Raw genomic sequence first — 56,397 nt, forward strand, 5'->3', positions numbered from 1 at the left:
TACGGCGGCCGAGGCCGGAAGCCAGAACCAGCCAGATGATTGCGCCATCCTCGGTGAAGTCATCTATCCAGCCAGCATGGAGAAGCGTATTCGAGTCCACCACCGTGACGAAGTCCCCTGGAATGAGTGCGCTCCAGTTGGACACAACCTTTAGGGCGGCCGCACGATTATGGGCCATGGGGTGTCCCCTCCTTTGATATATTCATCTTGCAGTTACTGATATATTAGGTTCCGCCCTAGCGTATACTCATGGAAAGACCAGGTCAATGGCTGGAATTGGCCGATACGAGAGGGCGTTGCTGTGGCATTCGAAGCTTTGGCCGCGGCGGAAGCCGCCGGCCCACGGTCCTTGGCTGACATTGCCTACGAGCGCATCCGCGACAGGTTGCTAACCCTCGACATCAAACCCGGCGACCTGCTGAACGACGAATCACTGGCCAAGGAATTAGGTGTGGGGCGGACCCCGGTGCGGGAAGCACTCAAGCGCCTGGAACTTGACCGGCTCGTTGTAACCTACCCGAGGCGGGGAACCTTCGCGTCACGCGTTGAGGTGACCGACCTGGCCTTCATTTCGGAGATACGAGCCCAGCTGGAGCCGCTCGCTGCTTCACGGGCCGCCAGGGTGGCGACGCCGGCAGCTCGGGAGCATCTGCGGCTCATCGCGCGTGCAGTGGAGTCCTTCGATGTTGAGCATGCAAGTGTCGTAGAGACATTGGGGTTGGACGCGCGCGTGCACCGGGGCATTTATGCGGCGGCGGCGAACCCGCATCTGGAAGACGTGTTGATCCGCTATGACAACCTGGCTACACGCATCTGGTGCATGGTTTTGGATCGCCTGCCGGACCTTTCGCGCCACGTGCATGAGCATCTCGACCTGCTTGAAGCGGTGATTGAAGGAAACGAGGCCAGGGCGGCTGAACTGGCTCGCATGCACGTGGACGGCTTTGAGAAGGCCGTGCGGACGGCCCTGTTCGCCGCATACTAGGATCACGCAGCGCCTGCGAGCGGTGCCAGCCGCTACCTGTAGCCCATCCTTGCGCTAATCTGCAGGCCCGCCTGCTTCAGTGCTTCGAGGAGCCCCGGTGCCGTCTCCGGATCAAAACGAAAGGACGGCCCGGAAATGCTGACCGCGCCGATCACCGCTCCCAAGTGGTTGTACGCCGGCACGGCCATGGATGTCAGTCCGATCTCAAACTCCTCCCGGGCCACCGCGTAGCCGTCGCGGGCGACGTCGAGAAGCTGGGTTTCGAGCTTGCTCCGGCTGGTGATGGTCCGGGGGGTTCGGGCCGGAAGCCCGGTCTCCTTCAACACGCGGGTCCGTTCATCCGTGGTCAGCGCTGCCAGCAAGACTTTCCCGCTCGAGGTTGCGTGGAGTGGCGTCAGACTGCCCACCCAGTCATACATGGCAAGGGTTGAGGGTCCCATGGCCTGGTCCAGGTTGACGGCGTAGTTGGACCGTAACACGGCCAGGTTCACCGTTTCCTTGAACTCGTCCGCGAGGCTTTCCAGGATCGGCCGGGCCTCGCGCACCAGGCTGAGCCGCCCAGGGATGGCGTCCGCCAGCCGGAGGACGCCGAACCCCAGCCGGTATTTACCCCGTTCGCCGTTCTGTTGGACCATTTCTCTGGTCACCAGCGCACCCATCAATCGGGAAACCGTGGACTTGTGGATACCCATCTCCTCGGCGATATCGCTTACGCCCGCGTGGCCGTCCCGCGCCAGAATTTCCAGGACCAGAAGGGCACGGTCAACAGACTGGACACCGCCGTGGTGACCTTCCTCCGCGTCCATGTCGGGTTCGGGGTCATTGTTTGAAGCCATGGTCCATGCTCTCCAGGGGTTTTCTGTGACGATGAGTTAGGCGGCCTGACGCAAGTCCAGGCGCATCAGCACGCGGTGGAAGCCATTGATGACTGAGTCGGTATCGGCGGCTTTGGTGAAGCCCGCCATCGTTTTGACGTCCTCGAACCGCCCGGCCGGGCGAATTTCAATCCCATGTGGTGGAGTCCTCTCGTTCACGGCGCAGTTCCCGGTCTGTGCTAACGCAGCCCGTTGCTGTGTGCCATCGCAATCGCTTCCGTGCGGGAGGAGGCGCCCACCTTGCGGTAGATGTTGCGGAGGTGGAACTTCACGGTGTTTTCGGTGACGTGGAGTTTCGTCGCAATGGCCCGGTTCCGGTGGCCGGCGGCCAGCAGCTGCAGCACCTCGAGCTCCCTGTCCCCGAGCTTCCAGCCCGTGACGTCGGGGAGCTGGTGGGCCGGCGGATCGAGGGGGAGTGAGACGGCGACGTCGGCACCCCAGCCTGGCATCACATCCACCGACATGGTGCCGTCCAGGGCTTCGACGCGCTGGGCAAGGCGGGCCATATTTGGTGCCGCCACGGAAAGTTCGCCGGGCCCGTCGTCGCGGACGTTGACCAGGAGGTTCTCGCCGTCGCAATCCCACTGTGTGCGGATCCGGCGGACGCCGGACTGGTCCACCATGGCAAGCACCAGCCCGCGGACAATCGCCCGGGCGGCGTGGGCCACTTCGCCGGGCAGCGCACGGCCATTGACGGGAGGTTCGATGAACTGGACGTCGATCCCGCTGTAGTTCATGAGCGGTTTCAGGTCCTCGCGGAGGCGCTGGAACGCTGTGGCCACCTGTTCTTCCACGAGCTCCGTGGTGCGGTCGCTGAGTGTGCGCAGCCCCACCAGTGCCTTGGCGGCGACGTCGGTGGCAGCCTTCCGCGCCGCGTCGTCGCCCAGAGCGGGCGACCGCAACGCGGCGAGCAGGGTTTCCAGGGTGGTGGAGTGGCGGTCCACCAATTCGGCGGTCACCCTGACGCGCTCTGCCGAGGCCGCGCGGGATTCAATGAGGTACGACGGCGGCGCATCGGCCACCTTCTCCCGGATCCGCTCGGCTGCCAGCGTCCACAGGTAGCGGAGCATCCGGCCAGCCGCCGCGTGATGGGCGGGGTCCGGGCGGGGCTGCGGATCGGCGAGGACCAGCAGTGCATTGCTCGGTGAGGACAGGGCAAGGACCGGGTGCGGCTCGCCGCCAAGCACCGCTTCGCCCTGCCAGCCGCCGCCTTGCCAGCTTTTGACCTGCCAGGAGCCCGTGCCGGCATCCTCGCCGGAATCAGCACCGCGCAGCGACGCCCGGATGTGGTCCAGTTCGGCGATGGACACACGGCTGATGATCGACTCGTCGCCCGCCTTCTTCTGCGGGCGGCCCGTGCAGTCCTCGGTAAAGATGACCATGGCGCTGCTGCCCAGGTAGGGGAGGGTGGCCTCCCGCAGCCGCTGGGCGATGGTGGCCAGCGGGGCCGTGGACAGGGCGGTGATGGCCTCGAGTATCGGCTGGGCCTCGCCCACAAACCTGGCCAGGTCGGGCCGGGGCAGGGAATGGACGTCGGGTGCATCGGTAAGGGTTGCCACCTGCCCATTGTACGACGTATGGAGAATTCAGCTATCCCTTTGGGTAGTAAAGACCGTTCGATCATGTCGTTGGACCTACCCAACAGGCAGGCAAGGATGAATAGGTAACAACTTTCCCGAAGGAGGTACCCGCCCATGAGCGTCATCGCAGAAGCCGATCCGGCAGCACTGGCCGACACGTCCAGGGCCTTTAGCCGCAACCGGATCCTTGTCCAGGACGAAATCAGCGAAGTGTTCCAGCGCGTCGACCCGGCGCAGGTCGCGGCCCTCGTGACCGAGCTCAGGCTGGCTGGCAGGATCTTCGTGACCGGCGCCGGACGCAGCGGCCTTGTCCTGAAAATGGCAGCCATGCGGCTCATGCATCTGGGCCTGACCGTGCACGTCGTCGGTGAGACGACAGCGCCCGCCATCCGTGCCGGCGACCTGCTGCTCGCAGCTTCCGGGTCCGGCACCACCGCCGGTGTCGTCAAGGCGGCGGAAACCGCGGCCGGCCAAGGCGCGCGGGTGGCTGCCTACACCACCAACTCCGGTTCCCCGCTCGCGGCAGTTGCTGCCGCCGTCGTACTCATCCCGGCCGCCCAAAAGACGGACCACGGCTCGGCCTTGTCCCGGCAGTATTCGGGCAGCCTCTTCGAACAGGTGCTGTTCGCCACCACCGAAGCCGTGTTCCAGAGCCTCTGGGACGACGACGCGGCGGCCGCGGAGGAACTCTGGCAGCGCCACGCGAACCTCGAATAGAACCAACACCGACCCGCCCTGATCCCACCCAAACCCCTCTCCTAACCTGAAAAGAGAACACACGTGAAACTGCAAGTCGCCATGGATGTCCTGACCGTCGAAGCCGCCCTCGAACTGGCCGGCAAGGTGGCCGAGTACGTGGACATCATCGAACTCGGCACGCCGCTGGTGAAGAACGCCGGACTGTCCGCCGTGACCGCCATCAAGACCGCCCACCCCGACAAGATTGTGTTCGCAGACATGAAGACCATGGACGCCGGCGAGCTGGAAGCCGAAATTGCCTTCACCGCCGGCGCGGACCTGGTGTCCGTCCTCGGCAGCGCCGACGATTCCACCATCGCCGGGGCGGTCAAGGCAGCGAAGGCCCACAGCAAGGGCATCGTCGTTGACCTTATCGGCGTTGCGGACAAGGTGACCCGGGCGAAGGAAGCCCGCGCACTCGGCGCCAAGTTCATCGAGTTCCACGCCGGCCTGGACGAACAGGCCAAGCCGGGGTACAACCTGGACGTCCTGCTCAGCGCCGGCGAGGAAGCCCGTGTTCCGTTCTCGGTCGCGGGCGGAGTGAACATCTCCACCATCAACGCCGTGCAGCGCGCCGGTGCGGACGTCGCCGTCGTCGGCGGTTCCATCTACAGCGCCGCCGACCCCGCACTTGCTGCCAAGGAGCTGCGGGCCGCGATCATCTGATCCCGACCGGTCGATCAGCGGGACCCCAGGGCTTGCCCACGGGGGATCGCACGACGGCGGTCCGCACCTTTTGGTGCGGGCCGCCGTTTTGTGTTGCGCCCGGCCACCAGCCCTTCCGGTGCAGGGCGCTGTCTGGAGTGGAGCAAGTGTCTCTGGCGGTGCAAGTGTCCGGCGGGCTTGCGGGTGATTTTCAGTGCCGAATTCGAGTAGTGGCGGCCGTTCCGTCCGGACCGCGGACATGCCACACTTGGTGGACTATCGATTGACTGGGGGGATCCACGTCAGGAGATTGTCATGGGAATTAGGATCCTCCCCCGCACTTCGTGCTCCCGTCTGGTGGTGAGCAACTCATGATGATCGGCTGGGCTTACCTCACGGCGGCAATTATTACCGTCGACGCGCTCCTACTGGGATTGCTGCTGCTGAACATGAAGTGGCCAAAGAGCTGGAAGAGAAACGGCTGAGTCCCCATTCATCTCAGACGCCCCCGACGCGTGACCTCACCTCCCGGGCGGCATTCACAGCATGCCGACAGGATCCGAACAGCAGCGCCACACCTTGGCGCCGCATCTTTGAGTGAGGAACGGTGCACACCGGCCGTTCTTCCCAAAGAGCCGTTTCACACGGCGGATCGAGGAGACATCAGATGTCACGCATGAAGAGAATCACGCTTGGCCTTTCGGCCGGGGCATTGGCGCTGGGCGCCGGACTGGGAGTCACCGGGATGGCATCGGCGGCCGAAACCCCAAGCCCCAGTGCCACCGCGTCGGCCGAGGCCGCCACACCGGCAGACGGCTCCGCCGCCACAGAAGGCGGAATGCGGGGCGGCCACAGGGGCGGCGACCGCGGCCAGCTGGCAGCGGACCTGGCCACCAAGCTTGGCGTGGAGGAGGCCAAAGTGACCGAAGCCCTCCAGACGTTCCGGGATGCCAACAAACCGGCCGAAGGGACGAAGCCAGCTGAGGGCACCAAGCCGGACCGCGCCGCCCAGGACGCGGCACTGGCCAAGTCCCTGGCTGCGTCGCTTGGCGTCGAGGAATCCAAGGTCACCGCAGCACTGGAGGAAATCCGCGCCGCCGGCCAGGCCGAACGCGCGGCGGCCCTCAAGACCAGGCTCGACCAGGCTGTCACCGACGGCAAACTCACCCAGGCCGAGGCGGACGCCGTCACTAAGGCCGTGGAAAGCGGGGTGATCGGCGGCGGCCGGTAGCGCTGCCACGTCCCTCAGGACGCTCTCTCACTTCCTGCCGCTTCAGGCGAAACGCTCTCTCACTTTCTTGAGGAAAGTGAGAGAGCGTTTCGGTTTCAATCGCGAAAGGTGAGAGAGCGTCCGGGGTTGAGGCGGCCTAGAGGACCTTCCGGATGCTTTCCTCGAAGCTCGTGACGTGGTGCAGGGCCAGCTCGCCCGCCTTGTCTGCGTCACCCTCGGCGACGGCCTTGAGGAGCTCAACGTGTTCGGTGATGTGGCCGCTCACGGACGGCAACTTATCCAGGACCAGGCACCAGATGCGAGTCGCCAGGTTGTCGTAGCGGATCAGGGTTTCTTCGAGGTGGGGGTTGGCCGCGGCCCGGTAGATCAACCGGTGCACGGTCAGGTCGTAGCGCATGAGGTCGCGGGACTCTGCCGGGCTGGGATCCAGCTCCGCGATCGTCTTGGCGACCTCGATCAGTTCCCGGCGCATCGAGGGAGTGGCCCGCGTGGCAGCCCGGCGCGCCGCCCGCGGTTCGAGTAACTCCCGGATTTCGGAGACGTCGGCCAGTTCCGTGAAGTCGACATTGGTGGCAAAGGTTCCCCGGCGCGGATAGGAAACCACCAAGTGGTCCACCTCCAGCCGCTTTATGGCCTCGCGTACGGGCGTCCGGCCAAAGCCGAGTTCGGCGGCCAACTGCCCGTCATTGATAGGCTCGCCCGGCCGGATCTCGAGCATGATCAGCTTGTCGCGCAACTTCAGGTAGGCGGCCTCTGCCTGGGACAGCCCTTCGTCCCCGACAGGAGGCAGGGCGTGAAGTGCGCTCATGGATCCGCTCCGTTCCTTGTTCCAAGCGGGAGTCCAGCTTCAGTTTGCTACCGGCTCTTGACTCTCCTGTGATCTCAACCATACCATTGCTCATACACTGATATATCAAACACCTAGCAATGGTATTTCAAAGGAGCATCCGTGGTTGAGCAGTTGAACGAACGTCTTTCCGTACTCGATCCCGAGGTCGAACAGGCTATTGCCCGGGAATTGGGCCGCCAGCAGTCCACCCTGGAGATGATTGCCTCCGAGAACTTCGCCCCGTCGGCGGTCATGGAGGCGCAGGGCTCGGTCCTGACGAACAAGTACGCCGAAGGCTACCCGGGCAAGCGCTACTACGGCGGCTGCGAGCACGTTGACGTGATCGAGCAGCTCGCCATCGACCGGGTCAAGGCCCTGTTCGGCGCCGAATTCGCCAACGTTCAGCCGCACTCGGGCGCCCAGGCCAACGCCGCCGCCATGTTCGCCCTGCTGAACCCGGGCGACACCATCATGGGCCTCAGCCTGGCCCACGGCGGCCACCTCACCCACGGCATGAAGATCAACTTCTCCGGCAAGCTCTACAACGTGGTCCCGTACCACGTCCGCGAGTCCGACCTCCGCGTGGACATGGCCGAAGTCGAGGCCCTGGCCCTGGAACACCGGCCCAAGCTGATCGTGGCCGGCTGGTCCGCCTACTCCCGCCAGCTCGACTTCGCCGAATTCCGCCGGATCGCAGACCTCGTGGGCGCCTACCTGATGGTGGACATGGCGCACTTCGCCGGGCTCGTCGCTGCCGGACTGCACCCCAACCCGGTGCCGTACGCCGACGTCGTCACCACTACCACGCACAAAACCCTCGGCGGCCCGCGCGGCGGCGTCATCCTCGCCAAGGAGGAGTACGCCCGCAAGATCAACAGCGCCGTGTTCCCCGGCCAGCAGGGCGGCCCGCTGGAGCACGTCATCGCCGCCAAGGCCGTGGCCTTCAAACTCGCCGGCACCCCCGAATTCAAGGAACGCCAGGAGCGCGTACTCCAGGGATCCAAGCTGCTGGCCGAACGGCTCCTCCGCGACGACGTCGCCGCGGCCGGCATCTCCGTGGTCAATGGCGGCACTGACGTCCACCTGGTTCTCGTGGACCTGCGCAACTCCGAACTGGACGGACAGCAGGCCGAAGACACTCTCCACCGGATCGGCATCACCGTCAACCGCAATGCCGTCCCGTTCGACCCCCGCCCGCCGATGGTCTCCTCCGGCCTGCGCATCGGCACCCCGGCTCTCGCCACCCGCGGCTTCGGCCAGGCCGAATTCACCGAGGTCGCGGACATCATCGCAACCGCGCTTATCGGCGCTGCCGGCACGGGAACCCTGGCGGAGGACACCGCCGTCGGACTCCGTGCACGGGTCACCGCCCTTGCCGAGCAGTTCCCGCTTTACCCGCATCTTTCCGGCGAAGCCGAGATTTCCACGTTTGAAACAGAAATGATTGGAGCAGCCCAGTGAGCACGCATCAGCTCCCGGAGCACCCGGATTTCCTCTGGCGCAACCCGGAGCCCAAGTCTTCCTATGACGCTGTGATTGTGGGCGGTGGCGGGCATGGCCTGGCCACGGCGTACTTCCTGGCGAAGAACCACGGGATGACGAACATCGCCGTGCTGGAAAAGGGCTGGCTGGCCGGCGGGAACATGGCCCGGAACACCACCATCATCCGGTCCAACTATCTCTGGGACGAGAGCGCGGCCATTTATGAGCACGCCCTGAAGCTGTGGGAGATCCTGCCGGAGGAGCTCGAGTACGACTTCCTGTTCAGCCAGCGCGGTGTCATGAACCTGGCCCACACCCTCGGTGATGTCCGTGAAAGCATCCGGCGGGTGGGAGCGAACAAGCTCAACGGCGTGGACGCTGAATGGCTGGAACCGGACCAGGTCAAGGAACTGTGCCCCATCCTGAACATCAGCGACAACATCCGGTACCCGGTCATGGGTGCCACGTACCAGCCGCGGGCGGGCATCGCCAAGCACGACCATGTGGCCTGGGCCTTCGCCCGTAAATGCGATGAGCTGGGCGTGGACATCATCCAGAACTGCGAGGTCACCGGCTTCCTCAAGGACGGGAACCGCGTGGTCGGTGTCAAGACCAACCAGGGCACCATCCACACCGAAAAGGTGGGCCTTTGCGCCGCCGGGCACAGCTCGGTCCTCGCGGAAATGGCCGGTTTCCGGCTGCCCATCCAGTCCCACCCGCTCCAGGCCCTCGTCTCCGAACTGCACGAGCCGGTCCACCCCACGGTGGTGATGTCCAACCACGTCCACGTCTACGTCTCCCAGGCGCACAAGGGCGAACTGGTCATGGGCGCCGGCGTGGACTCCTATAACGGTTACGGCCAGCGCGGTTCGTTCCACGTGATCGAGCACCAGATGGCAGCCGCCGTTGAACTTTTCCCGATTTTCGCCCGGGCCCATGTGCTCCGGACCTGGGGCGGGATCGTGGACACCACGCTGGATGCCTCCCCGATCGTGGGCACCACGCCGGTGGAGAACATGTTCGTCAACTGTGGCTGGGGGACCGGCGGGTTCAAGGGCACCCCGGCGGCCGGGCTGACGTTCGCACATACCATCGCCACGGGCACCCCGCACAAGCTGAACAAGCCGTTTGCGCTGGAACGCTTCGAAACCGGAGCCCTGATCGATGAACACGGCGCAGCCGCCGTCGCCCACTAGCCGCCGTCCATTAGAAAGAAGACGCACATGCTGCTTATCTCATGCCCCAACTGCGGCTCGCGCGACGAGACCGAGTTCCACTACGGCGGCCAGGCCCACGTGCCCTACCCGGAAAACCCGAACGAGCTGAGCGACCGCGAATGGGCCGAGTTCCTGTTCTACCGCGACAACACCAAGGGAACGTTCGCTGAGCGCTGGCTGCACAGCACCGGTTGCCGCCAGTGGTTCAACATGCTCCGCGACACCGTCACCTATGACATCCAGGCCGTCTACCCGATGGGCACGCCCCGGCCTGACATGAAGGTCCCGGCAGCCCCGGAATCCGGCACGGCAAGCCTCGCGGCTGACAGCACCACCACGGGCACCTCTGCCCCGGACATCTCGGGCACCAGCATCGCCCCGGCCGATCCAGCCACCAGCACGACCCAGTCCGGCACGACCGCCCCGGAAGGAGCAACCAAGTGACTTCCCAGAACGCCCGCCTCGCCGCCGGCGGACGCATCGACCGCAGCATCTCCTGGCGTTTCACAGTGGACGGCGAGGAGTTCACCGGACACCCCGGCGACACCCTCGCCTCGGCCCTGCTTGCCAACGGCCGGGTGGCCGTCGGCAATTCGCTTTACGAGGACCGGTCCCGCGGCATCTTGGCCGCCGGCGTGGAGGAATCCAACGCGCTGGTTAAGATCTTCCCGCGGTTCCCCGGCGACGTGGCCGAGTCCATGCTTCCCGCCACCACCGTCTCCCTGGTGGATGGCCTGAAGGCTGAGCTGCTCAACGGCCTGGGCAAGCTGGACCCGGAGGAAGACCGCGCCGAGTACGACAAGAAGTACGTCCACACCGACGTCCTGGTGATCGGCGGCGGCCCCGCCGGCCTCGCCGCGGCCCGCGAGGCCGTCCGCACCGGCGCCCGGGTGATGCTCATGGACGACCAGCCCGAACTGGGCGGCACGCTCCTGTCCGGATCCGCCGCCCCCGGCCTGGCCGAGACCATCGAAGGCAAGCCGGCCCTGGAATGGGTGGCGGACGTCGAAGCCGAACTGGTGTCCGGAGCAGAGTGCACCGTCCTGAACAGGACCTCCGCCTTCGGCGCGTATGACGCGAACTACGTCATCGCGGTCCAGAACCGCACGGACCACCTGTCCAGCCCGGCGGCCCCCGGGGTGTCGCGGCAGCGTGTTTGGCACGTCCGTGCCAAGCAGGTTGTCCTGGCTCCCGGCGCCCACGAACGCCCGCTGGTCTTCGAGAACAACGACCGCCCGGGCATCATGCTCGCCTCGGCCGTCCGCAGCTACCTCAACCGCTACGCCGTCGCCGCGGGGCAGCGGGTGGTCATCAGCACCACCAACGACAGCGCCTACGCCCTGGCCGCGGACCTCCGCGCCGCCGGCGTCAAGGTCGCCGCCGTCGTCGACGCCCGCCCCGGCATCACTCCGGTGGCTGCCGCCGCCGTCGAAGCCGGGACCCGGGTGCTGATCGGCAGTGCCGTGGCCAACACCTCCGCCGGAGCCGACGGCCGGGTCGCGTCCGTCACCGTCCGCAGCATCAACGACGACGGCGAACTGACCTCCGGCATCGAAGAGATCGCCTGCGACCTGCTGGCGGTCTCCGGCGGCTGGAGCCCGCTGGTGCACCTGCACTCGCAGCGGCAGGGCAAGCTGCGCTGGGACGAGGACTTGGCGGCTTTTGTGCCGAGCACCGTGGTCCCGCACCAGCAGACCATCGGCTCCGGCCGCGGCAGCTTCGAACTGGCAGATGTCCTGGCAGAGGGCATCTCCGCCGGGGCCTCGGCAGCCATCGCCGCCGGCTTTGAATCCGCCACGCAGCCGTCCCCGTTCGCCGAGCCAAAGGCCTCCGGCCCGACCCGCCAGCTGTGGCTGGTCCCCGGGCAGGCCGGCACGCCGGATGACTGGCACCACCACTTCGTGGACTTCCAGCGGGACCAGTCCGTGGCCGATGTCCTCCGCTCCACCGGGGCCGGCATGCGGTCCGTGGAGCACATCAAGCGCTACACCTCCATCAGCACCGCCAACGACCAGGGCAAAACCTCCGGCGTGAACGCGATCGGTGTCATCGCCGCCGCGCTCCGCACAGCCGGCGAAGCCTCCCGCGGCATCGGCGATATCGGCACCACCACCTACCGGGCGCCGTTCACCCCCGTGGCGTTCGCGGCACTCGCCGGACGCCAGCGCGGCGAACTGTTCGACCCCGCCCGCGTCACGTCGATCCACCCGTGGCACGTGGCACAGGGTGCCCTGTTCGAGGACGTGGGGCAGTGGAAGCGCCCCTGGTACTACCCGCAGGACGGGGAGGACATGGACACCGCCGTGCTGCGCGAGTGCGGCGCCGTCCGTGAATCTGTGGGCTTCATGGACGCCACCACGCTCGGCAAGATCGAAATCCGGGGCAAGGACGCCGGTGAGTTCCTCAACCGGATCTACACCAACGCGTTCAAGAAGCTCGCCCCGGGTTCCGCCCGCTACGGCGTGATGTGCATGGCGGACGGCATGATCTTCGACGACGGTGTGACCCTGCGCCTCGACGAGGACCGGTTCTTCATGACCACCACCACCGGCGGCGCCGCGAAGGTGCTGGACTGGCTGGAGGAATGGCTGCAGACCGAGTGGCCGGAACTGGACGTGCACTGCACCTCGGTGACCGAACAGTGGTCCACCATTGCCGTCGTCGGGCCCAAATCCCGTGCGGTGATCGCCAAGGTGGCACCGGAACTCGCCGCCGGCGGCGGGCTGGAGGCCGAAGCCTTCCCGTTCATGACCTTCCGCGAAACCACCCTCGCCTCCGGCGTGCAGGCGCGGATCTGCCGGATCTCGTTCTCCGGTGAACTGGCCTACGAGATCAACGTGCCGTCCTGGTACGGGCTGAACACCTGGGAAGCCGTGGCCGCCGCCGGGGCCGAATTCAACATCACCCCCTACGGCACCGAAACCATGCACGTGCTCCGGGCCGAAAAGGGCTACCCGATCGTCGGCCAGGACACCGACGGCACCGTCACCCCGCAGGATGCCGGGATGGAATGGGTGGTCTCCAAGGCCAAGGACTTCATCGGCAAGCGCTCCTACGCCCGGGCCGACGCCCGTCGCGAGGACCGCAAGCACCTGGTCAGCGTCCTTCCCGTGGACGGAACGCTGCGGCTCCCCGAAGGCACCCAGCTCGTGGAAAAGGGCATCACCACCAACCCCGCCTACGGACCGGTTCCGATGGAGGGCTTCGTGACCTCGAGCTACCACAGCGCCGCGCTTGGCAGGTCGTTCGCATTGGCCCTGATCAAGAACGGCCGCAACCGCATCGGCGAGACCCTCGTGGCCGCCGCCGGCGACCAGCTGGTTGACGTTGTCGTCGCCGAAACCGTACTTTTTGACCCCGAAGGGACCCGCAAAGATGGTTAACACTGCAGCACTCACAGGCGTCAATGGACTCCAGGAGATCCGCCGCAGCCCGGCCTCGCACCTGGCCGCAGCGCTGGACGCCGGCTCCGTTCCGGGAAAGGTCGTCCTCAGGGAAGGCCCGTTCCAGACCATGGCGGGCGTCCGCGTCGACCCCATGTCCGAGGAAGGTACCCGGATCGCCTCCGTCACCGGCGGCCTGCCGGTCCGCTGTGGCGAGGTGGCTGGCACCGAGCGTGTCAGCGTTCTCTGGCTGGGACCGTCCGAGTTCCTGGTGGTGGCGCCGGAGGAAGCCCATGACTCCTTGGGTGGAGACCTGATCCGCTCGCTCACGGCCGCCCTGGGCGACGCTCCGGGCCAGGTGGTGGACCTCTCCGCCAACCGCACTACGTTCGAACTGTCCGGCCCGCGGGCCCGGGCGGTACTGGAGAAGGGCTGTGCCCTGGATCTGCACCCGCGCAGCTTTACGCCGGGAACGGCCCTGACCACGGAAGTCGGCAACATCCCGGTCACCCTGCTGAAGACCGGGGAGGAAAGCTTCCGGCTGTTCCCCCGGGCCTCGTTCGCGGACTTCCTGGGCCGCTGGCTCCTGGATGGCATGAGGGAGTTCGCTTCCCCTGAGGTGCCCTAATGGCCCTCAGCGCCCTGGACCTGTTCTCCGTTGGCATCGGGCCGTCCTCATCACACACGGTCGGCCCGATGCGGGCAGCAAAACTGTTCGCGGACGGGCTCAAAGGTGATGGCCACCTGAGTGCCACGGTCCGGGTCCAGGCCGAACTGTTCGGTTCCCTCGGTGCCACCGGCCGCGGCCATGGCTCCGACAAGGCAGTTGTCCTGGGCCTCCAGGGCCTGGACCCGGAAACCGTGGACACCGCCACGGCTGATGACCAGGTGGCCGCGGCAGCCCTCGACGCCGAACTCCGGATCGGCGGCCACCACCGGGTGGACTTCAACTGGGACGAGGACGTGGTGCTGCACCGCCGCAAATCCCTCCCGGCCCACCCCAACGGCATGACCTTCCGGGCACTCGACCACACCGGCGCCGTCCTCAGCGAACGGAGCTTCTATTCAATTGGGGGCGGCTTCGTTGTTGACGGCGATGCCGACGCCGGCGACCGGGTGGTGGCCGACGCGACCGTCCTGCCCTACCCGTTCACCACCGCCGACGAACTCCTGGCCATCTGCAGCCGCGAAGGCATGTCCATCTCCGACGTGATGCTCGCCAACGAACTGACCTGGCGCAGCGAAGCGGAACTCCGCGAAAAGCTGCTGTCGCTCTGGGCCGTCATGCGCGAATGCGTGGACAACGGCTGCGCCGCGGAAGGAATCCTTCCCGGCGGCCTGAACGTCAGGCGACGGGCGCCGTCGTTATTCCAGACCCTGACCGCGGACACCGGCGTCACCGATCCCCTCCGGGCCATGGAATGGGTGAACCTCTTCGCCCTCGCGGTCAACGAGGAAAACGCCGCCGGCGGGCGTATCGTCACCGCCCCCACCAACGGCGCCGCCGGCATCGTGCCGGCAGTGCTGCACTACTACGTCAAGTTTGTTCCGGGAGCCGACGACGACGGTGTGGTCCGTTTCCTGCTGGCGGCGGCCGCCGTCGGGATTCTCTTCAAGATCAACGCCTCCATTTCCGGTGCGGAAGTGGGCTGCCAGGGTGAAGTGGGCTCGGCCTGCTCCATGGCGGCCGCCGGGCTGTGCGAGGTCATGGGCGGCACCCCCGAACAGGTGGAAAACGCCGCCGAAGTAGGCATTGAACACAACCTTGGGCTGACCTGCGATCCCGTGGGCGGCCTGGTGCAGATTCCCTGCATCGAACGGAACGCGATCGCCAGCGTGAAGGCCATCAACGCCGCGCGGCTGGCCCTGCACGGCGACGGCAGCCACAAGGTGTCGCTGGATAAAGCCATCAAAACCATGCGTGAGACAGGAGCGGACATGAAAACCAAATACAAGGAGACCTCCCGCGGGGGCCTCGCCGTGAATGTGATCGAGTGCTGAGCCATGACTGCCATCCAGACTGAAACCTCTCGCCCAGAGCCGGCCACCACCGTGGAGCATATCCTGACGCTCGACTGCCGGGAGTCGCCGGGCATTGTCCACGCCGTCTCCGGCTTCCTGCTGGAACACGGCTGCGACATCATCGACAACCAGCAGTTCGGCGAACGCTCCGAAGGGCACTTCTTTATGCGGGTGCACTTCGCGTCCGACGGCGACGCCTCCACCGCGGACACCCTGCGGGCCGCTTTTGCCCCGGTGGCTGATCGCTTCGGGATGAGGTGGCGGCTGGAGCCGCAGGGTTCCAAGCGCCGGGTGCTGATCATGGTGTCCAAGTTCGGGCACTGCCTCAACGACCTGCTGTTCCGCGCCAGGATCGGCGAACTGCCCGTTGATGTGGTGGCCGTGGTCTCCAACCACACCGACCACCAGGCGCTCGTGGAGTGGCACGGCATCCCGTTCTTCCACGTGCCCGTCACCGCCGCCACCAAGCCCGAGGCGGAGGGCCGGCTGCTGGAGCTCATCGACGAGTTCGACGTTGAGCTCGTGGTGCTGGCCCGCTACATGCAGGTCCTCAGCGACGGACTCACGCGCAAGCTGGACGGCAAGGCGATGAACATCCACCACTCGTTCCTGCCCAGCTTCAAGGGTGCCAAGCCGTACCATCAGGCCTACGCCCGCGGCGTGAAGACCGTGGGTGCCACCGCGCACTACGTCAACGGCGAGCTCGACGAGGGACCGATCATCTCGCAGCAGACCGTCGAAGTGGACCACACCTACGGGCCGGAGGACCTCGTCGCGGCCGGCCGCGACACGGAGTGCAAAGCACTCAGCAACGCCGTGCGCTGGCACTGCGAGGGCCGGGTAATCCTCCACGGCAGCAGGACCGTGGTGCTCCGCTAACCTACCGCCTCAACCGGGACGCTCTCTCACTTTCTGTCGCTTCAACGGGGACGCTCTCTCACTTTCTGTCGCTTCAACGGGGACGCTCTCTCACTTTCTGTCGCTTCAACGGGGACGCTCTCTCACTTTCTTGCGGAAAGTGAGAGAGCGTCCCTGCTTTTGGTGCGAAAAGTGAGAGAGCGTCCCTGAAGGCGGGGCTAGAGCGCGGCCATGCGGGTGGCGAGGTGGAGCGCAGCGAGCCGGCCCGTTCCCCGCGGGTCGCCGCCGCACAGCTCGAAAATCCGTTGCAGGCGGTGGTGCATCGACTGCCGTTCCACGTGCAGTTCCCGGGCGGCCTGCGCTGTATTGCAGCCGGAGTCGAGCCAGGTTGCCAGCGTTGCCAGGAGCTGGGAGTTCCGCCGCGCGTCGTGCTCCAGCACGGGCCCCAACTGCTGGCGGACGAAATCCTGCCGCACGCCCTGGTCCAGATGCTGCGCCACCAGGCGCTCCACGGCGAGGTGTTCGACGTCGAGCACCACACCTTCGGTTTCCGACAGCGGCCGGGCCACTGCCCGAAGCGAACCGTTCACGGCAAGATCCAGGGCGCACTTCGCCTCGGACAGCGACCACGGCGCGTTCTCGATCCCGGACGCCAGGGGACCCACCGCCGTCATGGTCCCGGCCTCAACCGGCAACTCCCGCAACGCTGTCACGAGCTCGGCGCGTGCGGCCACCGCCCCGTCAAAGGGAAGGGCGGCAAGCGCCAGGAGCTCCGCGTTGTCCACGTAGCTGGCACTCTGCTGGGCTGAGCGCTTCAGGATCTTGTCCATGGCCGCCCGCAGCTGCTGCGAGGTGGACGTCCTGACGACGACGGCGACGACTGTGGCAGAAGGCGGGATCCCGGCAGCCGGAGACAGTTGTTGAAGCCGCCAAGGCTGGCTCCCGGAGCTGACAGCACGCAGGAGCGCGGTCCCGGCCACCTCTTTCAGCCCGGGTGGCATCCGTTGAAGCAGCGCCAGCGAAAGGATGTCAATGCAGCGCCCGCCGGCAACACGAGCCAGGTTGACGTCGCCATGGGCCGGAACATTGATGACCAGCCGGGCGGAGGGAACGCCGCGGACCGGAACGTCGATGCTAATCAACGTGCCGTCGGCGCCAGGCCCGGCTGCCAGCCTGGGGCTTTCCGCCGTCCCGGAGCTGGTTGCCCGGGAGCTGGCTGCTGCGGAACCGCCGCCCGGAGTGGAGCCGCCTGGAGTGGAGCCGTCCGACGGCTGCGTGTCCGCCCTGTCCACGCCTGCGCTGTTAGAGCCTGCGCTGTTAGAACCGGCGCTGTCAGGGCCGCCGCCGTCCGGGCCCGGGGTATCCGGTCCCGCGCTGCCGAGGGTCACGCCGGACACCGACGAGAGCTCCAGCGTCGCGTCAATGAGTCCGGCCAGTACTGCCAGGATCTGATCGAGGCTGCTCCCGTGGGCCAGTTCAACGGCCATGGCATGGCTGGCTTCGTCTGCGCGGCGCAGGTGCGCCACCGATTCGCTGACCAGCATCGAATTGATGGCCTGCATAATGCCCACGAAGGGCACTACCTTGCGCAATTCAATGAGGGGAAGCCCGGCGCTTTCCGCCGCCTGGACCATTGACGGTGGAATCGAGGCCAGGGTCTGTCCCGTTTCCACCGCCAGGGCGCCGACCCCCCGGGCGGCCAGTTGCCGGACGTACTCCACCCGGCGGCCATCCGATGCCGAAGCCAACGCGTCGCCGCCGGTCAGAAGCAGCTCGCCGCCGCTCAGCAACGGGGCGATATCCAAAACCTCACTGGAGTGGACCCACCGCAATTGCGTATTGGCCACTGCGGAAGCGCCTGCGCGGATCACGGGATCAGCGGCGGTGAGGGTGGCATGTTTCAGGATTTCACTGAGGTGTAGTGGCATTACGCTCCGTCATGCAAAGGGTCATTTTCCTGTACATATCGTATCTTGTTGAGTGTGGCCTGCGGCACATAACCTTGCGGTATCCCCCTTTTCTCCCTATGGAGGCCCCACATGCAACACAACTCCACTGCAGTCCCGGCAGGCCCGGTGCCCGTCGCCGGCGAAGACGTTGAAGCCTGGCTTCAGCCCATCCCCGAATCACAGCGGACCCGGAAGGTCTCCGGTCAGTTCTGGATCTGGGCGGGAGCCAACCTTGCGCCGATCAACTGGGTGCTCGGTGCTTTGGGCATCCACCTCGGCCTCGGCTTCGCTGACACGGTTATCGTTCTGGTTTTGGGGAACCTGATCGGCATGCTCCTGTTCGGCTGCTTCGTCCTGCTCGGCCAGAAGACCGGGGCCACCGGCATGGTGCTGGCCCGTGCGGCGTTCGGCAGGCGCGGAAACTATTTGCCCGCTGCCATCCAGGCGCTGCTGGTGATCGGCTGGTGTGCGGTGAACACGTGGATCATCCTGGACCTGGTGATGGCGCTGTTCGGAACCCTCGGCTGGGTTGACCCCACGGCCCACAACTACGGCTGGAAGATCGGCGTCGCCACGACCATCATGGCTGCGCAGGTGGCCATCGCCTGGTTCGGCTACAAGGCCATCGCGGCATTTGAGAAGTGGACGGTGCCGCCCACCATCATCATCCTCGCGGTGATGTCCGCCGTCGCCTGGTTCGGCATGAAGATCAACTGGACCTACGCCGGACCGGCGGGCAACATCCTCGAAGGCTCGGAGCGGATCGCCGCGATGAGCGCCGTCATGACGGCCATTGGCATCGGCTGGGGGATCACCTGGTTCACCTATGCCGCCGATTACTCCCGCTTCGTCAGTACCGAAGTGCCGAAGCGTAGGGTCTACCTGGCCTCGGTCCTGGGTCAGTTCATCCCCGTTGTCTGGCTCGGAATCCTGGGTGCCAGCCTCGCCACCAACAGCGGCGAGATCGATCCCGGAAAACTCATCGTCCAGAACTTCGGAGTCCTCGCACTTCCGGTGCTGCTGATGGTCCTGCACGGACCCATCGCCACCAACATCCTGAACATCTACACCTTCTCCGTCGCGACGCAGGCCCTCGACATCACCATCAGCCGCCGCAAGCTGAACCTGTTCGTCGGCGTGTTCTCGCTGGCCGCCGTCGTCTTCTTCATCTTCCAGGAGGACTTCGCCGCCGTGCTGGACGCCTGGCTCATCGGACTCGTCGCATGGGTGGCGGCCTGGGGCGGTGTGATGCTGGTGCACTACTTCTGGATCGAGAAGCGCTGGCCCGGCGACCCTGCACGGCTGTTCGACGGTGTGGGCACCAAGCGGCTCCCCGGCGTCAACTGGGCCGGCATCGTATCCCTCCTGGTCGGCATCTTCGCCACCTGGCTGTTCATGTACGGGCTGGTCCCGGCAATGCAGGGCCCCATCGCCGTGGCCCTGGGCGGCTGGGACCTGTCCTGGCTCGCCGGCGGACTCAGCAGTGCCGCCAGCTACGCCGTCCTGGGCCCCCGGTTTCACCGCAAGTTTCTGGTCGGCGCAGAACCGCAGCCGGCCGCGGTAACCGTCCCTGAGTCGCCCGAGTCAGATGTCCCGGACCCGGCAGCCCGCCCGACCACCGCCGTCTCGCTCTAGAAAGGAATCGGACCATGGAATTCCCCGCCTTCCCGGACTCCGCCCATCCCATCACCTGGCCCGACGGGTACAGGGCGGCCGCATCCTTCACCTTCGACGTGGACGCGGAGTCATGCACCATCGCCCACGACCCCACCAGCACGCGCCGGATGTCCCTCATGACCCACCAGTCCTACGGACCCAAGGTTGCGGTACCGCGGCTGCTGCAGATCCTGCAGCGCCAGGACATCCAGGCCACCTTCTTCATCCCCGGCTTCACCGCCGAAAGCTACCCCGACGTGGTGCGCCGGATCGTGGACGCAGGGCACGAGATCGCCCACCACGGCTACCTGCACGAACCCATGCAGGGCATCGACGCAGCCACCGAGGCGCGGTACATCGACCGGGGACTGGAAGCACTGGCCAAGGTTGCGGGCGTGCGGCCGGTCGGCTACCGCGCTCCCTGGTGGGAGCTGAACTGGCACTCGCCGGCCCTGCTGGCGGATAGGGGCTTCCTCTACGACTCCAGCCTGCTCGACGGCGATGCGCCGTACCGCTTCAGCGTCGCCGAGGGCGACTCCAGGGACCTGGTCGAAATCCCGGTCGACTGGGCGCTCGACGACTGGGAGCAGTATGCCTTCTACCCCGGGGTGACCGGCAGCGGAGTCATCGAAAGCCCCGCCAAGGTCCTCGAAATGTGGACGCTGGAAGCCGAGGCGCACCACGCGGCCGGAAGCTGTTTTGTGCTGACGAACCATCCGTTCATCTCCGGCCGGCCTTCCAAGGCCGCGGCCCTCGAACAGCTGATCAGCCGGGTCAAGGCCATGGACGGTATGTGGGTCACCACGATGGCCAAAATCGCCGGGCATACGCGGGACACCGTGACCGAGGTCCACAGCCACGCGCGCATTGCGGTTCCCGGTTTCCCCGACGCCGGCGCCCGCTTCACCCCGGCGCAGGTCCGTCACTCCGCAGCGGCACCCGACCCGGTCCGCATCTGATCTGGCTGAACGCAGCCGGAACCCTCTCTCACTAACTACAGGAAAAACCGGAACCTTCTCTCATGGGTGAGAGAGGGTTCCGGTTTTTGTTGCGAAAAGTGAGAGAGCGTCCTAGACGCCCAGGGCTTCCTTCAGCGCTGCGACGTGGCCCTGTGCCTTGACCTGGTACTGGGTCAGCTTCACTTTGCCTTCAGGATCGAGCACCACGGTGGAGCGGACGATGCCTTCGGTGACTTCGCCGTCCCGCAGCTTTTCGCCCCAGGCGCCGTAGGCCAGCGCCACGGCGTGGTCCTCGTCGGCCAGGAGCGGGAAGGTCAGTGCGAAGTCGCCGGTGAAGTGGGCCAGCTTTTCGGGGGCGTCGGGGGAGACGCCCAGGACCTCGTAACCGGAACCCTGGAGGGATGCGAGGCTGTCGCGGAAGTCGCAGGCCTCGGTGGTGCAGCCGGGGGTGGCCGCTTCCGGGTAGAAGTACACAATGACGTTCTTGCCGCGGTAATCGGCCAAGGATGTCGGCTTGCCTTCAGCGTCAGGCAGGGTGAAGTCCGGTGCCTGGGTTCCGGGCTGGAGTTTGGTGGTCAGGTTGGGGCTCATGATGGTCCTTCTGGAGTCTGATTTCTGACAAAAGCGCGTGGTACTCAGTCGGTTCTACTGAAACAACCACAGGTTCAGAGGCAGTATTCCGCCGGCCGGCCAGGGGACCTCCCAGTAACGCCTAGACCTGGTCCCTGAGTGCCTCGGTGCGTTCCTGGATAAACGTGCGGAGCGTGTCGGTCTGCTCCGCCAGTTCCTCCTGCGTGAGGTCATCGCTGGGGGGCACGACGGCGATGATCTTGTCCAAGAGGCCAGCGGCGGTCCCGCTGGCGAACAGCTGCTCATAGAGGTCCGCGTAGGCGTTGTCGTACAGGGACTGGAACGCCTCGGAGGCAAGGAACCGCTCCTTGAGCTCGTTGCCGCCCCTGGCACCGCCCGGGGCTGCCCCCGCCGGAGGTGCCCCGGCCTCGGCCGGAGCCCCCGCCGGAGGTGCCCCGGCGTCGGCATTTTCGCCTGGAGGCCGCTGCATGCCTCCGCCGATGCCTGCGCCTCCGCCAATGGAGACTTCCTCATCCGGGGAGGCCGTGGCGTTGCCCGTCATGGCCAGGTTCAGGTCCCAGCAAATGACGGAGATCTTCTTGGTGTCGAGGTCGTACCAGAGGTAGTAGTTCTGGCCGGGGCCGGCCATGTCGTCGCCGTTGACCAGCAGGTTCATCGTGGCCGCATAGCGTGCGAACGATTCCACATCCACCCAGTTGGCCAGCTCGGCATCAAACTCTTCATCGCTGGCTTCGGAGAGCCATCTGAGGAAATCGACGATGGGCTGAAGGTCCTCGGTGTCCTCCGCATTGAGCTGTTTGAACTGGTCCTCGTACGTTGCAAGGTCATCGCCCTGATACGTGAAGCTGGACTCCGCGTCGGACTTATAGAGCACGCCCGGGGTGTCGAAGAGGGCGTCGGCATAGGCTTCATCCGGGTTTTCGACCAGCAGCCTGGTCTGGGTGGTGCTGCCATTCACGGAGTAGGTGGTGTAGGCGTAGCGCTGCGTGGCCTGGCCGCTCGCCCCGGTGAGGGCCAGCGCCAGGGCCTCGTTCAGGACCGGCGAGCCCGGGCGCAGCGAGAGTTGGGTGATCCCCTGGTAAGTCTGGCCGTCAATGTACTTATCGAAGTCAATCAGCAGCGGCAGGGATTCCGGAACGTCGGAGGAAATGCCGGACGAAACCGCAGCCCCGCCGCCCTTTGGTCCGGGCCCGTTGCCGTCGCCGCTGAGGCTGCGCAGCGTCGAGTTGCCCTTAAGCCGCACGCCGATGCCGGAGACGAGCGTGCCGTTGATGGTGATGTCCGCCTGGATCCATTCCTTGGACCCGTCTGCCTCGTAGGCGGCGATCATGTCGGCGTAGGCAGCCTCGTCCCATTCAATGCTGACTTCATGGGAGGCGCCGTCGGCGAAGAGGGTGGTCTCCGCCGTCGTTGTTCCGGCGTTGGCTTCTGCGCCTGATTCCGTGGCTGCGCCACTGCCCGCGGAGGCCGCGGATGGTGCCGTCCCCGAGGGGTCCGTAGCCGCGCCGGCTCCGCACCCTGTCAGGGCCAGGGTGAACGCGACAAGGGACGAGGATAGGACGGTGCGGGGGGAACGTCGCATGGACTGCTGCTTTCAAGCTCGGAGATGGTCCATGCAACGTTCCCCATAACACCTGTGCCGTTGCTGTGCCGGGCCCATGCAGCGGGTATGACCAGGCCGCACGGCGCCGAAGCGCTGCCTCTTACAGCCCCAGCTCCCCGCGGAGGGTAGCGACGTGGCCCTGTGCGTCCACTTGGTAGCGGGCCAGCGTGACGCTGCCATCAGCGCCAATGACCACGGTGGAGCGCAGTACGCCCTCGGTGATTTCGCCGTTGAGGACCTTCTCGCCCCAGGCTCCGTACGCCACAGCGACGGCATTGTCCTGATCGGAGAGCAGCGGAAAGTTCAGCCTGAAATCTCCCGTGAACTCTGCGAGTGCCGCGGGGGCGTCCGGGGAAATGCCGATGACCTCGTAGCCGGAGACCTGCAGCGACGCCAGGTTGTCGCGGAAGTCGCAGGCCTCGGTGGTGCAGCCGGGAGTGGCGGCCTTCGGGTAGAAGTAGACGATCACGTTCCTGCCTCGGTAGGACGCGAGGGATACAGCCTTCCCGGCGGCGTCCGGCAGGGTGAAATCCGGAGCCGAGGTGCCCGGCTGGAGCCTTCCGGTGAGAGCCGTGCCGGTGAGCGCTGTGGGCGTGAAAGCCATGGTGGCCTGGTCAATGGGGGTCATGGTGTTCCTCATGTTTTCTCAGATGCAGTATTCCGCAGGTCCACGCACTTTGGCGTGGGGACCGGGGACGAACTGGTAGCCGCCGCCGCGCACCGTGGCGATCGCATGCCGGCCGCGGCGCAGCTTCCGCCGCACTCGGCCAACGTACACATCGATGGAACGGGAGGCCGCTGCGGGGGAATCGAATGATTCCAGGAACAGCCGGAGCTCTTCCCTGCTGATGGCCCGCGAACAATTCTCCACGAGATAGCGCAGGAGTTTGAATTCGACGCCGGTCAGCGGCACCGGCGCCCCGTCCAGCTGGACCTCGCCGGCGGCAAGGTCCACTGAAACCAGGCTGGCCGGTCCGGCCAACGGCGGGAGGGGAGTTGCGCCGTCGTCGTCCTCCGGGGAGTCCTCCGGAACGGACGACGACGGCACCTGGGTTCCGCTGCCGGCTGGCCCGTGCGGTCCCCCCGGCGGGGCAGCATGGGCAGCGGAAGTTGCAGCTCCGGCGGCGGGCCAAACGTGGACTTCCGCCTCCGGAGCAATCTTCAGGGCACGCGCCAGCAACAGTTCCGCGGCGCGCGCCATCACGGCGTCGTCAATGTCCTGGTCGCCGTCCGGGGTCACCCAGACGGCCAGGCCATGGGCCTTGAGCGCCGGGCCCGGCGACGCCGGACCCGCCGCACATATGCCGCGCGGGGAATGTACCTGGACAGCCATGGTGTGATGCCTCAGACGCCGCCGCGGCGGATGAGCTTGCCGCCCGGGGTCTGGCCGTCGATTTCATGTCCGCGCAGGAATGTCTTCCGGACCACTCCGGAGAGCGCCTTGCCGTCATACGGCGTAATAGGGTTCTTGTGCTTCAGCTTGGAGACGTCCACCACGAAGGCCTCATCCGGCGCGAACACCGAGAAATCGGCGTCATACCCGAGCGCCAACTGGCCCTTGTTGGAGAGGCGCGCCAGGGCCGCGGGCTTCTCGGCCATCCAGGAAACAACCTGCTCCAGCGGGATGCCGCGGTGCCGGGCCTCGGTCCAGATCAGCGACAGGCCCAGCTGCAGCGATGAGACGCCGCCCCACGCCACGGCGAAGTCGCCGTTTTCCAGGTCCTTCAGGTCGAGGGTCGACGGGGAGTGGTCCGAGACGATGCAGTCGATGGTGCCCTCCTGCAGGCCCTTCCACAGCAGCTCGCGGTTGGAAGCCTCGCGGATGGGCGGGCAGCACTTGTACGCGGTGGCGCCGTCGGGAATTTCCTCGGCCATGAGCGTGAGGTAGTGCGGGCAGGTCTCGACGGTGAGGTGCACGCCGTCGCGCTTGGCTGAGGCGATCATCGGCAGCGCGTCAGAGGAGGACAGGTGCAGGATGTGGGCGCGGGCGCCGGTCCAGCGGGCGCGTTCGATCACCTCGGCGATGGCCTTGTTCTCGGCGCCGCGGGGGCGGGAAGCCAGGAACGTGGAGTAGTGGTCGCCGCCGGGGTGGGGTGCGCGGTCGATCGCGTGGGAGTCTTCGGCATGGACGATCATAAGCGAGTCGAAGGACTTGAGCTCGGCCATGTCCTCTTCCATCTCGTCCGCCTCGAGGTGCGGGAACTCATCCACGCCGGAGTGCAACAGGAAGCACTTGAAGCCGAACACGCCTTCGTCGTGCAGCGGGCGGAGGTCCGCCTTGTTGCCGGGCACGGCGCCGCCCCAGAACCCGACGTCCACGAACGCCTGGTCCTCGGCCACTTCGCGCTTGAGCTTGAGGCCTTCTACCGTGGTGGTGGGCGGGATGGAGTTCAGCGGCATGTCGATGATGGTGGTGACGCCGCCGGCTGCGGCGGCACGGGTGGCGGACGCGAAGCCCTCCCACTCGGTGCGGCCGGGCTCGTTGACGTGGACGTGGGTGTCCACCAGGCCGGGAATGAGGGTCTCGTCGTCGGCGAGTTCGATCACTTCCGCGCCGGACAGGCCGTTGCCGAGCGGCTCGATGGCGACAATCTTGCCGCCGCGCACGCCTACTTCACGTGCCGCGATACCGGCGGTGGTGAGGACGCGCTGGCCCCGGATGACGAGGTCAAAGCTTTCTTCAGACATTGAGGGGCTCCTTAGTGCGGACGCTGTTCACTGGCGGGGTGGAACCAGGCGGGGTGGAACCGGCCGGGACCAGGTCCGCCAGCTCCATGCCGATGTTCTTTCCCAATTGTTCGAGCAGGGGTCCTGCTTCGGCTATACATATTTCTACCTTGGCCTCCAGCGAGGTCAGAGGGTAGACCTGCCGGAAGCCGGAATCCTTCTGCTGCGCCGGCGTCAGCGTGGTCCGGCCGCAGACGGCCACCACCGGAACGCCGGACCGTGCAGCCGCCCGTGCCACGCCCATGGGCGTCTTGCCGAGCAGGCTCTGTTCGTCCAGGCTGCCTTCGCCGGTGATCACCAGGTCCGCACCGGCCAGCCGGTCCGCGAGTCCGGTGAATTCCAGGACGACGTCGATGCCCGGCCGGCGCGTCGCGGCCAGGACCGCGATGGCGGCGTAGCCCACGCCGCCCGCCGCCCCGGCACCCGGTGCGTCAGCGGCCTTCAGCGCGCGGGGCCCGATCTCGGCGGCGAGCACGTCCACGAAGTGCGAGGCCGCAGCGTCGAGGATTGCGACGTCCTCCGGGGTGGCGCCTTTCTGCGGGCCGAAGATCGCCGCGGCACCTTCCGCTCCGAGCAGCGGGTTGTCCACATCGCTGGCAAGGACAAAGCGCGCCTCGTCCAGCCGGGTGTCGAAGCCGGAGAAATCGATCCGGTCCAACCGGGCGAGGGCCGCGCCGCCGTGCGGCAGCTCGTTGCCTTCGGCGTCGAGGAGCTGCGCGCCGAGTCCCTGCAGGACGCCGGCGCCGCCGTCGGTGTTGGCGCTCCCGCCGACACCCAAAATGATCTGCCGGCATCCGGCGTCGAGCGCTGCCCGGATCAGTTCGCCGGTGCCCAGGCTGGTGGCGTTCCTGGCGGTGGCGGAACCCGGCGTGTCGCCCGGCAGGACCGCAAGCCCCGAAGCGGCGGCCATTTCAATGACCGCTTCGCGGCCGCGGACCGCAAACTCCGCCCGGAGCGGCTGCCCGGTGGGGCCGCTGACCAGGGCGCTCCGGCGGGTGAAGCCGGAGCCGACGGCGGCGTCGAGGGTGCCCTCGCCGCCGTCGGCCACCGGAATCCGGAGGACGTCCAGGTTGTGGCCGGTGGCCGCCTGCAGCCCCGCATCCAGGTGCCGGGCAACGTCCGGGGCGGACAGTGAGCCCTTGAACTTGTCCGGTGCGATCACGATCCGCATGATTAGGCCTGCATCGCCAGGATGGCGGTGGGGGCGTCCGCGCGGGTCTCGGCCAGTTCCTCGAACTCGTTGACCGCATTGATTTCCACGCCCATGGAGATGTTGGTGATCTTTTCCAGGATCACTTCAACAACCACGGGAACCTTGAACTCGCCGGCCAGCGCCTTTGCCTTGTCGAACGCGGAGCCCAGGTCGTTGGGGTCCTCCACCCGGATGGCCTTGCAGCCCAGGCCTTCGGCAACCTTGACGTGGTCCACGCCGTAGCCGTTGGTTTCGGGGCTGTTGATGTTCTCGAACGCCAGGGAAACGTTCTGCTCCATGTTGAAACCGCGCTGGGACTGGCGGATCAGGCCCAGGTAGGAGTTGTTCACCACCACGTGGATGTACGGCAGGTTGAACTGCGCGCCTACAGCCAGTTCCTCGATCATGAACTGGAAATCGTAGTCACCCGACAGGGCAACAACGGTCTCCTCCGGCTTGCCGCGGACAACGCCCAGGGCGGCCGGGGCAGTCCAGCCCAGGGGACCGGCCTGGCCGGCGTTGATCCACTTGCGCGGGCCGAACACGTGCAGCATCTGGGCGCCGGCGATCTGGGACAGGCCGATGGTGGACACGTACGTGGTGTCCTTGCCGAAGGACTTGTTCATCTCCTCGTAGACGCGCTGCGGCTTGATGGGGATGTTCTCGAAGTGCGTCTTGCGGTGCAGGCTGGCCTTGCGCTCGGCGCACTCGGCGGCCCAGCCGGAGTAGTCCGGCAGGGATCCGGCTGCCCGGCGTTCGCGTGCCAGCTCAATCAGGCCTTCCAGGGCAGCGCCGGCGTCGGACGCGATGCCGAAGTCCGGAGAGAAGACGCGGCCGATCTGGGTGGGCTCGATGTCGATGTGCACGAACTTGCGGCCGGCAGTGTAGGTGTCCAGCCCGCCGGTGTGGCGGTTGGCCCAGCGGTTGCCGATCCCGATCACGAAGTCGCTGCGCAGGTAGTTCTCGTTGCCGTAGCGGTGCGAGGTCTGCAGGCCCACCATGCCGGCCATCAGCGGGTGGTCGTCGGCGATGGAGCCCCAGCCCATCAGGGTGGGGATCACCGGAACGCCCAGCAGTTCGGCCAGTTCCACCAGCTGCTCGGAGGCGCCCGCGTTGATGATGCCACCGCCGGCCACGATCAGCGGGCGCTCGCCTGCGGTCAGCATGTCCAGGGCCTTTTCCAGCTGCTTGCGGCTGGCCTTGGGCTTCTCAACGGGCAGGGGTTCGTAGGTGTCGATGTCGAATTCGATCTCGGCCATCTGCACGTCGATCGGCAGGTCCAGCAGCACGGGACCGGGGCGGCCAGAGCGCATCAGCTGGAAGGCCTTCTGGAAGGCGCCGGGAACCTGGCCGGGCTCCAGGATGGTCATGGCCATCTTGGTGACGGGTTTGGCGATGGACTCGATGTCCACGGCCTGGAAGTCTTCCTTGTGCAGCTTGGCCACGGGTGCCTGGCCGGTGATGCAGAGCATGGGGATGGAGTCGGCCCAGGCCGCGTACAGCCCGGTGATCATGTCGGTGCCGGCAGGGCCGGAGGTGCCGATACAGATGCCGATGTTGCCGTCCTTGGCCCGGGAATACCCGTCGGCCATGTGGCTGGCGCCTTCAACGTGGCGGGCCAGCGTGTGGCGGATGCCGCCGTGGGCCCGCATGGCGGAGTAGAAGGGGTTGATTGCCGCGCCTGGCAGGCCGAACGCCTCGATGGCGCCTTCCTTTTCCAGGATGGCAACCGCTGCATCAACGGTACGCATCTTGCTCATGGTGTGCTCCTAAGAAGTCTTTGGGGTGCCCTTTGCGGGCTGATTTTGGGTGTGCTGAAGCGAGTTTTTGTCCAGATACCGGGAGATAAAGGGCTAGTTGGGCCGATTATCTGGACAAAAACTCTTAGGGAGGTGGGGGAGGGTTACTTCCGGCCGCTGAGCTGGAGGACCTGCTTGAAGAGGCCCGAGTGGTCGAGTCCGCCGTCGCCCTGGTTGACGGTGGCGGCGACGAGCTGTGCGACGACGGCGCCGAGGGGGACGGCGACGTTGGCTTCGCGGGCTGCGGAGGTGACGATGCCGAGGTCCTTGTGGTGGAGGGCAAGGCGGAAGCCGGGGTCGAAGTTGCGGTCGAGCATCTTCTGGCCCTTCTGGTCCAGGACCTTGGAGCCTGCGAGGCCGCCGCCGAGGACCTTGAGGGCTGCGTCGGTGTCCACGCCGTAGGCCTCAAGGAAGGCGATGGCCTCGCCCAGGACCTCGATGTTGACGGCGACAATCAGCTGGTTGGCTGCCTTGACGGTCTGGCCGGAGCCGGACGGGCCAACGTGGACGATGGTCTTGCCGACGGCGTTGAGGACGTCCTGTGCTGCCTCGAAGTCTGCCGCGTCGCCGCCCACCATGATGGAGAGTGCGGCGTCGATGGCGCCCTGCTCGCCGCCGGAAACGGGAGCGTCAAGCGGGCGGATGCCTGCTGCGGCTGCGTCCTCGGACAGGCGCTTGGCCACGTCCGGGCGGATGCTGGAAGCGTCAATCCACAAGGTGCCCTTCTTGGCGTTGGCAAAGACGCCGTCCTTGCCGCTGACTACGCCTTCGACATCGGGGGAGTCCGGCACCATGGTGATGACGACGTCGGCGTCCTTGACGGCGTCCGCGATGCTCGTGGCACCCTTGCCGCCTTCGGAGACCAGCTTGTCGATCTTGTCCTGGCTGCGGTTGAAGCCGGTGACGGTGTGGCCGGCCTTGACCAGGTTGATGGCCATGGGCAGGCCCATTATTCCGAGTCCGATGACTGCAACATTGCTCATTGTGGTTCTCTTTCTGAAGTCTTTGTGGTGATTGAGGAAGCCGGACCCAACTAGGTCGCAATAGATGTCGTTTTGAGGGCTCAAAACGACACCTGCTGCTACTCAGTTGGGCTAGGGGACTACTGGGAGACGCGCTGGCGGATGGCCCAGCTGAAGGCGGTCTCCGCCGGTTCCTTGTATTCGAGGCCGATGTAGCCCTCGTAGCCGAGTTCGCGGCTGCGGGCGATCCATTCGCCGAGGGGAAGCTCTCCGGTTCCGGGAGCCCCGCGGCCGGGGTTGTCGGCGATCTGGATGTGGCCGAAGTCCTTCGCGTGCTTTTCGATGACGGCGGCGACGTCGTCACCGTTCACTGCCAGGTGGTAGAAGTCGGCGAGGAGCTTGATATTCTCAGCGCCGGATTCCTCCCTGACCCGGGCGATGACGTTGAGGGCGTCCTGGGCCTTGAGGAGCGGGTACCTGGGGGCGCCGCTGACGGGTTCCAGCAGGACGGTGCCGCCGATGCGGGCGACGCCGGCCGCTGCCGCCGCGAGGTTTTCGGCGCCGATGGCGTCCTGGTTTTCGGCCGGTTCGCCGTCAATGCGGTTGCCGTAGAGGGCGTTGAAGGCCTTGCAACCGAGGCGCTCGCCGATGCCGGCGACAACGTCGATGTTGTCCTGGAATTCGGCGGAGCGTGCGGGCCAGGAGACCAGGCCGCGGTCGCCGCCGGGCATGTTGCCGGCGTTGAAGTTCAGGCCGGTGAGCTGAACGCCAGCGTCGGTGATGGCGTTCTCGAACTCGGTGACCTGGGCGTCGGTGGGGACGGAGGTTTCGAAGGGCCACCAGAATTCGACGGCGTCAAAGCCGGCGGCCTTCGCTGCGGCGGGCCGCTCCAGGAGCGGCAGTTCCGTCAGCAGGATGGAGCAGTTCACTGTGTACGTCATTGTCATGTCCTTGCGTGGTCCGGTGATTCCGTCGGTCTAACAGTAACTTCCGAAGTTATTTCGTATTGTGGAAGTTATATTCTGCTGTATGAAAAGTGTAGGTCCAGTCGGGCGTGGACGTCAACCATTAGGGCCGGCGAAGCGGCGGGGGTATCGCGGCGCAAGAGCCCGGGCCGGCGTCGGCTGCGGCCACGCACAGAAAAACGGGCGGCCCCTGGCGGGGCCGCCCGTCCGGTTGTTCGTATTTAGTGCCGCTTGAAAGCGTGCTTGATCTTTTCGCCTGCCTGCTTGAAGTCGGCCCTGACTGCGCGGCCCTTGCCTTCGGCCCTCATGCGGTCGTTGCCACTGATCTCCCCGGCGGCTTTCTTTCCCTTGCCGTGAAGCCTCTCCGCGGCGTTGTGGATCCTGTCACCCAAACCCATTGCGGTCCTCCTTGTGGTGCGGCCCGTGCAGCTGGTTGCCGCCATTGCCGCCACTTAAATTGTAGATAGAAATAGCCTTTGGGGAGCGGCCCGGCTGTTCTCAAATCGGCTCCTGCCCCAGATGCTGGCCGGGCGGCGGTTCAGCGTGAGGACAAAGTTGAGGAGCCTTGCCCCGGCCGCCTGCGAGCGGCAACATAACGGATGCCCAGCCCCGCCAGTGCGACGGCCAGGGCCAGGAGGACTGTCGGAAGCGCTCCGCCTTTGGGCCCGAGAGTGGCTGCCAGGATCTGCCGGCCCATTAGCAGCGTCTCCTGCATATCGCCCGCCAGTACGCGTGACCCAAGGACGTAGTTCACCGAGATGAAGAGGGCGGGAACCACCCACAGGAGGGCGAGGTTCACGAGCCACACCGCGGCCCGCCGCGCCGGTCGAAGCCCGCACCATGCCAGGGCGCAACCGACGAGGAGGGCGGGAATCCAGCGGGCAACGGACGGCACCGCGACGGGGACATTCACGTGCCCGACAAAGCCGACAACCCACTCCACCGCCCATGAAGCGAACGGCACAGCCACAAGTCCGGCCCCCAATGCGGTCAGGCCCCGGGACTTGGAGGCCAGCAGCAGGAGCGCCACCAGGGATGCGGCGAGGGATGCGGCCACGCCCCCGAGCAGCCCGGCGAAGTAGAGGCTGGCCATCCACCCGCCCGCCAGGCCGCCGTCGAGCACCGTGAATGACTGGACGGCCGCCCCGAGCTGGACCGCAAGAACCCCGGCTGCCGCCCACCACGTGGCCAGCCGCTTCTGGGTGGGGAGCAGGATGTACACCGTCAGTCCTGCCGCTGCACCGCCTACGGTCAACAGCGCGACGATCGTAGTGAGTTCGTACTGGCTCAGTGGCAATAACGAGACGGGCATCTGCTCCGGCATGACCTCTGCACCCCACAGGTTCTGCAGAGGTAGCCGCGCTCCGGTCATCAGCCACGGGCCCAGGCCCAGCAATCCTCCCAGGAAGCCAATCAAGCAACCCCGGGCTGCGACCCCGGCCCGAGGGTGGCCCGGCCTTGTGCCGGAAGCTGGCCGGGCAGCTGGCTCTCCCGTAGCTTGCTCCGGAAGGGTCATGACAGCTCCTTGCTCATGGGTGTTGATGAGGGAATGCTCACGCAAACCGTGGTCCGCTCGAAATAATACACCGACTGGATTAATTGTGGAGTGCTGTGATGCGCCACAACACAACTGCACATTTTCTCCCATTTAATATCGCCGGAGTATTGACCGCCGTCCTGTCGCGCTGATAAACCTTAGGGGCGGAAAGCGCTTTCTTTCCCGTCCGACCAACCCCTCGCGAAATTCACGTGGATGTTGTCGGCAACGAAATGAAACGATACAACCCCCTCATGGCGCGGCAGGTTACCTGCCCGCCGGCATCAAAGGAGATGTTCTTGGCATACCCCGCGAAATGGTCCACTCAGAGCACGAAGGGCGCCGCGCGGAAGTCTGCGCCCCTGGCCGCCGCAGCAACTTTGGCCGCAGCCGCCCTGGCCTTTACCGGGGTTCCCCTGGCCCAGGCCGCTCCAACCCAAACCGCTCCAACCCAAACCGCTCCCAATCAGCCAGCGGGCGCCGCGGGCGCCGCGGCCGCCCACGCGGCACCCGCCCAACCGGCACCCGCCCAACCGGCACCCGCCCAACCAGCCCAGGCCCAACCAGCCCAGTCCGGTACCGCGGGGCTCCAGCGCCAGGTGGAAAACCTGGACCGCGCCCCGGTGGCGGTGCTCACCGACCAGGGCGTCACCCTGAGTTGGCGGATGCTCGGCCTGGACAAGGACAGTATTGGCTTCCACGTGATCCGCGACGGCGTGCAGCTCACGGTGGATCCGATCAGGAACAGCACCATGTACGTGGATCCGGCAGGGACGGCGTCTTCCAAGTACGTGATCAAGGCCGTGGGCAACGGAAACGGCCAGGACAAGCTCACCGAAGAGTTTTCGCCGCTGGCCCAGAACTACCTGGCCATCAAGCTGGACAAGCCTGCCGACGGCGTCACCAAGGACGGCAAGCCGTATACCTACTCCGCGAATGACGCCAGCGTGGCCGACCTCGATGGCGACGGCAAATACGAGATCATCCAGACGTGGGCGCCGTCCAATGCCAAGGACAACTCGCAGTCCGGCTACACGGGCAACGTTTACGTGGACGCCTACAGGATGGACGGCACCAAGCTGTGGCGCATCGACCTCGGCCACAACATCCGCGCCGGCGCGCACTACACGCAACTGCTGGCCTACGACTTCGACGGCGATGGCCGGGCCGAGCTGTCGATGAAGACCGCGGACGGCACCAAGGACGCCGCCGGCACCGTGATCGGCGACCCGGCCGCGGACTACCGGAACACCGCCGGCTACGTGCTGTCCGGTCCCGAATTCCTCACGGTGTTCAAGGGCGAGACCGGCACCGCCATGGACACCGTGGCCTACGATCCGCCCCGCGGTTCAGTGGCCGCCTGGGGTGACGGCTACGGCAACCGTGTGGACCGCTTCCTTGGCGCGGTGGCCTACCTCGACGGCGAACACCCGTCGATGATGTTCAGCCGCGGCTACTACACGCGCACGGTCCTGGTCACGTACGACCTGGTCAACGGCAAGCTGGTGAAGCGCTGGAAGTTTGATTCCGACGACGCCGGTGCCGAATACAAGGGCCAGGGCAACCACAACCTCTCCGTGGCCGATGTGGACCAGGACGGCAAAGACGAGTTCGTCTTTGGCTCCATGACCATCGACGACGACGGCAAGCCCCTGTACAACACCAGGCTGGGCCATGGCGACGCCATCCACACCAGCGACCTGGATCCGTCCCGCCCGGGCCCGGAAACCTTCGCCGTGCACGAAAGCATGAGCCAGAGCGGCAACCGGGGTGCCACGTTCCGCGACGCCGCCACGGGTGAAGTCCTCTGGAGCATCCCGGCCATCAAGGACACCGGCCGCGGCGCAGCCGGTGACATCGACCCCCGCTACGCCGGCGCTGAGGGCTGGGCCATCGGCGGAACTGCAGCGTGGAACTCGCCGGTGGGCCAGCTGATGTCCGCGAAGGGCGAACTGATCGCGGAGAACATCCCGGCCGCCAACTTCCTGGCCTGGTGGGACGGTGACCTGCTGCGGGAGATCGTGGACCACGACTACGATGCCGCCACCTCCGTCGGCGTCCCCACCGTCTCGAAGTGGAACTGGGAGACGGAAAGCAGCGACAGGCTCCTGACCGCCACGGGCGCCAGGACCAACAACACCACCAAGGGCAACCCGTCCCTGCAGGCCGACCTGCTCGGTGACTGGCGCGAGGAGCTGGCTTTCCCGTCCTCGGACAGCACGGAGCTGCGGATCTACACCACCACGGCCCCCACCCAAGTGCGGCTCCGCACCCTCATGCACGACCCGATGTACCGGACCGGCGTAGCGCGTGAAAACGTGGCCTACAACCAGCCCCCGCACCCGAGCTTCTTCATCGGCGAAGGCATGGAAACGCCGGCCATGCCGTCAGTCAGGTACGCCGGCACCTCCAAGTAATACCGCAAGTATTAGCGGCCGACGGCGGGACAAGCGTGCCGCCCGCATCCCAACGGATGCGGGCGGTGCTTTGTGCGGGAGGTGTTCGACGGCGGGCGCGAGCGGACACTTGAGCACCCGCTTAGTCGGGCCTCAAATGTCCGTTCGCGCTTAGGGCCGGTCCGCGCCCAAAATCGTCGGCGGAAATAGGCGCCAGCAGGAGTACCCTATGGACCATAAGCATGCTTGCTATCTGAAGGGGTGGTTCTCATGAAAACTGTTCCGGCTTTGGGCCTGGCAGCCGCGGCGGTGCTCGCCTTGGCCGCGTGTACGGGTGGCGGGGGACAAAGCCCATCACCATCCGCCAGTGCAACAACCAGCACAGCGCAGGACAAGGTCTATAGCGAAGATGAGCTCCGCGAGCTCATCTCCGGCAAGTCGGACACGGACGGCAGCGAGCTGAGGCTCTATTCAAAGGACCAGGTGGAACAGGGCAGCCGCATCGCCGGCTTGCTGATGAGCGCGGCCACCACCGACCCGGCGGAGTGCAAGACAATTGCCACGGCCGGCCTGCTGGACACTGTCGAAAGCGGCGACGTGGCGATTGCGATCTCCGAGAGTCAGCAACCTCGCACGTTGTCCGCCCAATCCGGCAGCGAGGGGCCCGACGCCGTCACCTTGCTCAATGAAGTGAGCGGCAAAATGGCCCAGTGCGAGAGCTTCAAGGTTTCGGTGCTCGGGCAAGGCTACGACGTCGCAAGCAAGGAACTGCAGGCCGAAACCGAAGGCGAGAAGACCTTCGCCACGATAAGTACGCGCGGCGGCAACGAGTCTGACATGCTGATGCAGATTTCCGCAGCCCAGGGCCGCCTTCTGGTGGTGGCCACCAAGGGCGGTGCCAATCTTGGCGACGCCGATCAGAAGGAGCTGGAGGACTTGGTCAACGAGGTCCTTGGTGAAGCCGAAGGCGGTTCCTCCGGAACCACCACCTCGACGCCGAGCAGCACTTCGTCAATGTCCGGAACGCCAACCCCGGACGGCACGGAGACCAGCACGGCAACAGTCACTGTCACGCCATCTGAATCCGCTTCCCCAACGAGTCCTTCACCAACCGTTACAGGCACCAGCCGGTAACCTGGCCTCCCACTCCCGGCGGACCCTTCGACAGGGCGATCCATTTCAGGCGGTCGTCGCTGAATCAAAGAAGAGCCAGGGGCAGCGTGCCCCTGGCTCGAGGATGCGCAGATCCATTGAGCGGATCAGATGCGCGGAACGGTGCAGCGGTCAGCGGATGGTCGCGACGTCGCTCCTCTCCCACTTGGTCCAGTCTGACCAGTTGTTGCCGCTCTTCACCCGGAAGGACACTTCCTGGTACACGCGGTCCTTGCCCTTGTCCTTGTCGATCCAGTCCTTCTTGCTGACGGTGACGCGGCCGTCATGCCTGTCGAAATTCTCCTTGAATTCGGAGCGGCCCAGGAGGTCATCTTTCCCGTGCCGGTCCTTCTCAAAGCGCTTCTGGCGGACTTCTACGACCTTCTTGCCGTTGCAGTCGATCCTGATCTTGAATTCAGCGACATTCTTGCCCGCGTCCGTCGGCTTCAATGGGTTCACGGTACAACCGCGAAGCGACGTTGAAGCGTCAGCCGGTACGGCCAGTGCAACGGGTCCTCCAATAAGACCCAATGAAACAGCCGAAATCAATGCAAAGCGGGTTCCGAGGGGGGATTTTGTTGGGGTAGTGATGGACATTTGTTTTGCTCCTAGAAAGGATGCGAGTGGATCATTTTCGGGCACGACTGTCCAACCGCGATAACACTCCCCTGTGAGGCGGCGGCCAGTTTTCAACCCATTTTCAAACAGCACTCCCGGTCTCAGCGGGGGCTTGACTCCGGGCGATGCGCACTGCATTTTCGTGGCCCGGTAGTACAATCGTGCGCCTGCTTTTGCCCCAGCGCTAGGGAAGATGTGCCCCCTTTTTTGACGGGATTTTCGCGAGTTATGCAACGCGAGCTCACGAGATATAACAAGCGGAAATCTGGTCACTCCAGCCACATCAACCAATAGGCTAGAGGTGCCGCCGGAGCCAATGAACCGGCGGCAACAGACCTGCAACGCCGAACGAAAGGTGCCGCCATGACCGACCCCAAGGAAGCAGCAGCCGACCCCGCCGACCTGATCGGCCCGGGCGACCCGGACGCCGTCGGTCAGCAGCCCCACCCGGGCCAGGGCGCGGCGAAGAACATCCGGGAAGAACAGCAGACGCAGGCGGGCGGCACCGTTCCGGCGTCGTACATTGGCAGCGGCGGCACCGATGCGGAGCACAAGGAGCGCAAGCCGGAGGAAGCCGCTGCGGCCGACGGCACTTGGGATGACCAGGTGTAGCATCGGGCCTGCTGCCACCAACTATTTCTTTTCCATCTTGCGGTTAAACAATTCCGCAGTACGGATTTAGCCTGCCGGAAACACGGGGATCGTAGCGTTGCCCATGTCCTGAGGCGACCTGCGCGCCTTTTCCCCGTTGATTGGCAGCCCTGATGAAATTTCCTCCGACCGCCGTGGCGCGCGAAGCAAACACCGCACCGGCACCCAAGAAGCCGCTCTACAAGTCGCTCTTCTTCCAGATCCTCGTGGCCGTCTGCCTCGGCATCGGGATCGGCCACTTCTGGCCGGACCTCGGCTCGGCCCTGCGGCCACTGGGCGACGGCTTCATCCAGCTGATCAAAATGATCATTGCTCCGCTGATCTTCCTGGTGATTGTCACGGGAATTTCCGCCGTGGGCGACGTGAAGGCCGTGGGCCGGGTCGGTGTGAAGGCCCTGCTGTACTTCACGGGGGCCACGCTCTTCGCCCTGGTGTTCGGACTGGTGGTGGGCAACATCGTCCAGCCCGGCGCCGGACTGAACATCGATCCCAACACGCTGTCCCAGGACGCCCTCAACGCCAAGACCGGCACGGCACCGCCCAAGGACGCCGGCGCGTTCCTGCTGGGCATCATCCCCACCAGCGTGGTGGGCGCCTTCGCCTCCAACAGCCTGCTGCAGGTGCTGTGCTTCTCGGCGTTCTTCGGTGCGGCCATCGTGGTGGTGGGCCGTGACCGGTGCCTGCCCGTAATCAATCTCCTGGAGACGGTGCTGGAGCTGTTCTTCAAGATCATGACCTGGGTGATGCGCGTTGCCCCGGTGGGCGCTTTCGGCGCCATGGCCTTCATCATCGGCCAGTACGGCCTTGGTTCGCTGAGCACGTATGCCCTGCTGATCGCCGCCTGCTACGGCGCCGCCATCATCTTCATTGCGCTGCTGTTCGTGGTGGCCTGGGTGTACCCGCGCGTGCCCCTGTGGCAGTTCATCAAGTACAGCCGGGAAGAGTTCCTGCTGGCTCTGGGCACGGCATCCACCGAGTCCGTGCTGCCGCGCATCATGACGAAACTGACCAACGCCGGCTGCTCCCGCGCCACCACCGGCCTGGTGGTACCCACCGGCTATTCATTCAACCTGGACGGCGCCGCGCTGTACCTGTCCATTTCGCTGCTGTTCCTGGCCCAGGCCTTCGGGCACAACCTTGACCTGGGCCAGCAGCTGGTGGCCCTGGGCATCCTGATGCTCACGTCCAAGGGGATGGCCGGCGTTCCCGGCTCCGCGTTCCTGGCTCTCTCGGCAACTGCCGGCGCCCTGGGCATCTTCCCCGTGGCCGGCGTTGCCCTGCTCCTTGGCGCCGACCGCCTCATGGATTCCATGCGCGTCTCCGTGAACCTGCTGGGGAACTGCGTAGCCACGTTCGTGGTGGCGAAGTGGGAGGGCCAGTTCGACCGCGAAGCCATGCTCCGCGCCTTCCGCGGGGAAGACCCGGAAGTCACTGAAAACGAAGCTACTGAAAGCACGACGGCGGCCGGCCCGCCTGAGGGACCGTCCGCTGTCGTGCCTGCCTACAGTTCCCGGAGCTAGCCGGTCACCCTGGCTCAGCGGACGGGCTGGGGTACCGGGAGGTGCTCCCCGATCAGGGCCAGGTTCTGGATCACCGCCAGGCCGAACTGGGCGGCATCATTCGTGGACACCGTGGGCGCTTCATCAACGGCGGCGAGGACGTACGGCGGTTTGATTTTCCGCAGGCTAAACGCCGATCCGTGGTTGAGGTGCTCGCCGCCTTCCGCAAAGCTGTCCCAGGCCCGGCGGGCGAGCCCGGAATCCCCGGCGCGGGCCGCCGCGTAGGCGGAGAGCCGGCTGTGGGCCTGCGTCAGGTGGATGCCGTCCAGCGGCTGGCCCACCTCGGCAATCTGTTCCTCCTCCGAGGCCAGGAAGAGCCGGCAGTACTGCAGCCAGGCCTGTTCGAACGAGGCATCCGGCACCAGGCCGATGAGCTCGCTGCAGATTTCCACCAGCCCGAACACCGCGGAAAGGTGCGATACCTGGATCCGTTCGCGCCCGGCGTCGAACCTTCCCTTGTCCAGGTCGTACAGCGCCTCTCCCGTGAGGAATCCGTATTTCAGGGCGCCGATGTCCGCCATGGTGCCCAGCAGCCGGTCCCGGGAACGGGGGTTGCCGGTCCGTTCCCAGTCAGTGAGCCAGGTGGCGGCAAGGGATCCCCAGTCGGTGCCGAGTCCCACCCCGAGGGCGCTCCGCTCCGGCTGGTAGGTGGCACTGTCCGGCCGGACCTTCCGGACGGGATCAAGGCCCAGGAAGTTCTGGTCGCTGTCCACGAGTTCGGAGAGCAGGTCGCCGGTGCGTTCGTCCGCTGTGAGGTAGTAGTAGAAGCGCCGGTACGCGGGCGTGCTGATCCGCAGCTGCTTGGCGCTGCATCCCCAGTGCTGCACGTTGTGCCGGGAACCCAGGCCGCGCCACTCGCCCAGGTGGTAGACGTCCACCTCGCCGGTGTGCCGGGTCATCGCCTCCGCGAAACGGAACACGTCCGCCCGGCCGGACCGCAGGTACATGTACCAGAGCCACAGGTCCGGGGAAAGCTCTGAGTTGTCCCAGGCGTACCCGCCCACGTCGTAGCGCCAGGCGTGCCGGTCGAAGTCGTAGGTGTGCATCACGTCGCCGAAGTTCCAGAACCCGTACCAGCGCCGCTGCTCCACCTGGCCGGCGTAGAAGTCGAAGAGGAAGTCCAGCTTGTCCTCCAGCCCGGCGCGCTCCGGCGTGCTGCGGTCCACGGGCGCCCAGTCGCCGAAGACCCTGACCGAGTGCAGGTACTCAGGTGACGCCTGCAGGAGCGGCGGCGCTGAGGAGGCCTCCACGTCAGCGGCGAGGGCGCGGGTGTCCGGCGTCGCGACGTAGGCGAACAGCGTCAGCTCGTGGGTCCGGGCGATGCCGCGGGGGTTGCCGAATCCCGGTTCGTAGTCCTCGTAGGTGATTTCGAGGCCTTCAAGCTGTTCCTCAAAGGTCTCCTGGCCCAGCCCGTCGTGGTAGAAACGCAGGTCCATGGGCTGGGCCTCCGGCGAGTACAGCCAGGCGGTCACTTCTGCCTGTGCGGTGGCGGCGCCGCGGATGTCCAGCTGGACCGGGTGGGACTGCCAGAAGTTGCGGACTCCGATGCCGAAGCCGCCGCCGGGGCCGCTGAGCGAACAGAATCCCTCGGCCCGCGTGCCGCCGGCGATTCCCACCCAGCCGTGGCCCTCGCCGGTCCGCTTGCGGAGCTCGAAGCCGTCGGCGCTCAGCTGGCTCAGGGTGAAGTCGTTCCAGGCCGGGATCAGGTGCAGCCGCTTGGACACCAGCTCGCTCCACTCCTCCACCGGCGGGGTGGGCTGTCCCGCGATCTGGGCGCGGCGGACGGCCCCGCCCGGGTCGCGGCGCAGGCCGGTCAGTCCGCGCACCGCCTCGGTGAGGAAACCGCCGTCGGCCCCTGCGATGCGAACGTGCCGGTCGTGCAGCTGGCCCTCCAGCGGCACCGAGAAGCGGACGCCGAGGCCGGCCAGGAAGTCACGCTCCGGCTCGCCGTCCCAGATGAAGGAATGGACCATCCGCACGCTGCGGGCGCCGGCGTGGAAGTAGAACCGGACCACGAACGCCAGCCAGCTGCGCCCGTCGCCGGCGTGGTTGTCCGGCCGGTGCGAGCCTTCCAGCCGCACCACGGCACGGACGGGACCGCGTTGTTCAATGACGACGGCGGTCACCTCGCCGGTGAACGGTTCCCGGCTGACGCTGCCGGGGCCGTCCTGGACGCCGTCCTGGAGCAGGCTGACCAGCTTGCCGTCGCGGGCCACGGGCACGCCGCCGCGGGAAAGGGTGGTGAACAGTGTTGGGCTGCTGCGGCTGATGACCATTTCCAGCGCGCCGGTGGTCACCGTGACGGAGTCTTCCGCTTCCGTCACTTCGATGTGGGGTGAGGGCTCAACCTCCGGTGCGGCTTCCGTCTCCGGTGACGGGCCGCCGTCGGACGTTACGTTGTAGTGGGCGGAGGGCGCGTCGGTTGCCGGCAGGGCGATGCCGGCCCACTTAAGAGAGCCGTCCGGCCATGTTGCCAGCGGCCAGGCCTGGGAGGGGACGGTCCGGCCTGCCGCATCCGAAACGGAGATCCCGCCGGCGCCGGCCAGGGAGCCGCGGGCGAAGGGCATGCCCCAGGTGGTGCCGCCGGAAAGCGAAGCCGGGGCCCCGCCGTCGAGCCAGTTGAGCGTTGTTTCGGTCATCGCTAGGTATCTCCTTCGACACGCGTGGGGCGGTAAGTTGTAGGCACGTCCGGGTCGCGCACGTTCGTTGTATCGTTTCAAAAATGTTTGGAAAGCCTGCCGTGGCGTTTGGTTTGGTGATCGCGGGCGCAGGCTCGGAAACCGCTTTCCGATCATTTCTAACAGCCGGTGACGGGGTAAGTCAACGAGTCTGCGACATTCTTGTGCGCTTTTGGGTGTTTGTGAGTGGCGCTACGCGGTGCCGCCGGACCCTTCGGTGTCAGCCCGGCCGGCGGTGTCGATGACGCAGAAACGGTTGCCCTCGGGGTCGGCCATGATCACGTAGTCCGCGTCCGCGGGCTGTTTGCTCCACTCCACGCGGGTGGCGCCCAGGCCAAGGAGCCGCTGCACCTCGCCGCTTTGGTCCTCCGTGTACAGGTCCAGATGGATGCGCGGCGGGATGTGCACCGACGACGGGACGCGGTCCAGCGAGATGCAGGTTCCCACACCGCCGGGCGGCTGCAAGATCACAAAATCGTCCTCGGGTTCATGCCGCGGCTCGAAGCCGAGGGCGGCCTGCCAGAAGGCCATCTGGGCCGGGAGGTTATCAACGCGGATGACGATCGAGCCGATGCTCAGCATCCGGCCAAGCTACACCGGCGGAAAGTGGCCCGCAACGGTGTTGGAACGACTCCCTCCATTAGGCTGGCAGCAAAGAACCCTCCCGGCGGGCCGCGCTTCCGTGGCGCCCCAGCCCGCCCCGAGCCGACGGAGCAGTTGGAGAATCATGACCCGGAAGATCACAGTCAGCCTGCCCGACGAGGTACTTCGCGAGTACCTGACACCGAATCCGGACGTCACCGTTGTTGAGTGGGACTTCACCGGCGAGCCGCCGCAGCCGCATATAGACATCGTGGTCCCGCCGTACATGGGCGGCACGCCCGTCCTCCGGAACCTTGAAGCCGTGGAGACAGGGCTGGTCCAAAGCCAGTCGATCGGATACGACGGCGTCGCGGACTCGCTCCCGGCCGGCCGGGTCTTCGCCAATGCCGCCGGCGTGCACGAAACCTCCACCGCGGAACTGGTCCTCGCCATGATCCTGGCCAGCCAGCGGGAGCTGCCGCGGCATATCCGGAACCAGCAGGAAGGCCTCTGGGAAGCCCGGCCCACCGCCAGCCTTGCCGACCGCCGCGTCCTCATTGTGGGCTACGGCGGCGTGGGCAAGGCGATTGAGCAGCGGCTCATCCCGTTTGAAACCACGGTGACACGCGTGGCCAGCCGGCCGCGGACCGACGGGAACGGCGTCATCCACGGCATTGCCGAACTGCCGGAACTGCTGCCGGACCACGACATTGTGGTTGTCGGGGTCCCGCTCGGCGACGCCACCAGGCACCTTATCGACGACAAGTTCCTCGCGGCAATGCCCGACGGCGCGCTGCTGGTCAACGTGGCCAGGGGCCCGGTGGCGGACACTGAGGCCCTGGTCCGCCACACCGCTTCGGGACGGATCCGCGCCGCGCTGGACGTCACGGATCCCGAACCGCTGCCCAAGGAGCACCCGCTGTGGGGCACTCCCGGCGTCATCATTACCCCGCACGTGGGCGGTGCGAGTTCCGCCATGCGCCCGAGGATGGGCCGACTGCTGCAGCGGCAGATCGACCTCATGCTGGCGGGTGAGCCGCCGGTCAACGTGGTGCTCGGCGGCTGACACGGCTAGCCGAATTCCGGAATCGTCACAACGCGGAGGTTCATTTGGAAACCGTCAATCAGCTCCTCGACTCGATCAAGGACGTGGGCCGCGACGCGGTGCGCGGAGGCTATTCCCGGGCCGTCTACTCGACGGCGGAACTCGACTTGAGGACGTGGTTCATCGAACAGGCGCTCCGGCGCGGCCTGTCCGTCGAGACCGACCGCAACGGCATTATCTGGGCCTGGTGGGGCAAACCCCAGGACGGCGCTCTGGTCACGGGAAGCCATCTCGATTCAGTACCCGGCGGCGGCGCCTTTGACGGCCCGCTGGGCGTCGCATCGGCACTCGCCGCCGTCGACATCCTGATAGCCCGCGGAAAAGTGCCGAACCGGTCCCTGGCCATCACGGTTTTCCCCGAGGAGGAGGGCTCCCGCTTCGGGGTCGCCTGCCTCGGATCCCGCCTGCTAACCGGGGCCATCGACGTCGACAAGGCACGGAACCTGCGCGACGGCGACGGCAACACCTTTGCGGACGTCGCACGGTTGAACGGCCTCGATCCCAGGCACGTCGGTCCGGATCCCCAGGCCATGGCGCGGATCGGCGACTTTGTTGAACTGCACGTGGAGCAGGGCAACGGCCTGGGCACGGGCGGCCCGGCCATCGCCGTCGGAAGTTCCATCCTGGGGCACGGCCGCTGGAAGCTGAGCATCAGCGGCCAGGGCAACCACGCCGGGACCACCCTGATGGCGGACCGCGCGGATCCGATGGTCGCAGCTGCACAGATCATCGTCGCCGTACGCGACGCCGCTGCAGCCCAGCCGGATGCGCGTGCCACGGTGGGACGCCTGATGCCGGTGCCCGGCGGAACCAACGTCATTGCCTCCCGCGTGGACATGTGGCTCGATGCCCGGCATCCTGACGACGCCGTGACCGCCCGGCTGATCGAAACGATCTACGGCGCCGCCCGGCAGATAGCGGCCACCGAAGGGTGCCACGTTTCCCTCACCGAAGAGTCCTACAGCGATACTGTCCATTTCGATCCCGGCCTGACCCAGCGGATCAGCCGGATCCTGCCCGACGCCCCGCTGCTGGCTACCGGAGCCGGCCACGACGCCGGGGTGCTCTCCGCCTATGTGCCGTCCGCGATGCTCTTCGTCCGCAATCCCAGCGGCATCTCGCATTCGCCGGAGGAGTATGTTGCCGACGAGGACGCCGGCACCGGAGCCGTCGCCCTCGCGGATGTCCTGGAGGGTCTCCTGTGACCGGGCCTGATGTCACCGGGCTCTGGTGCGAGACGGCTGTTGTGGGCGGTGCCGGTGGCACCGGCGAAGCCGACGGCGGCCCCGCAGTGCACGCGTCGGTGCTCGCCGGATTGCGGCTGGACGTGCGCGACGGCCGCATCGAGCGGATCACGTCCGGCGCGGAACCGCAGCCCGGCGACCACATCCTGAAGGGCGTCGTCTTTCCGGCCGCCGCCAACGCCCATTCCCACGCCTTCCACAGGATCCTGCGCGGACGGACGCATGACGGACGCGGTGATTTCTGGGTGTGGCGGGAGCAGATGTACCGGAGCGCGGCCGAGCTGACGCCGGAAACCTACGAAAAGCTCGCCAGCGCCGTGTTCGCGGAAATGGTGGTTGCCGGCTTCAGCAGTGTGGCCGAGTTCCACTATGTCCACCACCGGCCCGGCGGCGCTCCCTACGCGGAACCGCATGCCATGGAGCTGGCCCTCGCCCGGGCGGCAATGGCTGCCGGGATCCGCCTGACGCTGCTGGACACGCTCTATCTGGCGGGAGGGATCGGTACGCCGCTCAGTCCCGAACAGCAGCGGTTCGGCGACGCCAACGTCCAGGCCTGGCTGGAGCGGCTTCTTTCGCTCCGGAACGAAATCGCGCAGAGCTTTCCACCGGAGATGGTCGGCGTGGGGGCCGCGCTGCATTCCGTGCGCGGCGTGCCCGATACGGACCTGGCAGCGGTGGCCGAACAGCTGCCCGCGGATATGCCCCTCCACATCCACCTCAGCGAACAGCCGGCGGAGAACGAAGCCTGCCTGGAGGCCTACGGCGTCACCCCCGCGGGCCTGCTGGAGCGGCACGGCCTGCTGTCCGCGCGGCTCTCGGCCGTCCATGCCACGCACCTGACGTCAGGGGACGTCGCCCTGCTCGGCAATGCCGGCGCCACGGTGGTGATGTGCCCGAGTACCGAGGCCGACCTCGCCGACGGCATCGGTCCGGCCCGCGTACTGTCCGACGCCGGAGCCACCATCGCGCTGGGCACGGACCAGCACGCCGTCATCGATCCCTGGATTGAAATGCGCACGCTGGAACACGGGGAACGGCTCGGTTCCGGCCAGCGCGGCAGGTTCTCCCCGCAGGAACTGCTGCGGGCCGCTACGGATGGGGCAGCCCGCTGCATGGCCACCCCTATTGCCGGCGCCCTGGTAGTCGGTGCGGTCTGCGACCTGATGGCTGTTGATCCTGATTCCGCCCGCACTGCCGGCTCCAAGGCAGAACAGTTCCCGTTCAGCGCCACGGCCAGCGACGTCACCGACGTCGTCATTGCCGGGGAACTGGTGGCCTCCAACGGCACCCACGTGCGGCTCGGCCAGCCGGGCCGCCTCATGACGGAGGCGCTGAAGGAGTTCTCCTAGCTCATGCTCCTGCGGCGCGTACAACGCACCACTCGTTGCCTTCGGGGTCCAGGAGCACCTGGAACGTGCCCACAGAATCCATGTGGATCTTGCCGATCCGGACGGCTCCGAGGGCTTCGGCGGCGTCAGAGGCTGCGGGCACATCGTCCACGTGGACGTCGATGTGGAGCCGGTTCTTCCCCTGTTTGCTCTCGGGCACCCGTTGGAAGGCCAGCCGCGTCCATCCCGGCGGATCGATGAAGGACCAGGCATCGCTTCGATGCATTGGTTCGCCACCGAGGACCAAGGACCAGAACTCCGCAAGTGCGGCCGGGTTTTGGCAATCCACAACGATCTCATCAACGTGTCCGATCATTTTCCGAGCCTACCGCCGTCCGGGACCCCACTTTTCACCGACGATTTGCGGACGCCCCAGGCATTCGCGCGCCGCCACGAGCTAGGGTGGCCAATACCCGTGCTTCAGACCAAGGCCGCCGAAGGAAACCATGCCCCGCCATCACTTCAGTCCGCAGCTCTACCAGTCCGCAGCCCCGTTCTCCCACTACGTTGAGCACGGAAATGTCGGACACACCGCAGGCATCATCGGCCAGCGCCGCGATACCGGAGAACTGGTCTCGGACGATGTCTCCGAGCAGTGCGACACGATGCTGACCAATCTGCAGATCCTGCTCGACGAACAGGGACTGACACTGAAAAATCTGCTGCGCACGACTGTCTATCTCACTGATTACCAGGACTTTGAAGCCATCAACGGTGTGTATGCCCGGCGGCTGCAAGAACCGTATCCCGTCCGCACCACTGTTCAGGTGGCCGCCCTGCCGCTAGGCGCCAAGGTGCAGATTGAGTCAGTGGTTGCTGTTCCCTGAGTAAACCTACAGCGACACGCGGCCGCTGACCACGGTCCGGCTGGTGCCGCCAACCCAGATGCTTTCGTCCTCCACGGTGATGGTCACCAAGCCGCCGCGTCCCAGGGCCGTGCCTTGCTGGATGGTGTAGTCGCCGTCCACCACTCCTTCGCTGAGGAGCCATTGGGCGAGCCCGGCGTTGAGGCTGCCGGTTACGGGATCTTCGGGAACGCTGAACCCGGGCACAAACGCCCGGACCTCATAGTCCGCCGGTCCTGCGTCGGCGAAACGTCCGATCACGCCAACACAGAGCTGGTCCATCAGGGCGAAGTCAGGCTGCAGCTCCAGCACTTGTTCCGCTGACTCCACCCGGATTCCTATCCAGCCCGGGCCGTTGTCCACCCAGTTGCTGCCAAGCACCTGGCCGGCGTCGATGCCCAGGCTGGCGATGGCCTGGTGCAGTACCGCCGGTTCGACCGGGCCGGAGCGGACCAGCGGCGGTGCTGCGAAGGCCAGATCGGCGTCGGTGCGGCGGATTTTCACCAGCCCCGCCTCGCATTCCTGCACCAGCACCCCGTCCTGGCGGGGCTGGCCGCCCATGTCCAGCCAGGCGTGGGCAGAGCCCAGCGTGGGGTGTCCGGCAAACGGCAGTTCGGACGCCGGGGTAAAGATCCTCAGCTTGTAGTCCGCTTCCGGGTGGGTCGGCTTCTGCAGGAACGTGGTCTCCGACAGGTTGGTCCAGTTCGCGAAGCTCTGCATCTGTTCCGTGGACAGGCCTTCGGCGTCGTGCACGACGGCGACCGGGTTGCCTGCCTTGGGCCCCGGGGCAAAGACGTCTACCTGGGAGAAGGGATATTCGTTCACAACGGTGGGCATGCTCGTCCGTCTCTGGATTTCGGGGAACTCCTGCGGGAGTACTGACCTGTCCACGGTAGGTGGCCGCGAAGCGCGGGCACCATAGCCAAATCCGGAAAGTGGCCTTGGCGGCGGGTCCAGGCGGGTCAGCCTTCCCGGACGAGCCCGTCCCAGGACCACTTTGGGATGCGCAGCCCGTCCGGCACGTCATCCGGGGACCGCTCGTACCTCGACATCGTGGTGTTCGTCGCCCAGGCGAAGTAGTCGTACAGCACCCGGTGAAGGCGTGTCTCGGACGCGAGTCCGACGTCCGTCAGGGCCTGGTCGAAGCAGGCGATGGCCCTGCGGTCCATATCCTCGTGCTGCCCGTTGCCGCTGTGGATCCGCACCACTGACGTCTCGTCCCCGTAGGAACCCGAATAGTCCGGCGGGCCGCCCAAAGCCTCCGCCCAATAGGTGGCGAGCCGCCGGCTGTGGTCCGGATGGAAGCCGTGGCTGAACGCATGGCTGACCACCTCGTCGGCCATGACCCTGGCATGCCACGCATTGGCCAGGGTCAGGAAGAAATCTGCACCACCGGCAGCCTCGTACACCGTCTGCATGCAGCAACGATGCCACGCCGCACCCATGTGCGGAAGGGCCTGTTGCGGCGCAGAGCTGGGAGCTCCGGAAGCTAGGAAATGCGACGGGGCCGGTGTGCCCAACTTGTCGTTGGGTTCCAGGAAGACACCGTGCCGGGCACAGCAGCCACTACCTGTGACCGGCACGGTCACCCGGGCGCGCATAACTGCAGAGCGGTCCGGAGCTTGGAAAGTGTTGGTGCATGCCGCCCGGAGGAGCCGTTCCTGGTTATGGCGTCAGGGTTCCCTCAGCGTTTCCCTTCGGGAGCACGCCAACAGTTAGCAATGCGTTCGCGAACCGCCGTGAATCGCCGGTCACGACGCACAAGGCAAGATTTTGTGACCTGGCGAGGTCGTAGAATTCGAATCGGTCAACGAACTCCATTTCGGTGCCTTTGGGCATTAGGTCATCGATTTCTGTATGAACAAGGCACGGGGTTGCATCTTTGGAGGGATTGATCCGCGTTAGTTTTTCGATGTGGACGGAGCAGAGGATGGCAGACAGGACCTGGGGCACTGTTGGAAAGTCGGCCTGCAGGTTCAGATAGACGGTTTCTGCGTTGGGTCCGACTGCGGTCGCTGCAGAATAGTGTCCATCTGTGATGAGGACGGTGGCACCATGGCCGGCGGCTGCCAGCGCGGAGATGATTCGTGGATGCGTCAGCTGTCCGGTGATCATGCGAAGTACTGTCCGCCGTTGATGTCGACAATGGTGCCCGTGACGAAGCGAGCGTGCTCGGAAGCAAGCCACAATGCCGCGCCTGCAACGTCTTCGGGAACACCTGCCCTTCCAAGCGGGATTGTCTCGACCGTGGCGGCTTTGGACTCCGCGGTGGTGAAGGTGTCATGGAAGGGTGTCGCTTCGATGAAGCCAGGGGCCAGGGCATTGACGGTGATACCGGATGATGCCAGTTCCTTTGAAAGCCCACGGGTGAAGCCAAAGATAGCGGCCTTGGATGTGGCGTAGGCTGTCGCCCCGGCGTGTCCGCCGTTGCGTCCTGCCAGCGAGGCGATATTTATTATGCGGCCGCCGCCGTTCATCAGTGGCAGGGCGAAATGGGTCATCAGGAAGGTGCTGTCCAGGTTGACGGCCAGAACCTGCTTCCAGAGTTTGAAATCCATATCGCCGATGGCAGAACGCTCGATGAGGCCGCCGACATTGTTTACAAGAATGTCCAGCCGTCCAAAGTCGCGGCCGAGGTCCTCGACCGTCCTCTGGACTTCCGTTTCGATTGTGGCATCCAGCTGCAGGGACGTCAGGGGGTGTCCTGTGTGGCGTTCCACGTCCTCGGCGAAATCCTGATCGGGTTTGTGGTTGTTGTATGTGATGGCGATTCTGGCTCCGGCCCTGGCGAGGGCCAGGGCGATGCCTTGTCCGATGCCGGTGCCGCCGCCTGTAACCAGAGCGGTCTTTCCACGTAGTGACTGTTCAAACACGATGACTTATTCCTTTCATGCCAGCCGGTTTCCCGGCTGCGACTAAATGGTTTTTGCGAGTTCGGCTGCGGCGACGGCGCTGGGAGCGGCTGTGCCTTCGGGCCGCTTCCGGGCGTAGAGGAACGTGGCGATGGCCGTGATCACCAGGCAGCCGGCTAGAAAGAGCAGTCCGGCGAGGTTGCTGTGTGTGGCGTCATTGAGGAGCCCGACAGCGTATGGAGCTACGAATCCTCCGACGTTTCCAATGGAGTTGACCAGCGCCAGTCCCGCTGCGGCGGCTGCGCCGCCCAAGGCGGCCGATGGCATGGAGAGTAGGGGTGCAGTCGCCGAGAACACGCCCATGGCGGCAATCGTGAGGAACGCCAGTGCTGCGACAGGGTTGACCGGGAGGAGGAACGCTGCTCCCGTCAGCCCGAATGCTGCGATGAGCATACTGATGCTGGCGTGGGCAGCGCGTTTGCCGGTCCGGTCCGACCGGCGGCTCCAGTAGAAGACGAAGAACGCCGCGGCCGCGTAGGGAATGACGACGATGAAGCCGACTTGGGCGGGATCCAGCTTGCCCAGTCCGGCGACCACGGTGGGCAGCCACAATCCAAAACCGTAGATGCCGCACACCATGCCAAAGTTCAGGAATGCGTACACGAGGGCGCGCCGGTCCTTCAACCCGTCCATGAAAGTGTGCGTTCCGCCGCACTGCTTCTCCGCCAACTCACGGGCCATGGTCGTGCTCAGCCAACTGCGTTCGTCCGGACGGAGCCAGTGGGCCTCTTCCGGGCGGTCGGTCAGCAACCGTGGGGCCATGAACCCCAGGATGATGGCCGGAATGCCTTCAACGATGTATAGCCACTGCCACCCGTGGAGGCCCATCAGCCCGTTCAGGTTCAGTAGCAGTCCCGAGAGGGGAGCGCCGATTGCGTTGGAGACCGGCTGCGCGAGGATGAACAGCCCCAGTACGGTGACCCGTTGGGCCGCCGGGAACCAAAGGGTGAGGTAGAAGACAACGGCGGGGAAGAAGCCGGCTTCGGCGGCTCCAAGCAGGAAACGGATGACGTAAAACGTCGTCTCACCGTTGACCAGTGCCATCGCTGTCGCGCAGATGCCCCAGCTGATCAGGATCCGGGCGATCCACTTCCTCGCCCCGAACCGGTACATGCCGCCGTTGCTCGGGACTTCGAACAGGGCATATCCAATAAAGAAGATACCGGCACCAAGGCCGTAGGCGGTGGCGGTCAGGCCGATGTCTTCGCTCATGGTCAGTTTGGCAAAACCGACGTTGTTCCGGTCTAAAAATGCGACGAAGTATAGAAGGCAGATCACAGGGATGATCCGGCGACGTACCTTTGCCAGAGTCCGGTCTCCAAGCTCCCCGAATGTGAGCTGGGCCGAGCGCTGTCTGGCTGAAATCAATGTCTTCATCAAGACTCCTTTGGCTTAATTCAAGGCCGCAACGGATCATCTGGCGATCCCCGCGACCGGTCGTACTCAGGAAATAGTGTGCACCATATGCACAGGTGGTGCAAGAGGCGCACGAGATTCTGTTTGTTTTATTGCGGAGCTGTGCGATCTGCATTGACTGCAGCTCGCGTGGAATCGTAGATTTATACACAGGGCGTGCGCATGTTGCACATTGGTGCTGTGGAAGGGGTGACTGGTGTTCGTCCTCTGCACCCCGCGCGAAAGTGGCGAAAGGGGGGGGCGACCTGACCGGCGGGCCTGCTTCCGGCCCTGGGCAACCGCGTTATGCCGCCACGGTCAATTGGACTGCTGTCTAGACTGGGAAGCCTGATCAGCTGATGAACCGCGAACCCGACCGACCACCAAAACACAGGATCGAGCAGAAACCATGTCGCAGACGGTAGCCCGGGCAATCCAAATTCTGGAATATTGCAGTGAACACCCGCGGACGCTTAAAGACATCGCCGCGGACTTGGGCGTTCACCGGACAACCGCATCCAGGATCCTGCAGACCATGATCGAAGCTGGGTTTGTGCGGACCGATGAGCGCGGCTATTACGGTGTGGGGTTCAGACTTGCCGGCCTGGCACAGTCAGCCTTGGAACAGTTCGATCTCAGGTCGGTCGTTCACCCTCACATTGTCCGACTCAGCGAACACCTTGGCCACACCGTTCAGTTCGCTGTGCCGGAAGCCAGCCGCATTGTCTATGTCGATAAGGTCGAACCCGAACAATCCATCAGCCTGAATACAAGAATCGGTGGATTCGTAGTCATCCACACGGCCGGGGTCAGCAAGGCCATTCTCGCGTTCATTGATGACGTCCGTCGTGAATCCATCCTGGACAACGCTACGTTCGAACAACGGACGCCCAACTCCATCACTTCCAGGAGCGAATTTGTGAAGCGTCTTGAAACGGTACGCGCACGAGGATGGGCTGAGGACAACGGCGAGTTCGACATCGTCTCGAACTGCATAGCGGCACCCGTATGGGATCACGCAGACCGCGTCGCAGGCGCAATTTCAATTACAACGTTCCGGGAGAAGACCGGCTTGGACGAGCTCCGCCGCAGCGTTCCCGACCTTTTGGCGACGACCATGTCCATCTCACTCGAGCTCGGCTGGAAGCCTAAAGGCGAGACCGTACCGGCATGGGCAAGGGCAACAGGATGACCGAACGGATTCACCGGTGGCAGCCGCGTCGCCTCCCTGGACCGCAGTGCACCTAGGGAGAAGACCCTAAGTTCGGCGCGTACCCAAACCAGACGCCGGGCTACGAGCGGCATTTACCTCAGGCTGAGGTAGTCGGACGCCGGCGGCCGGAAGAAGGCGCTGGCCGCGGGCAGCCACATCAGCACGGCGCCGGCCAATGTCAGGGCCAGGCCAGCAATCTCGAGCGGTGTCGGCCCGAACGCCGCGCCGGTTGCCGTGAGAATGGCGAATACCGTCAGCAGGAAGCGCGCCCATCCGGCGCCTCCCAGGAGACGGAGAGCAGCCCACACCTGAAGGGCAATAACCGGCAACGCGATGGCGGCCATGGTCCAGCCCTCCCCGGAAATGGCCCCGCCGGCGCCGGCAAGCTTAAGGATCAACGGCAGGATGCCGCCGACCAGTCCGCTGGCCAGCCAGAACGCCGTCGACGCCCTCAGGACTTTCGGAATCGTGGCTGATCCGCCAAAAATCAAACGCTGTTCGCCCAAAAGAAATCCCCCAATTAGACATGCATTTGCGTGCCACTCGGCGCGCCGAAGCTCCAGCCTAGCCACTGGGCCGGTTGCCGTCTTGTCACATGGGGGCGGGCACGCGCGGAAGGAGCCGCAGCCGGTCCTTACGGCGCCGGACTTCCGCTGGCGGCGTGTGCCGCCGTTCGTTCCAGGAACTTGCCCGTGCGCCGGAAGTCCCGGATGAGCAGCCCGGCTCCAACGAACAGAGCAACCACCCAGACCGCCATGACCCAGCCAATGAGGGTGTCGCCGCGCACGATGAAGTTCACAGCCTGGGGGATGAAGGCCAGCGGATAGATCGGCGCCAGCACGAGCTGTGTGGCCAGGCCCTTCCGGATCTGCACCGCCGCGCCCAGGGCGACGGCCAGGTGTTCCGGTTCCAGGGGCGCCTTGCCCAGGATCTGCCTCCGCAGGTGCTTTCGCTCATGGCTTTCGAGTGACAGCAGCACGTCGATCCTGCCCACGTCCGCTGCCGGCCGCACCCGCTTGGCGTTGTAGACGAAGCCGCTGATTGCGGCGCCGAGTGCCGCGAGGAAACACCCGAAGACCAGAAACCGCGGCCATTCAGCAGGCTCGGCGCCCAAAGCGAACATCCCGATTAACGTGCCCAGCAGGAGCAGCACCAGCAGCCCGATGGGGAAGAACCGTGTGTAGTAGATCCTGACGGCGTCACCCAGGCCTTTGTCGGTAAGGCCCTGTGCCCTTCTCGCCGCGTGGGCCCATCGCTCGTTGGACTGAGCCAGAAGATCATCCAATCCGCCCATAGTCCCCTCCAATTGGTGCACCTGTCGTTCACATCCTGTTCCACCTGGGTGGGGAAGCCAAGACCCTCCACGCCCGTGCTTCCCGTGAACCAGAGAAAGTCCGCGCTCCGACACCGTTAGGAGCATTTCCCGGCGGATGCTGGAATAGTCCAGGCAGATGCAAGGGAGCAACAAGGGAAGCCGGTGCGCGGATGATCCTGCTGGATTCACTGGAGCGTCAGATCGTGGCCGCCCTGCAGCTGGACCCGCGGTGCCCGTGGCGGAAGATGGCCGCGGTGCTCGGGGAAGCGGAGCGGACCGTGGCGCGGCGCGGTGCCCAACTGCTTGAGTCGGGAGTGGTGGCGGTGGCTGCCGTGCGGCCGCACCCGGCGTCCATGCTGGTGGAGATGCGCTGCACGCCGGGCACTGCCCGCGCCGCTGCCCAGTCGCTGGCGCAGCGGCCGGACAGCACGTTTGTTTACACGATCACCGGCAGCGGTGACTGCGTCGCTGAGATCCTCACGGACCGGGACCGGATGGGGGATATCCTCGCCGACGAACTGCCCTCGACGATCGGGCTGCAGCATTCAGTGAGCTACCCGGTACTGCGCTACTTTCGCACCATCCAGGGCTGGCGGCCGGAGATGCTGACCGCCGAGCAGGCTGACGCGCTGCGCTCGCCGGTTGCCGCGGACGCGGGCGTGTTTGCGTCCAGGCAGGACCTGAACCGGCAGGACACCGAGCTGGTCGAAGCCCTTTGTGCCGACGGCCGGATCAGTTTCGAGGCGTTGGCCCGCCGGGTGGGGGTCTCCGAAGCCACGGCCCGCCGCCGGTGCGACTGGCTGCTGGCCAACAACCAGGTCCAGCTGCGCGTGGTGGTGGAGCCAGCTGCGCTCGGGCTCGCGGTTGAGGCCCTACTGTGGATCCGGGCCGCGCCAAACCACGTGGAGCAGCTGGGCAAGGCCCTGGCCGACATGCCGGCGGTCCGGTACGCCGCCGCGATCGCCGGCGGCTACCAGATCGTGGCCGATGTGACGGTGGGGGACCTGCCGTCCCTCTACCGCTTCATCACCGCTTCGGGCTGGGCAGCCACTGCGACGGCGGTGGACGTTTCGTTGTTGCTGGACGCCCGCAAACGCGGCGGCAAGATCATGCGGGCTGCTGGCTGAGGCCAGCAAGGTCAGGGGCGACGGCGGCGTAGCCCGTCTGCTGCTCGAACGCCCGCCCCCAGCGGAGCAGCTGCATGTCCGTGTAGTGGTTTGAGGCCAGCTGCAGCCCGATGGGCAGTCCGGCCGCGCTGAACCCGGCCGGCACGCTAAGCACCGGCAGTCCGGTAGCCGAGAGCAGGCAGGCCGAGCGCATCCAGTCCAGGTACGTCTCGGACCGGACTCCGGCCACCTCCTGCGGATACCTGAGGGAAGCATCGAACGGCAGCACCTGGGCGCAGGGGCTGGCGAAGAGGTCGTACCGGCCGAAGAACGCCTGAACGCTGCGCTCCAGACGGGTGCGGGCAGCGTTGGTGGCAATAGTGTCCTCCGCCGTCAGCGCGAGTCCCTTGGCCACGTTCCACCGGACCTCGGGCTTGATCAGCTCGCCGTGCTGTTCCACCAAGATGCCCAGACCCGCAGCGAAGTCCAGTGCTCTGGTGTTGCCGAACACCAGGTCGGCGTCCCGGAAGTCCGGCGTGGCCTCCTCCACCACGGCGCCCAGTTCCTCGAACACCGCGAGCTGCCGTTCCAGGTGCTCCAGGATCTCCGGCTCCACGGGCACGCCGATCCCGAAGTCGCGGGACCAGCCGATCCGCACACCGCTCATGTCCGTCTCAAGCCGCGAACGGAACACGGCGGGATCCAGGCCCTGCGGGTAAGGAACACGCAGGTCGGAACCGGCTGTGACGGACATGAACAGGGCAATGTCCTCCACCGTGCGCGCCATTGGACCGGTGCGGCCCAGCCAGGCATACGCGTTCTGTTCCGACGGCATGGGGATCACGGCCTGCGAGGGGCGGAACCCCACAATGTTGCAGAACGACGCCGGGATCCGCAACGAGCCGCCCATGTCACTGCCGTCGCCGATCGCCTGAACCCGGGAGCCGACGACGGCGGCCACCCCGCCGCTGCTGCCGCCGGCACTGAGCGTGGGGGCGTAAGGATTCGTAGTGGTGCCGAAGAGCTCATTGAAGGTGTGCGAGCCGGCGCCGAATTCCGGGACGTTCGACTTTCCGGTGCTCACCACCCCGGCCGCCTTCAGCCGGGCGACGATCAGGTCATCGGCGTCGGGAACGAAGTCCCTCAGCACCAGCGATCCCTGCGTAGTGCGCATACCGGCGGTGTTGTTCGTGTCCTTGTGGGTCATCGGCAGCCCGTGCAGCGGCGGCAGCTCGGCCCCCGAAGCCGTGACATCGTCCGCCCGGGCGGCCAGCTTCTCCGCACCCTCGGCGTCCAGGGTCACTACGGCGTTGAGCACCGGATTCACGTCCGCAATCCGCTCCAGATGGGCGGCCAAGGCCTCCCGGGCGGAGAGCTCCCTGTTCCGGATGGCGGCGGTGAGCTCGACGGCGGACAGGTTGCCGATGGGGTCAGACATGGTGCTCCTTTTGCGTGCGGTTGATCCGTCCCTGAAGTCTGCAGCAACGGAACCGCCGCGGGAAAGGGGCTTCGGGCAACGAACCGGCTCATGACTGATCCCGCCAAAATTCTGGCCGATTCCGTCAACCGTTGCGGTCCGTGTGGTCGGCGACACACAGTAATGCATACCTGCTGGCCGATCCGGTCTTGAAGGTTCAGATTTCCGCCCCTGTCTGGAGAGGTCGGCTGCGTTGGCAGCTCCGGACCCGCAGCGGGCTTGAACAGGAGGTTCCCATGCACGTACCCATGGCACCGAACGGCTCCACGGACATCCTCGCCATCGCCAACACCCCGGTCCTCTGGATCTGCGTCGCCGGCGTTTTCGGCGTGATTGTGGTCCAGTCGCTGATCTTCCTCCGTGCGGTCCGCCGCGCGGCTCCCGCGGTGGAGATGACACCGGAGGACATCAGGACGTCGTTCCGCTCCGGCGCCGTCTCGGCGATCGGCCCGTCCCTCGCCGTCGCACTCGTGGCCATCGCGCTCCTGGCTCTTTTCGGGGCGCCGGCGGTGCTGTCCCGGATCGGGCTGATCGGCTCGGCCGCCTACGACGTCTCCGCCGCCGGCATCGCAGCCGGAACCATGGGGGCCAAGCTGGGCGATTCGAGCTACACCCAGAGCGTCTTCGCGGTGGCGTTCTTCGCCATGAGCATCGGCGGGGCCATGTGGATGATCGCCACGCTCACCCTCACCCCGCTGCTCCGGCGCGGCGACGCCAAGGTCCGGGCCCTCAACCCGGCAGCGATGGCCATCGTCCCGGCGGGCGCCCTCATCGGCGCGTTCGCGTGCCTTGGCCTGTCGGAACTCCCTAAGTCGGCCACGCACATCGCAGCCTTCGTCGCGTCCGCCGCCGTCATGAGCCTGTGCCTGCTGCTAGCCAAGGTCACGGGCAGGAGCTGGCTGCGGGAATGGGGCCTGGGCATTTCCATCGTTGCCGCCCTCGGCACCGCCTTCCTGGCCTCCGGCGGCGCCCTTGC

Annotated in this window: 53 protein-coding genes (2 of these 53 running past the window's edge); 24 read left to right on the forward strand and 29 right to left on the reverse strand. The window is 65.9% G+C overall.

The genetic code is table 11. The annotated features are described in order from the left end of the window. Window positions 1-178, reverse strand: the 5' portion of a protein-coding gene (locus tag AC1DRE_RS17095) for a hypothetical protein (protein ID WP_476985710.1). 47 nt of this gene lie to the left of the window's left edge; the window shows 178 of its 225 coding nt (coding positions 1-178); its start codon is at window positions 176-178; the stop codon falls past the left edge of the window. 123 nt (window positions 179-301) lie between these two features. Here AC1DRE_RS17095 and AC1DRE_RS17100 point away from each other — a divergent pair, with 123 nt between their 5' ends. Beyond that, window positions 302-985 (forward strand): GntR family transcriptional regulator, encoded by a 684-nt coding sequence (locus AC1DRE_RS17100; protein ID WP_476985711.1) that lies wholly within the window; start codon window positions 302-304, stop codon window positions 983-985. Window positions 986-1,017: 32 nt separating this feature from the next. Here AC1DRE_RS17100 and AC1DRE_RS17105 read toward each other — a convergent pair whose 3' ends face one another. The 3 genes from AC1DRE_RS17105 to AC1DRE_RS17115 are packed head-to-tail and all read right to left on the reverse strand — an operon-like array spanning window position 1,018 to window position 3,368. Then, window positions 1,018-1,821, reverse strand: a complete 804-nt coding sequence (locus AC1DRE_RS17105) for an IclR family transcriptional regulator (RefSeq protein ID WP_476985712.1) — start codon at window positions 1,819-1,821, stop codon at window positions 1,018-1,020. Between the two features lie 36 nt (window positions 1,822-1,857). Continuing rightward, window positions 1,858-2,019, reverse strand: a complete 162-nt coding sequence (locus AC1DRE_RS17110; RefSeq protein WP_476985713.1) for a hypothetical protein — start codon at window positions 2,017-2,019, stop codon at window positions 1,858-1,860. 20 nt (window positions 2,020-2,039) lie between these two features. Further along, window positions 2,040-3,368: a helix-turn-helix transcriptional regulator gene (locus AC1DRE_RS17115; protein WP_476985778.1), complete on the reverse strand. Its 1,329-nt coding sequence runs from the start codon at window positions 3,366-3,368 to the stop codon at window positions 2,040-2,042. A gap of 186 nt (window positions 3,369-3,554) precedes the next feature. On the opposite strand from AC1DRE_RS17115, the gene hxlB reads away from it, so the two are divergent. From hxlB to AC1DRE_RS17130, 3 genes are all read left to right on the forward strand, one after another. After that, window positions 3,555-4,157: a 6-phospho-3-hexuloisomerase gene (gene hxlB, locus AC1DRE_RS17120; RefSeq protein WP_476985714.1), complete on the forward strand. Its 603-nt coding sequence runs from the start codon at window positions 3,555-3,557 to the stop codon at window positions 4,155-4,157. Between the two features lie 63 nt (window positions 4,158-4,220). Continuing rightward, window positions 4,221-4,844, forward strand: coding sequence for a 3-hexulose-6-phosphate synthase (hxlA, locus tag AC1DRE_RS17125; RefSeq protein ID WP_476985715.1), 624 nt, complete (start codon window positions 4,221-4,223; stop codon window positions 4,842-4,844). A 646-nt stretch (window positions 4,845-5,490) separates the two neighbouring features. After that, entirely contained in the window at window positions 5,491-6,054 is a 564-nt protein-coding gene (locus tag AC1DRE_RS17130; protein WP_476985716.1) for a hypothetical protein, read from the forward strand. Window positions 6,055-6,190: 136 nt separating this feature from the next. Here AC1DRE_RS17130 and AC1DRE_RS17135 read toward each other — a convergent pair whose 3' ends face one another. Beyond that, the gene (locus AC1DRE_RS17135) at window positions 6,191-6,862 is read right to left on the reverse strand and encodes a GntR family transcriptional regulator (RefSeq protein WP_476985717.1); all 672 of its coding nucleotides are present in this window, start codon (window positions 6,860-6,862) and stop codon (window positions 6,191-6,193) included. 141 nt (window positions 6,863-7,003) lie between these two features. On the opposite strand from AC1DRE_RS17135, the gene glyA reads away from it, so the two are divergent. From glyA to purU, 7 genes are read left to right on the forward strand one after another with little or no spacing between them, the layout of a single operon-like run. Continuing rightward, window positions 7,004-8,344 (forward strand): serine hydroxymethyltransferase, encoded by a 1,341-nt coding sequence (glyA, locus tag AC1DRE_RS17140; protein ID WP_476985718.1) that lies wholly within the window; start codon window positions 7,004-7,006, stop codon window positions 8,342-8,344. After that, the gene (locus AC1DRE_RS17145) at window positions 8,341-9,561 is read left to right on the forward strand and encodes a sarcosine oxidase subunit beta family protein (RefSeq protein ID WP_364125233.1); all 1,221 of its coding nucleotides are present in this window, start codon (window positions 8,341-8,343) and stop codon (window positions 9,559-9,561) included. The genes glyA and AC1DRE_RS17145 overlap by 4 nt, the downstream gene beginning before the upstream one ends. A 27-nt stretch (window positions 9,562-9,588) precedes the next feature. Continuing rightward, window positions 9,589-10,026, forward strand: a complete 438-nt coding sequence (locus tag AC1DRE_RS17150; RefSeq protein WP_476985719.1) for a sarcosine oxidase subunit delta — start codon at window positions 9,589-9,591, stop codon at window positions 10,024-10,026. Next, window positions 10,023-12,965, forward strand: a complete 2,943-nt coding sequence (locus AC1DRE_RS17155) for a sarcosine oxidase subunit alpha family protein (protein ID WP_476985720.1) — start codon at window positions 10,023-10,025, stop codon at window positions 12,963-12,965. The genes AC1DRE_RS17150 and AC1DRE_RS17155 overlap by 4 nt, the downstream gene beginning before the upstream one ends. Beyond that, window positions 12,958-13,593, forward strand: a complete 636-nt coding sequence (locus AC1DRE_RS17160) for a sarcosine oxidase subunit gamma (protein WP_476985721.1) — start codon at window positions 12,958-12,960, stop codon at window positions 13,591-13,593. The genes AC1DRE_RS17155 and AC1DRE_RS17160 overlap by 8 nt, the downstream gene beginning before the upstream one ends. Next, complete coding sequence (locus tag AC1DRE_RS17165) at window positions 13,593-14,966, forward strand: L-serine ammonia-lyase (RefSeq protein WP_476985722.1); 1,374 nt, start codon at window positions 13,593-13,595, stop codon at window positions 14,964-14,966. Before AC1DRE_RS17160 ends, AC1DRE_RS17165 begins: the two co-directional genes overlap by 1 nt. A gap of 3 nt (window positions 14,967-14,969) precedes the next feature. Further along, window positions 14,970-15,866 carry a formyltetrahydrofolate deformylase gene (purU, locus tag AC1DRE_RS17170; RefSeq protein ID WP_476985723.1) on the forward strand — a complete coding sequence of 299 codons (897 nt, stop codon included), beginning with the start codon at window positions 14,970-14,972 and terminating at the stop codon, window positions 15,864-15,866. Window positions 15,867-16,063: 197 nt separating this feature from the next. Here the strand turns inward: purU and AC1DRE_RS17175 are convergent, their stop codons facing one another. Continuing rightward, on the reverse strand, window positions 16,064-17,773 hold the full coding sequence (locus AC1DRE_RS17175) for a PucR family transcriptional regulator (protein WP_476985724.1): 1,710 nt from the start codon (window positions 17,771-17,773) through the stop codon (window positions 16,064-16,066). Between the two features lie 111 nt (window positions 17,774-17,884). Here AC1DRE_RS17175 and AC1DRE_RS17180 point away from each other — a divergent pair, with 111 nt between their 5' ends. Next, complete coding sequence (locus AC1DRE_RS17180; protein WP_476985725.1) at window positions 17,885-19,429, forward strand: purine-cytosine permease family protein; 1,545 nt, start codon at window positions 17,885-17,887, stop codon at window positions 19,427-19,429. Between the two features lie 14 nt (window positions 19,430-19,443). Next, window positions 19,444-20,409, forward strand: coding sequence for a polysaccharide deacetylase family protein (locus tag AC1DRE_RS17185; RefSeq protein WP_476985726.1), 966 nt, complete (start codon window positions 19,444-19,446; stop codon window positions 20,407-20,409). 111 nt (window positions 20,410-20,520) lie between these two features. Here the strand turns inward: AC1DRE_RS17185 and bcp (AC1DRE_RS17190) are convergent, their stop codons facing one another. From bcp (AC1DRE_RS17190) to AC1DRE_RS17240, 11 genes are all read right to left on the reverse strand, one after another. Further along, window positions 20,521-21,000, reverse strand: coding sequence for a thioredoxin-dependent thiol peroxidase (gene bcp / locus AC1DRE_RS17190; protein WP_476985727.1), 480 nt, complete (start codon window positions 20,998-21,000; stop codon window positions 20,521-20,523). Between the two features lie 121 nt (window positions 21,001-21,121). Further along, window positions 21,122-22,582, reverse strand: a complete 1,461-nt coding sequence (locus tag AC1DRE_RS17195; RefSeq protein ID WP_476985728.1) for a CotH kinase family protein — start codon at window positions 22,580-22,582, stop codon at window positions 21,122-21,124. A 121-nt stretch (window positions 22,583-22,703) separates the two neighbouring features. Continuing rightward, window positions 22,704-23,207, reverse strand: coding sequence for a thioredoxin-dependent thiol peroxidase (bcp, locus tag AC1DRE_RS17200; protein WP_476985779.1), 504 nt, complete (start codon window positions 23,205-23,207; stop codon window positions 22,704-22,706). Between the two features lie 42 nt (window positions 23,208-23,249). Next, window positions 23,250-23,936: a winged helix-turn-helix domain-containing protein gene (locus tag AC1DRE_RS17205; RefSeq protein ID WP_476985729.1), complete on the reverse strand. Its 687-nt coding sequence runs from the start codon at window positions 23,934-23,936 to the stop codon at window positions 23,250-23,252. An 11-nt stretch (window positions 23,937-23,947) separates the two neighbouring features. Continuing rightward, complete coding sequence (allB, locus tag AC1DRE_RS17210; protein ID WP_214949421.1) at window positions 23,948-25,291, reverse strand: allantoinase AllB; 1,344 nt, start codon at window positions 25,289-25,291, stop codon at window positions 23,948-23,950. Continuing rightward, on the reverse strand, window positions 25,284-26,501 hold the full coding sequence (locus AC1DRE_RS17215) for a glycerate kinase (RefSeq protein WP_476985730.1): 1,218 nt from the start codon (window positions 26,499-26,501) through the stop codon (window positions 25,284-25,286). The genes allB and AC1DRE_RS17215 overlap by 8 nt, the downstream gene beginning before the upstream one ends. 2 nt (window positions 26,502-26,503) lie before the next feature. Beyond that, complete coding sequence (gene gcl / locus AC1DRE_RS17220) at window positions 26,504-28,282, reverse strand: glyoxylate carboligase (protein WP_476985731.1); 1,779 nt, start codon at window positions 28,280-28,282, stop codon at window positions 26,504-26,506. 143 nt (window positions 28,283-28,425) lie between these two features. Then, the gene (locus AC1DRE_RS17225; protein WP_476985732.1) at window positions 28,426-29,388 is read right to left on the reverse strand and encodes a 2-hydroxy-3-oxopropionate reductase; all 963 of its coding nucleotides are present in this window, start codon (window positions 29,386-29,388) and stop codon (window positions 28,426-28,428) included. 35 nt (window positions 29,389-29,423) lie between these two features. Continuing rightward, on the reverse strand, window positions 29,424-30,224 hold the full coding sequence (locus tag AC1DRE_RS17230) for a hydroxypyruvate isomerase family protein (RefSeq protein WP_476985733.1): 801 nt from the start codon (window positions 30,222-30,224) through the stop codon (window positions 29,424-29,426). A gap of 245 nt (window positions 30,225-30,469) precedes the next feature. Then, window positions 30,470-30,646 carry a CsbD family protein gene (locus tag AC1DRE_RS17235; protein ID WP_476985734.1) on the reverse strand — a complete coding sequence of 59 codons (177 nt, stop codon included), beginning with the start codon at window positions 30,644-30,646 and terminating at the stop codon, window positions 30,470-30,472. 140 nt (window positions 30,647-30,786) lie between these two features. Further along, the gene (locus tag AC1DRE_RS17240; RefSeq protein WP_476985735.1) at window positions 30,787-31,665 is read right to left on the reverse strand and encodes a hypothetical protein; all 879 of its coding nucleotides are present in this window, start codon (window positions 31,663-31,665) and stop codon (window positions 30,787-30,789) included. 413 nt (window positions 31,666-32,078) lie between these two features. Here AC1DRE_RS17240 and AC1DRE_RS17245 point away from each other — a divergent pair, with 413 nt between their 5' ends. Further along, complete coding sequence (locus AC1DRE_RS17245; protein WP_476985736.1) at window positions 32,079-34,202, forward strand: rhamnogalacturonan lyase; 2,124 nt, start codon at window positions 32,079-32,081, stop codon at window positions 34,200-34,202. 249 nt (window positions 34,203-34,451) lie between these two features. Further along, on the forward strand, window positions 34,452-35,315 hold the full coding sequence (locus AC1DRE_RS17250) for a hypothetical protein (RefSeq protein WP_476985737.1): 864 nt from the start codon (window positions 34,452-34,454) through the stop codon (window positions 35,313-35,315). Window positions 35,316-35,465: 150 nt separating this feature from the next. On the opposite strand, the gene AC1DRE_RS17255 is transcribed toward AC1DRE_RS17250, so the two are convergent. Next, window positions 35,466-35,783 (reverse strand): hypothetical protein, encoded by a 318-nt coding sequence (locus tag AC1DRE_RS17255; protein WP_476985738.1) that lies wholly within the window; start codon window positions 35,781-35,783, stop codon window positions 35,466-35,468. A 531-nt stretch (window positions 35,784-36,314) separates the two neighbouring features. On the opposite strand from AC1DRE_RS17255, the gene AC1DRE_RS17260 reads away from it, so the two are divergent. Further along, complete coding sequence (locus AC1DRE_RS17260) at window positions 36,315-36,563, forward strand: hypothetical protein (protein WP_476985739.1); 249 nt, start codon at window positions 36,315-36,317, stop codon at window positions 36,561-36,563. A gap of 152 nt (window positions 36,564-36,715) precedes the next feature. Then, window positions 36,716-38,122 carry a cation:dicarboxylate symporter family transporter gene (locus AC1DRE_RS17265; RefSeq protein ID WP_476985740.1) on the forward strand — a complete coding sequence of 469 codons (1,407 nt, stop codon included), beginning with the start codon at window positions 36,716-36,718 and terminating at the stop codon, window positions 38,120-38,122. A 14-nt stretch (window positions 38,123-38,136) separates the two neighbouring features. Here AC1DRE_RS17265 and AC1DRE_RS17270 read toward each other — a convergent pair whose 3' ends face one another. Beyond that, on the reverse strand, window positions 38,137-40,800 hold the full coding sequence (locus tag AC1DRE_RS17270) for an exo-rhamnogalacturonan lyase family protein (RefSeq protein ID WP_476985741.1): 2,664 nt from the start codon (window positions 40,798-40,800) through the stop codon (window positions 38,137-38,139). Window positions 40,801-41,031: 231 nt separating this feature from the next. Then, window positions 41,032-41,421 carry a VOC family protein gene (locus AC1DRE_RS17275; protein ID WP_476985742.1) on the reverse strand — a complete coding sequence of 130 codons (390 nt, stop codon included), beginning with the start codon at window positions 41,419-41,421 and terminating at the stop codon, window positions 41,032-41,034. Between the two features lie 145 nt (window positions 41,422-41,566). Between AC1DRE_RS17275 and AC1DRE_RS17280 the strand changes: the two genes are divergently transcribed. The 3 genes from AC1DRE_RS17280 to AC1DRE_RS17290 are packed head-to-tail and all read left to right on the forward strand — an operon-like array spanning window position 41,567 to window position 45,119. Next, on the forward strand, window positions 41,567-42,487 hold the full coding sequence (locus AC1DRE_RS17280; protein WP_476985743.1) for a 2-hydroxyacid dehydrogenase: 921 nt from the start codon (window positions 41,567-41,569) through the stop codon (window positions 42,485-42,487). A gap of 44 nt (window positions 42,488-42,531) precedes the next feature. Further along, a complete protein-coding gene (locus tag AC1DRE_RS17285) occupies window positions 42,532-43,731 on the forward strand; it encodes an allantoate amidohydrolase (protein WP_476985744.1) in 1,200 nt (399 codons plus the stop codon). Continuing rightward, window positions 43,728-45,119 carry a formimidoylglutamate deiminase gene (locus AC1DRE_RS17290; RefSeq protein WP_476985745.1) on the forward strand — a complete coding sequence of 464 codons (1,392 nt, stop codon included), beginning with the start codon at window positions 43,728-43,730 and terminating at the stop codon, window positions 45,117-45,119. Before AC1DRE_RS17285 ends, AC1DRE_RS17290 begins: the two co-directional genes overlap by 4 nt. Window position 45,120: 1 nt before the next feature. Here the strand turns inward: AC1DRE_RS17290 and AC1DRE_RS17295 are convergent, their stop codons facing one another. Further along, window positions 45,121-45,474: a VOC family protein gene (locus tag AC1DRE_RS17295; protein WP_476985746.1), complete on the reverse strand. Its 354-nt coding sequence runs from the start codon at window positions 45,472-45,474 to the stop codon at window positions 45,121-45,123. Between the two features lie 130 nt (window positions 45,475-45,604). Between AC1DRE_RS17295 and AC1DRE_RS17300 the strand changes: the two genes are divergently transcribed. Further along, window positions 45,605-45,985, forward strand: coding sequence for a RidA family protein (locus AC1DRE_RS17300; RefSeq protein WP_476985747.1), 381 nt, complete (start codon window positions 45,605-45,607; stop codon window positions 45,983-45,985). Between the two features lie 6 nt (window positions 45,986-45,991). On the opposite strand, the gene AC1DRE_RS17305 is transcribed toward AC1DRE_RS17300, so the two are convergent. From AC1DRE_RS17305 to AC1DRE_RS17325, 5 genes are all read right to left on the reverse strand, one after another. Continuing rightward, complete coding sequence (locus AC1DRE_RS17305; RefSeq protein ID WP_476985748.1) at window positions 45,992-46,840, reverse strand: PhzF family phenazine biosynthesis protein; 849 nt, start codon at window positions 46,838-46,840, stop codon at window positions 45,992-45,994. 125 nt (window positions 46,841-46,965) lie between these two features. Then, window positions 46,966-47,421, reverse strand: coding sequence for a group II truncated hemoglobin (locus AC1DRE_RS17310; protein WP_476985749.1), 456 nt, complete (start codon window positions 47,419-47,421; stop codon window positions 46,966-46,968). A 247-nt stretch (window positions 47,422-47,668) separates the two neighbouring features. Then, window positions 47,669-48,118, reverse strand: a complete 450-nt coding sequence (locus tag AC1DRE_RS17315) for an RbsD/FucU domain-containing protein (protein ID WP_476985750.1) — start codon at window positions 48,116-48,118, stop codon at window positions 47,669-47,671. Then, a complete protein-coding gene (locus tag AC1DRE_RS17320; protein WP_476985751.1) occupies window positions 48,115-48,876 on the reverse strand; it encodes an SDR family NAD(P)-dependent oxidoreductase in 762 nt (253 codons plus the stop codon). Before AC1DRE_RS17320 ends, AC1DRE_RS17315 begins: the two co-directional genes overlap by 4 nt. Window positions 48,877-48,918: 42 nt before the next feature. Continuing rightward, window positions 48,919-50,292: an MFS transporter gene (locus AC1DRE_RS17325; protein ID WP_476985752.1), complete on the reverse strand. Its 1,374-nt coding sequence runs from the start codon at window positions 50,290-50,292 to the stop codon at window positions 48,919-48,921. A gap of 427 nt (window positions 50,293-50,719) precedes the next feature. Here AC1DRE_RS17325 and AC1DRE_RS17330 point away from each other — a divergent pair, with 427 nt between their 5' ends. Then, window positions 50,720-51,502: an IclR family transcriptional regulator gene (locus tag AC1DRE_RS17330; protein ID WP_476985753.1), complete on the forward strand. Its 783-nt coding sequence runs from the start codon at window positions 50,720-50,722 to the stop codon at window positions 51,500-51,502. Window positions 51,503-51,615: 113 nt separating this feature from the next. On the opposite strand, the gene AC1DRE_RS17335 is transcribed toward AC1DRE_RS17330, so the two are convergent. Further along, window positions 51,616-52,029 carry a hypothetical protein gene (locus AC1DRE_RS17335; protein ID WP_476985754.1) on the reverse strand — a complete coding sequence of 138 codons (414 nt, stop codon included), beginning with the start codon at window positions 52,027-52,029 and terminating at the stop codon, window positions 51,616-51,618. Window positions 52,030-52,157: 128 nt separating this feature from the next. Beyond that, entirely contained in the window at window positions 52,158-52,817 is a 660-nt protein-coding gene (locus AC1DRE_RS17340; protein WP_476985755.1) for a hypothetical protein, read from the reverse strand. Window positions 52,818-53,008: 191 nt separating this feature from the next. On the opposite strand from AC1DRE_RS17340, the gene AC1DRE_RS17345 reads away from it, so the two are divergent. Continuing rightward, on the forward strand, window positions 53,009-53,965 hold the full coding sequence (locus tag AC1DRE_RS17345) for an Lrp/AsnC family transcriptional regulator (protein ID WP_476985756.1): 957 nt from the start codon (window positions 53,009-53,011) through the stop codon (window positions 53,963-53,965). On the opposite strand, the gene AC1DRE_RS17350 is transcribed toward AC1DRE_RS17345, so the two are convergent. Beyond that, window positions 53,946-55,382, reverse strand: a complete 1,437-nt coding sequence (locus tag AC1DRE_RS17350; protein ID WP_476985757.1) for an amidase — start codon at window positions 55,380-55,382, stop codon at window positions 53,946-53,948. The two genes, AC1DRE_RS17345 and AC1DRE_RS17350, sit on opposite strands and share 20 nt — an antisense overlap. A gap of 275 nt (window positions 55,383-55,657) precedes the next feature. Here AC1DRE_RS17350 and AC1DRE_RS17355 point away from each other — a divergent pair, with 275 nt between their 5' ends. Then, window positions 55,658-56,397: the 5' portion of a DUF5058 family protein gene (locus AC1DRE_RS17355; RefSeq protein ID WP_476985758.1), read on the forward strand. Its footprint extends 7 nt past the window's final position; only the first 740 of its 747 coding nucleotides appear in the window; the start codon lies at window positions 55,658-55,660; the stop codon falls past the right edge of the window.

The organism is Arthrobacter sp. P4_H3 (assembly GCF_056400885.1).

Coding starts and splice junctions, on each gene's coding strand:
- AC1DRE_RS17160 (WP_476985721.1), top strand. CDS start 12,958: ATGGTTAACACTGCAGCACTCACAGGCGTCAATGGACTCCAGGAGATC.
- AC1DRE_RS17195 (WP_476985728.1), bottom strand. CDS start 22,582: ATGCGACGTTCCCCCCGCACCGTCCTATCCTCGTCCCTTGTCGCGTTC.
- bcp (WP_476985779.1), bottom strand. CDS start 23,207: ATGGCTTTCACGCCCACAGCGCTCACCGGCACGGCTCTCACCGGAAGG.
- AC1DRE_RS17305 (WP_476985748.1), bottom strand. CDS start 46,840: ATGCCCACCGTTGTGAACGAATATCCCTTCTCCCAGGTAGACGTCTTT.
- AC1DRE_RS17105 (WP_476985712.1), bottom strand. CDS start 1,821: ATGGCTTCAAACAATGACCCCGAACCCGACATGGACGCGGAGGAAGGT.
- AC1DRE_RS17280 (WP_476985743.1), top strand. CDS start 41,567: ATGACCCGGAAGATCACAGTCAGCCTGCCCGACGAGGTACTTCGCGAG.
- AC1DRE_RS17300 (WP_476985747.1), top strand. CDS start 45,605: ATGCCCCGCCATCACTTCAGTCCGCAGCTCTACCAGTCCGCAGCCCCG.
- AC1DRE_RS17340 (WP_476985755.1), bottom strand. CDS start 52,817: ATGGGCGGATTGGATGATCTTCTGGCTCAGTCCAACGAGCGATGGGCC.
- AC1DRE_RS17135 (WP_476985717.1), bottom strand. CDS start 6,862: ATGAGCGCACTTCACGCCCTGCCTCCTGTCGGGGACGAAGGGCTGTCC.
- AC1DRE_RS17350 (WP_476985757.1), bottom strand. CDS start 55,382: ATGTCTGACCCCATCGGCAACCTGTCCGCCGTCGAGCTCACCGCCGCC.
- AC1DRE_RS17230 (WP_476985733.1), bottom strand. CDS start 30,224: ATGACGTACACAGTGAACTGCTCCATCCTGCTGACGGAACTGCCGCTC.
- AC1DRE_RS17130 (WP_476985716.1), top strand. CDS start 5,491: ATGTCACGCATGAAGAGAATCACGCTTGGCCTTTCGGCCGGGGCATTG.
- AC1DRE_RS17185 (WP_476985726.1), top strand. CDS start 19,444: ATGGAATTCCCCGCCTTCCCGGACTCCGCCCATCCCATCACCTGGCCC.
- AC1DRE_RS17275 (WP_476985742.1), bottom strand. CDS start 41,421: ATGCTGAGCATCGGCTCGATCGTCATCCGCGTTGATAACCTCCCGGCC.
- allB (WP_214949421.1), bottom strand. CDS start 25,291: ATGTCTGAAGAAAGCTTTGACCTCGTCATCCGGGGCCAGCGCGTCCTC.
- AC1DRE_RS17250 (WP_476985737.1), top strand. CDS start 34,452: ATGAAAACTGTTCCGGCTTTGGGCCTGGCAGCCGCGGCGGTGCTCGCC.
- AC1DRE_RS17310 (WP_476985749.1), bottom strand. CDS start 47,421: ATGCAGACGGTGTACGAGGCTGCCGGTGGTGCAGATTTCTTCCTGACC.
- AC1DRE_RS17265 (WP_476985740.1), top strand. CDS start 36,716: ATGAAATTTCCTCCGACCGCCGTGGCGCGCGAAGCAAACACCGCACCG.
- AC1DRE_RS17260 (WP_476985739.1), top strand. CDS start 36,315: ATGACCGACCCCAAGGAAGCAGCAGCCGACCCCGCCGACCTGATCGGC.
- AC1DRE_RS17205 (WP_476985729.1), bottom strand. CDS start 23,936: ATGGCTGTCCAGGTACATTCCCCGCGCGGCATATGTGCGGCGGGTCCG.
- AC1DRE_RS17325 (WP_476985752.1), bottom strand. CDS start 50,292: ATGAAGACATTGATTTCAGCCAGACAGCGCTCGGCCCAGCTCACATTC.
- AC1DRE_RS17150 (WP_476985719.1), top strand. CDS start 9,589: ATGCTGCTTATCTCATGCCCCAACTGCGGCTCGCGCGACGAGACCGAG.
- gcl (WP_476985731.1), bottom strand. CDS start 28,282: ATGAGCAAGATGCGTACCGTTGATGCAGCGGTTGCCATCCTGGAAAAG.
- hxlB (WP_476985714.1), top strand. CDS start 3,555: ATGAGCGTCATCGCAGAAGCCGATCCGGCAGCACTGGCCGACACGTCC.
- AC1DRE_RS17165 (WP_476985722.1), top strand. CDS start 13,593: ATGGCCCTCAGCGCCCTGGACCTGTTCTCCGTTGGCATCGGGCCGTCC.
- AC1DRE_RS17245 (WP_476985736.1), top strand. CDS start 32,079: ATGTTCTTGGCATACCCCGCGAAATGGTCCACTCAGAGCACGAAGGGC.
- AC1DRE_RS17235 (WP_476985734.1), bottom strand. CDS start 30,646: ATGGGTTTGGGTGACAGGATCCACAACGCCGCGGAGAGGCTTCACGGC.
- AC1DRE_RS17180 (WP_476985725.1), top strand. CDS start 17,885: ATGCAACACAACTCCACTGCAGTCCCGGCAGGCCCGGTGCCCGTCGCC.
- AC1DRE_RS17175 (WP_476985724.1), bottom strand. CDS start 17,773: ATGCCACTACACCTCAGTGAAATCCTGAAACATGCCACCCTCACCGCC.
- AC1DRE_RS17215 (WP_476985730.1), bottom strand. CDS start 26,501: ATGCGGATCGTGATCGCACCGGACAAGTTCAAGGGCTCACTGTCCGCC.
- AC1DRE_RS17270 (WP_476985741.1), bottom strand. CDS start 40,800: ATGACCGAAACAACGCTCAACTGGCTCGACGGCGGGGCCCCGGCTTCG.
- AC1DRE_RS17330 (WP_476985753.1), top strand. CDS start 50,720: ATGTCGCAGACGGTAGCCCGGGCAATCCAAATTCTGGAATATTGCAGT.
- bcp (WP_476985727.1), bottom strand. CDS start 21,000: ATGAGCCCCAACCTGACCACCAAACTCCAGCCCGGAACCCAGGCACCG.
- AC1DRE_RS17345 (WP_476985756.1), top strand. CDS start 53,009: ATGATCCTGCTGGATTCACTGGAGCGTCAGATCGTGGCCGCCCTGCAG.
- AC1DRE_RS17315 (WP_476985750.1), bottom strand. CDS start 48,118: ATGATCACCGGACAGCTGACGCATCCACGAATCATCTCCGCGCTGGCA.
- purU (WP_476985723.1), top strand. CDS start 14,970: ATGACTGCCATCCAGACTGAAACCTCTCGCCCAGAGCCGGCCACCACC.
- AC1DRE_RS17295 (WP_476985746.1), bottom strand. CDS start 45,474: ATGATCGGACACGTTGATGAGATCGTTGTGGATTGCCAAAACCCGGCC.